The 55,661-nt window shown below is 69.3% G+C and carries 56 protein-coding genes, 1 tRNA gene and 2 pseudogenes (1 of these 59 running past the window's edge); 30 read left to right on the top strand and 29 right to left on the bottom strand.

The features are described 5' to 3' along the window. A protein-coding gene (gene rfbD, locus BLR04_RS31995) for a dTDP-4-dehydrorhamnose reductase (RefSeq protein ID WP_090772335.1) crosses the window boundary here: on the top strand, positions 1 to 421 show its 3' portion. The gene continues 440 nt to the left of window position 1, outside the view; 421 of the gene's 861 nt are visible here — the last part of the coding sequence; its start codon lies off the left edge, out of view; it ends in the stop codon at positions 419 to 421. On the opposite strand, the gene BLR04_RS31990 is transcribed toward rfbD, so the two are convergent. Next, positions 403 to 981 carry a dTDP-4-dehydrorhamnose 3,5-epimerase family protein gene (locus BLR04_RS31990; RefSeq protein ID WP_090772333.1) on the bottom strand — a complete coding sequence of 193 codons (579 nt, stop codon included), beginning with the start codon at positions 979 to 981 and terminating at the stop codon, positions 403 to 405. The genes rfbD and BLR04_RS31990 overlap by 19 nt on opposite strands. Before the next feature lie 53 nt (positions 982 to 1,034). On the opposite strand from BLR04_RS31990, the gene BLR04_RS31985 reads away from it, so the two are divergent. The 7 genes from BLR04_RS31985 to BLR04_RS31955 are packed head-to-tail and all read left to right on the top strand — an operon-like array spanning position 1,035 to position 7,913. Further along, positions 1,035 to 1,934, top strand: a complete 900-nt coding sequence (locus BLR04_RS31985) for a phytanoyl-CoA dioxygenase family protein (protein ID WP_245740761.1) — start codon at positions 1,035 to 1,037, stop codon at positions 1,932 to 1,934. A 1-nt stretch (position 1,935) separates the two neighbouring features. Beyond that, on the top strand, positions 1,936 to 3,144 hold the full coding sequence (locus BLR04_RS31980; RefSeq protein ID WP_090772331.1) for a class I SAM-dependent methyltransferase: 1,209 nt from the start codon (positions 1,936 to 1,938) through the stop codon (positions 3,142 to 3,144). Further along, a complete protein-coding gene (locus BLR04_RS31975) occupies positions 3,141 to 3,914 on the top strand; it encodes a glycosyltransferase family protein (protein WP_090772329.1) in 774 nt (257 codons plus the stop codon). The genes BLR04_RS31980 and BLR04_RS31975 overlap by 4 nt, the downstream gene beginning before the upstream one ends. Continuing rightward, a complete protein-coding gene (locus tag BLR04_RS31970; protein ID WP_245740759.1) occupies positions 3,893 to 4,564 on the top strand; it encodes a PIG-L deacetylase family protein in 672 nt (223 codons plus the stop codon). The genes BLR04_RS31975 and BLR04_RS31970 overlap by 22 nt, the downstream gene beginning before the upstream one ends. Positions 4,565 to 4,567: 3 nt before the next feature. Then, entirely contained in the window at positions 4,568 to 5,599 is a 1,032-nt protein-coding gene (locus BLR04_RS31965) for an NAD-dependent epimerase/dehydratase family protein (RefSeq protein ID WP_090772325.1), read from the top strand. Then, complete coding sequence (locus BLR04_RS31960; RefSeq protein ID WP_090772323.1) at positions 5,592 to 6,476, top strand: glycosyltransferase; 885 nt, start codon at positions 5,592 to 5,594, stop codon at positions 6,474 to 6,476. Before BLR04_RS31965 ends, BLR04_RS31960 begins: the two co-directional genes overlap by 8 nt. Positions 6,477 to 6,488: 12 nt before the next feature. Beyond that, a complete protein-coding gene (locus BLR04_RS31955; protein WP_090772321.1) occupies positions 6,489 to 7,913 on the top strand; it encodes an oligosaccharide flippase family protein in 1,425 nt (474 codons plus the stop codon). Here the strand turns inward: BLR04_RS31955 and BLR04_RS31950 are convergent. From BLR04_RS31950 to BLR04_RS31935, 4 genes are all read right to left on the bottom strand, one after another. Further along, complete coding sequence (locus BLR04_RS31950) at positions 7,890 to 8,909, bottom strand: hypothetical protein (protein ID WP_143022315.1); 1,020 nt, start codon at positions 8,907 to 8,909, stop codon at positions 7,890 to 7,892. The genes BLR04_RS31955 and BLR04_RS31950 overlap by 24 nt on opposite strands. A gap of 22 nt (positions 8,910 to 8,931) precedes the next feature. Then, on the bottom strand, positions 8,932 to 10,284 hold the full coding sequence (locus BLR04_RS31945) for an O-antigen ligase family protein (protein ID WP_090772317.1): 1,353 nt from the start codon (positions 10,282 to 10,284) through the stop codon (positions 8,932 to 8,934). Between the two features lie 4 nt (positions 10,285 to 10,288). Next, positions 10,289 to 11,185, bottom strand: coding sequence for a hypothetical protein (locus tag BLR04_RS31940; RefSeq protein ID WP_090772315.1), 897 nt, complete (start codon positions 11,183 to 11,185; stop codon positions 10,289 to 10,291). 228 nt (positions 11,186 to 11,413) lie between these two features. Next, complete coding sequence (locus BLR04_RS31935; RefSeq protein WP_090772312.1) at positions 11,414 to 11,962, bottom strand: dTDP-4-dehydrorhamnose 3,5-epimerase family protein; 549 nt, start codon at positions 11,960 to 11,962, stop codon at positions 11,414 to 11,416. 26 nt (positions 11,963 to 11,988) lie between these two features. Here BLR04_RS31935 and BLR04_RS31930 point away from each other — a divergent pair, with 26 nt between their 5' ends. From BLR04_RS31930 to BLR04_RS31915, 4 genes are all read left to right on the top strand, one after another. Then, positions 11,989 to 13,065: a class I SAM-dependent methyltransferase gene (locus BLR04_RS31930; RefSeq protein ID WP_090772310.1), complete on the top strand. Its 1,077-nt coding sequence runs from the start codon at positions 11,989 to 11,991 to the stop codon at positions 13,063 to 13,065. A gap of 5 nt (positions 13,066 to 13,070) precedes the next feature. Continuing rightward, positions 13,071 to 13,904: a glycosyltransferase family 2 protein gene (locus BLR04_RS31925; protein WP_245740771.1), complete on the top strand. Its 834-nt coding sequence runs from the start codon at positions 13,071 to 13,073 to the stop codon at positions 13,902 to 13,904. 74 nt (positions 13,905 to 13,978) lie between these two features. Continuing rightward, positions 13,979 to 14,773, top strand: coding sequence for a 2OG-Fe(II) oxygenase (locus BLR04_RS31920; RefSeq protein WP_245740757.1), 795 nt, complete (start codon positions 13,979 to 13,981; stop codon positions 14,771 to 14,773). After that, positions 14,773 to 15,987: a glycosyltransferase family 4 protein gene (locus BLR04_RS31915; protein WP_090772304.1), complete on the top strand. Its 1,215-nt coding sequence runs from the start codon at positions 14,773 to 14,775 to the stop codon at positions 15,985 to 15,987. The genes BLR04_RS31920 and BLR04_RS31915 overlap by 1 nt, the downstream gene beginning before the upstream one ends. Here BLR04_RS31915 and BLR04_RS31910 read toward each other — a convergent pair. Genes BLR04_RS31910 through BLR04_RS31895 form a run of 4 tightly spaced genes read right to left on the bottom strand, consistent with a single transcriptional unit; the run spans position 15,948 to position 19,464 of the window. Beyond that, on the bottom strand, positions 15,948 to 16,904 hold the full coding sequence (locus BLR04_RS31910; protein WP_218129240.1) for a hypothetical protein: 957 nt from the start codon (positions 16,902 to 16,904) through the stop codon (positions 15,948 to 15,950). The two genes, BLR04_RS31915 and BLR04_RS31910, sit on opposite strands and share 40 nt — an antisense overlap. Next, positions 16,901 to 17,905 (bottom strand): GNAT family N-acetyltransferase, encoded by a 1,005-nt coding sequence (locus BLR04_RS31905; RefSeq protein ID WP_090772302.1) that lies wholly within the window; start codon positions 17,903 to 17,905, stop codon positions 16,901 to 16,903. Before BLR04_RS31905 ends, BLR04_RS31910 begins: the two co-directional genes overlap by 4 nt. A 3-nt stretch (positions 17,906 to 17,908) precedes the next feature. Further along, positions 17,909 to 18,799 (bottom strand): glycosyltransferase family 2 protein, encoded by an 891-nt coding sequence (locus BLR04_RS31900; protein WP_090772300.1) that lies wholly within the window; start codon positions 18,797 to 18,799, stop codon positions 17,909 to 17,911. Next, positions 18,799 to 19,464 carry a polysaccharide deacetylase family protein gene (locus BLR04_RS31895; protein WP_090772298.1) on the bottom strand — a complete coding sequence of 222 codons (666 nt, stop codon included), beginning with the start codon at positions 19,462 to 19,464 and terminating at the stop codon, positions 18,799 to 18,801. The genes BLR04_RS31900 and BLR04_RS31895 overlap by 1 nt, the downstream gene beginning before the upstream one ends. 165 nt (positions 19,465 to 19,629) lie before the next feature. Here BLR04_RS31895 and BLR04_RS31890 point away from each other — a divergent pair. After that, positions 19,630 to 20,598, top strand: a pseudogene (locus tag BLR04_RS31890) (acyltransferase family protein); the annotation flags it as partial. Positions 20,599 to 20,649: 51 nt separating this feature from the next. Here the strand turns inward: BLR04_RS31890 and BLR04_RS42040 are convergent. After that, a complete protein-coding gene (locus BLR04_RS42040) occupies positions 20,650 to 21,675 on the bottom strand; it encodes an NAD-dependent epimerase/dehydratase family protein (RefSeq protein WP_090772294.1) in 1,026 nt (341 codons plus the stop codon). Further along, the gene (locus BLR04_RS31880) at positions 21,660 to 21,893 is read right to left on the bottom strand and encodes a hypothetical protein (RefSeq protein WP_090772292.1); all 234 of its coding nucleotides are present in this window, start codon (positions 21,891 to 21,893) and stop codon (positions 21,660 to 21,662) included. Before BLR04_RS31880 ends, BLR04_RS42040 begins: the two co-directional genes overlap by 16 nt. Positions 21,894 to 22,165: 272 nt before the next feature. On the opposite strand from BLR04_RS31880, the gene BLR04_RS31875 reads away from it, so the two are divergent. Next, a complete protein-coding gene (locus BLR04_RS31875; RefSeq protein WP_090772290.1) occupies positions 22,166 to 23,515 on the top strand; it encodes a glutamate-1-semialdehyde 2,1-aminomutase in 1,350 nt (449 codons plus the stop codon). Between the two features lie 40 nt (positions 23,516 to 23,555). Here the strand turns inward: BLR04_RS31875 and BLR04_RS31870 are convergent, their stop codons facing one another. From BLR04_RS31870 to BLR04_RS31860, 4 genes are all read right to left on the bottom strand, one after another. Further along, on the bottom strand, positions 23,556 to 24,602 hold the full coding sequence (locus tag BLR04_RS31870) for a 2-oxoacid:ferredoxin oxidoreductase subunit beta (protein WP_090772288.1): 1,047 nt from the start codon (positions 24,600 to 24,602) through the stop codon (positions 23,556 to 23,558). Then, positions 24,595 to 26,439 (bottom strand): 2-oxoacid:acceptor oxidoreductase subunit alpha, encoded by a 1,845-nt coding sequence (locus BLR04_RS31865; RefSeq protein ID WP_090772286.1) that lies wholly within the window; start codon positions 26,437 to 26,439, stop codon positions 24,595 to 24,597. Before BLR04_RS31865 ends, BLR04_RS31870 begins: the two co-directional genes overlap by 8 nt. Before the next feature lie 124 nt (positions 26,440 to 26,563). After that, positions 26,564 to 26,653, bottom strand: a complete 90-nt coding sequence (locus BLR04_RS42885) for a putative leader peptide (RefSeq protein WP_393490805.1) — start codon at positions 26,651 to 26,653, stop codon at positions 26,564 to 26,566. A 33-nt stretch (positions 26,654 to 26,686) separates the two neighbouring features. Beyond that, complete coding sequence (locus BLR04_RS31860) at positions 26,687 to 28,159, bottom strand: polysaccharide deacetylase family protein (protein WP_090772284.1); 1,473 nt, start codon at positions 28,157 to 28,159, stop codon at positions 26,687 to 26,689. 104 nt (positions 28,160 to 28,263) lie between these two features. Between BLR04_RS31860 and BLR04_RS31855 the strand changes: the two genes are divergently transcribed. From BLR04_RS31855 to htpX, 11 genes and pseudogenes are all read left to right on the top strand, one after another. Then, positions 28,264 to 28,635: an NADH-quinone oxidoreductase subunit A gene (locus BLR04_RS31855; protein WP_090772282.1), complete on the top strand. Its 372-nt coding sequence runs from the start codon at positions 28,264 to 28,266 to the stop codon at positions 28,633 to 28,635. Between the two features lie 47 nt (positions 28,636 to 28,682). Next, complete coding sequence (locus BLR04_RS31850) at positions 28,683 to 29,198, top strand: NADH-quinone oxidoreductase subunit B (protein ID WP_090772280.1); 516 nt, start codon at positions 28,683 to 28,685, stop codon at positions 29,196 to 29,198. Further along, complete coding sequence (locus tag BLR04_RS31845) at positions 29,195 to 29,734, top strand: NADH-quinone oxidoreductase subunit C (protein ID WP_090772278.1); 540 nt, start codon at positions 29,195 to 29,197, stop codon at positions 29,732 to 29,734. The genes BLR04_RS31850 and BLR04_RS31845 overlap by 4 nt, the downstream gene beginning before the upstream one ends. Continuing rightward, complete coding sequence (nuoH, locus tag BLR04_RS31840) at positions 29,727 to 30,668, top strand: NADH-quinone oxidoreductase subunit NuoH (RefSeq protein WP_090772276.1); 942 nt, start codon at positions 29,727 to 29,729, stop codon at positions 30,666 to 30,668. The genes BLR04_RS31845 and nuoH overlap by 8 nt, the downstream gene beginning before the upstream one ends. Positions 30,669 to 30,843: 175 nt before the next feature. Further along, a complete protein-coding gene (locus tag BLR04_RS42035; RefSeq protein ID WP_245740756.1) occupies positions 30,844 to 32,100 on the top strand; it encodes a 4Fe-4S binding protein in 1,257 nt (418 codons plus the stop codon). Further along, on the top strand, positions 32,097 to 32,822 hold the full coding sequence (locus BLR04_RS31830) for an NADH-quinone oxidoreductase subunit J family protein (RefSeq protein ID WP_245740754.1): 726 nt from the start codon (positions 32,097 to 32,099) through the stop codon (positions 32,820 to 32,822). The genes BLR04_RS42035 and BLR04_RS31830 overlap by 4 nt, the downstream gene beginning before the upstream one ends. Then, positions 32,822 to 33,103 (top strand): annotated as a pseudogene (gene nuoK, locus BLR04_RS42630) (NADH-quinone oxidoreductase subunit NuoK); the annotation flags it as partial. The gene BLR04_RS31830 and the pseudogene nuoK, both read left to right, overlap by 1 nt. A gap of 269 nt (positions 33,104 to 33,372) precedes the next feature. Further along, positions 33,373 to 35,292 (top strand): NADH-quinone oxidoreductase subunit 5 family protein, encoded by a 1,920-nt coding sequence (locus BLR04_RS31820; protein WP_090772274.1) that lies wholly within the window; start codon positions 33,373 to 33,375, stop codon positions 35,290 to 35,292. Beyond that, positions 35,289 to 36,926, top strand: a complete 1,638-nt coding sequence (locus BLR04_RS31815) for a complex I subunit 4 family protein (protein ID WP_342672317.1) — start codon at positions 35,289 to 35,291, stop codon at positions 36,924 to 36,926. The genes BLR04_RS31820 and BLR04_RS31815 overlap by 4 nt, the downstream gene beginning before the upstream one ends. Next, complete coding sequence (locus BLR04_RS31810; protein ID WP_090772271.1) at positions 36,923 to 38,446, top strand: NADH-quinone oxidoreductase subunit N; 1,524 nt, start codon at positions 36,923 to 36,925, stop codon at positions 38,444 to 38,446. Before BLR04_RS31815 ends, BLR04_RS31810 begins: the two co-directional genes overlap by 4 nt. Before the next feature lie 81 nt (positions 38,447 to 38,527). After that, positions 38,528 to 39,379 (top strand): zinc metalloprotease HtpX, encoded by an 852-nt coding sequence (gene htpX, locus BLR04_RS31805; RefSeq protein WP_090772269.1) that lies wholly within the window; start codon positions 38,528 to 38,530, stop codon positions 39,377 to 39,379. On the opposite strand, the gene BLR04_RS31800 is transcribed toward htpX, so the two are convergent. Together BLR04_RS31800 and BLR04_RS31795 are read right to left on the bottom strand one after the other, a co-directional pair. After that, positions 39,367 to 39,873 (bottom strand): NUDIX hydrolase, encoded by a 507-nt coding sequence (locus tag BLR04_RS31800; RefSeq protein ID WP_281191764.1) that lies wholly within the window; start codon positions 39,871 to 39,873, stop codon positions 39,367 to 39,369. The two genes, htpX and BLR04_RS31800, sit on opposite strands and share 13 nt — an antisense overlap. A gap of 653 nt (positions 39,874 to 40,526) precedes the next feature. Beyond that, a complete protein-coding gene (locus tag BLR04_RS31795; RefSeq protein ID WP_218129247.1) occupies positions 40,527 to 41,027 on the bottom strand; it encodes a YajQ family cyclic di-GMP-binding protein in 501 nt (166 codons plus the stop codon). Between the two features lie 228 nt (positions 41,028 to 41,255). Between BLR04_RS31795 and BLR04_RS31790 the strand changes: the two genes are divergently transcribed. Continuing rightward, positions 41,256 to 41,340 (top strand) — tRNA-Tyr (locus tag BLR04_RS31790). A gap of 236 nt (positions 41,341 to 41,576) precedes the next feature. On the opposite strand, the gene BLR04_RS31785 is transcribed toward BLR04_RS31790, so the two are convergent. The 11 genes from BLR04_RS31785 to BLR04_RS31740 form a co-directional block, all read right to left on the bottom strand. Then, the gene (locus BLR04_RS31785) at positions 41,577 to 42,938 is read right to left on the bottom strand and encodes a tyrosine-type recombinase/integrase (protein WP_342672316.1); all 1,362 of its coding nucleotides are present in this window, start codon (positions 42,936 to 42,938) and stop codon (positions 41,577 to 41,579) included. A 14-nt stretch (positions 42,939 to 42,952) separates the two neighbouring features. After that, entirely contained in the window at positions 42,953 to 43,144 is a 192-nt protein-coding gene (locus BLR04_RS31780; RefSeq protein ID WP_090772261.1) for a helix-turn-helix transcriptional regulator, read from the bottom strand. Then, positions 43,141 to 44,754, bottom strand: coding sequence for a replication initiator (locus tag BLR04_RS31775; protein ID WP_090772259.1), 1,614 nt, complete (start codon positions 44,752 to 44,754; stop codon positions 43,141 to 43,143). Before BLR04_RS31775 ends, BLR04_RS31780 begins: the two co-directional genes overlap by 4 nt. Further along, a complete protein-coding gene (locus BLR04_RS31770) occupies positions 44,751 to 44,954 on the bottom strand; it encodes a hypothetical protein (protein ID WP_090772257.1) in 204 nt (67 codons plus the stop codon). The genes BLR04_RS31775 and BLR04_RS31770 overlap by 4 nt, the downstream gene beginning before the upstream one ends. Beyond that, the gene (locus BLR04_RS31765) at positions 44,951 to 46,378 is read right to left on the bottom strand and encodes an FtsK/SpoIIIE domain-containing protein (protein ID WP_090772255.1); all 1,428 of its coding nucleotides are present in this window, start codon (positions 46,376 to 46,378) and stop codon (positions 44,951 to 44,953) included. The genes BLR04_RS31770 and BLR04_RS31765 overlap by 4 nt, the downstream gene beginning before the upstream one ends. Before the next feature lie 84 nt (positions 46,379 to 46,462). After that, positions 46,463 to 46,774, bottom strand: a complete 312-nt coding sequence (locus BLR04_RS31760) for a hypothetical protein (RefSeq protein WP_090772253.1) — start codon at positions 46,772 to 46,774, stop codon at positions 46,463 to 46,465. After that, positions 46,771 to 47,037, bottom strand: coding sequence for a hypothetical protein (locus BLR04_RS31755; protein ID WP_090772252.1), 267 nt, complete (start codon positions 47,035 to 47,037; stop codon positions 46,771 to 46,773). The genes BLR04_RS31760 and BLR04_RS31755 overlap by 4 nt, the downstream gene beginning before the upstream one ends. Further along, on the bottom strand, positions 47,037 to 47,462 hold the full coding sequence (locus tag BLR04_RS31750; protein ID WP_090772250.1) for a plasmid replication, integration and excision activator: 426 nt from the start codon (positions 47,460 to 47,462) through the stop codon (positions 47,037 to 47,039). Before BLR04_RS31750 ends, BLR04_RS31755 begins: the two co-directional genes overlap by 1 nt. Before the next feature lie 122 nt (positions 47,463 to 47,584). After that, positions 47,585 to 48,301 carry a GntR family transcriptional regulator gene (locus BLR04_RS31745; RefSeq protein ID WP_090772248.1) on the bottom strand — a complete coding sequence of 239 codons (717 nt, stop codon included), beginning with the start codon at positions 48,299 to 48,301 and terminating at the stop codon, positions 47,585 to 47,587. 541 nt (positions 48,302 to 48,842) lie between these two features. After that, positions 48,843 to 49,136: a hypothetical protein gene (locus BLR04_RS40075; RefSeq protein ID WP_143022313.1), complete on the bottom strand. Its 294-nt coding sequence runs from the start codon at positions 49,134 to 49,136 to the stop codon at positions 48,843 to 48,845. An 8-nt stretch (positions 49,137 to 49,144) separates the two neighbouring features. Beyond that, a complete protein-coding gene (locus BLR04_RS31740) occupies positions 49,145 to 49,558 on the bottom strand; it encodes a hypothetical protein (protein WP_090772416.1) in 414 nt (137 codons plus the stop codon). A gap of 119 nt (positions 49,559 to 49,677) precedes the next feature. Between BLR04_RS31740 and BLR04_RS31735 the strand changes: the two genes are divergently transcribed. After that, positions 49,678 to 50,895, top strand: coding sequence for an NsdA family TPR-like regulatory protein (locus tag BLR04_RS31735; RefSeq protein WP_090772246.1), 1,218 nt, complete (start codon positions 49,678 to 49,680; stop codon positions 50,893 to 50,895). On the opposite strand, the gene BLR04_RS31730 is transcribed toward BLR04_RS31735, so the two are convergent. After that, the gene (locus BLR04_RS31730; RefSeq protein ID WP_090772244.1) at positions 50,873 to 51,436 is read right to left on the bottom strand and encodes an NUDIX hydrolase; all 564 of its coding nucleotides are present in this window, start codon (positions 51,434 to 51,436) and stop codon (positions 50,873 to 50,875) included. The genes BLR04_RS31735 and BLR04_RS31730 overlap by 23 nt on opposite strands. A gap of 327 nt (positions 51,437 to 51,763) precedes the next feature. On the opposite strand from BLR04_RS31730, the gene BLR04_RS31725 reads away from it, so the two are divergent. From BLR04_RS31725 to BLR04_RS31720, 3 genes are all read left to right on the top strand, one after another. Beyond that, entirely contained in the window at positions 51,764 to 53,077 is a 1,314-nt protein-coding gene (locus BLR04_RS31725; RefSeq protein ID WP_176903382.1) for an RNA-directed DNA polymerase, read from the top strand. Position 53,078: 1 nt separating this feature from the next. Further along, entirely contained in the window at positions 53,079 to 53,597 is a 519-nt protein-coding gene (locus tag BLR04_RS40070; protein WP_143022312.1) for an SLATT domain-containing protein, read from the top strand. Between the two features lie 164 nt (positions 53,598 to 53,761). Continuing rightward, positions 53,762 to 55,606 carry an IS481 family transposase gene (locus BLR04_RS31720; protein ID WP_090772411.1) on the top strand — a complete coding sequence of 615 codons (1,845 nt, stop codon included), beginning with the start codon at positions 53,762 to 53,764 and terminating at the stop codon, positions 55,604 to 55,606. Positions 55,607 to 55,661: the final 55 nt, after the last annotated feature.

The following is a 55,661-nucleotide window of genomic DNA, read 5'->3' as shown; positions in this document are numbered from 1 at the left end:
GTGGCTGTACGGCGCGCGGGGCGCGAACTTCGTCAGAACCATGGTCAGGCTGGCCGGCGAGCGGGCGACGGTGGACGTGGTGGACGACCAGCACGGCCAGCCGACGTGGGCGGCCGACCTGGCCGACTACCTGGTCCGGCTGGCGGCCTCCGACCTGCCGCCGGGCGTCTACCACGGCACGAGCGCGGGCTCGACGACGTGGTGCGGCTTCGCCAGGGAGATCTTCACCCTGCTCGGCACCGACCAGGAACGCGTACGTCCGGTGCCGTCGTCGGCGTATCCCCGTCCCGCCGCGCGGCCGGTCAGCGGCGTGCTGGCGCACACCCGGTGGACGCCGATCCGGCACTGGCGCTCGGCGCTGCACGCGGCGTGGCCGGTGCTCATGAGGGAACAGGCGGGCTCTCAGTGCAGCGTGGCGTAGAACTCCTCGCACTCCTGGAAGCCGGGCAGCAGCCCGGAGGCCTGCGCCTCCTTGAGCGACGGCGCCCGGGCGTCCTTGTCGGACAGCACGGGCTCGACCCCGGCGGGCCAGGCGATCGCGAGGTCGGGGTCGAGCGGGTGCACGCCGTGCTCACGCCCCGGGTTGTACGGCTCGGAGCACAGGTAGACGACCGTGGCCTGCTCGCTCAGCGCCATGAACGCGTGCCCGAGCCCCTCGGCGATGAGCACGGCGGCGCGGGTCTCGTCATCGAGCGTCACCGCCTCCCACCGGCCGAACGTGGGCGAGCCCACGCGCAGGTCGACGATCACGTCCATGATGCGGCCCGACACGCACATCACGTACTTCGCCTGGCTCGGGGGCACCTGCGCGAAGTGCACGCCGCGCAGCACACCCGCCGCGGAGACCGAGCAGTTGACCTGCGCCACATCGAACCGGCGCGGCAGGTCGGCGCCCCGAAACGCTTCGAGGAAGCTGCCCCGGGGGTCGGTGTGGACGCGTGGAGTGTGCAGCCACGAGCCGCTGATGGAGAGGCGATCCATGATCGCAGCATGCCAGACCCGTACCGTCGCGACCCCGTTCGGGAGGAATTTCGATGATGACCACGGTTTTCTCCGACAGCTCGGTGACCGACGAGCAGCGAAGAGAGCTGCTCTTCCGCGGTGAGGTGTTCGTCTACTCGGCCTCGCCCGCCACGACCGCGCTGATCGGCTTCGCCAGGGAGCTGATCGCCGAGGCGTTCGGCGACCTCGACCCCGAGACCGCACAGCACGTCATGCCGGTCGAGGAGTTCGCGAAGCTGCTCGCCGATCTCAAGCCGCGGTTCATCCACCACCCCCGGTGCAAGGAGCTGCTGCCCGCGGTCGTCGAGGAGCGCGGCTGCGACCTCGGCGAGACGTACTTCGACGTGCCGCGGCTGCGGACCTCGACGTCGAACGACTACCTGGTCTCCGGCATCTCGTACGCCTTCCACCCGCATCGCGACTGCTGGTACTCGGCGCCGTTCAGCCAGGTCAACTGGTGGATCCCGGTCTTCGACGTGGTGCCGGAGAACGTGATGGCCTTCCACCCGCGCTACTTCGACCAGCCGGTGCGCAACGGCAGCAGGACCTACGACTACGCCGAGTGGAACAGGACGAGCCGGCAGAACGCCGCCTCGTACGTGCGTACCGACACGCGCGTGCAGCCGAAGCCGGAGGAGCCGATCGAGCTGGAGCCGCAGGTGCGGGTGGTGCCGGAGGCGGGCGGGACGCTCATGTTCTCGGGGGCGCAGCTGCACTCCACCGTCCCCAACACCTCTGGACGGACGCGGTTCAGCATCGACTTCCGCACCGTGCACATCAGCGACGTCCGTGCCCGCCGCGGCGCGCCGAACGTGGACGCCTCCTGCACCGGCACCACGCTGCGGGATTTCGTGCGCTGTAACGATCTCGCCCCGATGCCCGAAGATCTCGCGCTGGAGTACGAGGCCGAGGCCCTGGCTGGAGTGAGCTGACGTGACCATCTGCCGCCTGTGCGGCTCGCCGGATCTGGCCGGGGTCGTCGACCTGGGCGCGACCCCGCCGTGCGAGCTGTTCCTGACCGCGGATCGGCTCGACGAGCCCGAGCCCACCTACCCGCTGCACCTGCGGGTCTGCTCCCGGTGCTGGCTGGCGCAGCTGCCGCCGCTGATCACGCCGGAGGAGACGTTCACCGAGTACGCCTACTTCTCGTCCTACTCGAACTCCTGGGTGGAGCACGCCCGCGCGTTCGTGGTGGGTGCCGGGCTGCGGCCCGACGCGTTCGTGGTGGAGGTCGCGAGCAACGACGGCTACCTGCTGCAGCACGTCGTCGAGCGGGGTGTGCGCTGCCTCGGCATCGAGCCGTCGGCCAACGTCGGGCGGGCGGCGGCTGCGAAGGGCGTGCCGACGCTCACGGAGTTCCTGTCGCCGGAAGTGGGCGCGCGCGTGCGGGCGGAGCACGGCCCCGCCGACCTGGTGGTGGCCAACAACGTGTACGCGCACATCCCGGACGTCGTCGGCTTCACCAAGGGGCTGCGGGCGCTCGTGGCCGACGACGGGCGCGTCTCGATCGAGGTGCAGCACCTGCTGACCCTGATGGAGCTGAACCAGTACGACACGATCTACCACGAGCACTTCCAGTACTACACGGTCGCCTCGGCGCAGCGCGCGCTGGCGAGCGGCGGGCTGCACCTCGTCGACGTCGAGCTGTTGCCGACGCACGGCGGCTCGATCCGGCTGTGGGCGCAGCCGGAGGAGGCGCCCGTCTCGGCGCGCGTGGTGGAGGTGCTGGCCAGGGAGAAGGCCGCCGGGCTGCACGAGCTCTCCGGGTACCGCGACTTCGCCGCGCGGGTGGCGAAGGTCCGGCGCGACCTGCTGAGGTTCCTCATCGATGCCGCCGACGCGGGCAGGACCGTCGTCGGCTACGGCGCGCCGGGCAAGGGCAACACCCTGCTGAACCACTGCGGGATCAGGCCGGACCTGCTCGCGTACACGGTCGACCGCAACCCGTACAAGCACGGCAGGTTCACGCCGGGCTCGCGGATCCCGATCCACGAGCCGGAGCGGATCGCCGCCGACCGGCCCGACTACGTGCTGGTGCTGCCCTGGAACCTGCGCGAGGAGCTGGTCGAGCAGTTGTCGTACGTCCGTGAGTGGGGTGGCCGGCTGGTCTTCCCGATACCGAGTCTGGAGGTCGTCGCGTGAAGGTCGTGCTCTTCTGCGGCGGACGCGGCACCAGGATGCGCAGCGACGGCGACGGCGGCCTGCCGAAGCCCATGCAGCTCGTGGGTCCACGCCCGCTGCTCTGGCATGTCATGCGGTACTACGCGCACTTCGGGCACAAGGACTTCATCCTGTGCCTGGGGTACGGCGCCCAGCACATCAAGGACTTCTTCCTGACATATCAGGAAACCGCGTCGAATGACTTCGTCCTGCGTGACGGGCGGATCGAGCTGCTGTCCACGGACATCTCCGACTGGTCGGTGTCGCTCATCGACACCGGGCTCGACTCCCCGATCGGCGAGCGCTTACGCCGCGTGCGCCCGTACCTGGAGGGCGAGGAGATGTTCCTCGCCAACTACGCCGACGTCCTCACCGACGCACCCCTGCTCGCCATCATCGACCGCTTCGCCGCCGCCGACGCCGGCGCGTCCATGATGGTCGTCCCGCCCAACAACACCTTCCACGTCGTGGACGTCGGCGAGAGCGGGATCGTGGGCGGCATCGCGCCCGTCAGCGAGATGCCGCTCTGGATCAACGGCGGCTTCTTCGTCCTCCGGCAGGAGATCTTCGACCACATCCCCGAGAACGGCGACCTCGTCGCCGACGGCTGCGCGGAACTCGCCAAACGCGGCCGGCTGATCGCCTACCCGCACCGCGGCTACTGGCGTCCCAGCGACACCGTCAACCAGCGGCTGGAGCTCGACCGCTCCTGGACGCACGGCGAGCGGCCGTGGGCGCTGTGGGAAGCATGATCGGCCTGCGGCCCGGCCGGGTGAACCGGATCGTGGCGCTCGGCGCCCACTGCGACGACATCGCGATCGGCGCGGGCGCCAGCCTGCACGCCCTGTGCGCGGCCCGTCCGGGGCTGCGCGTGGACGCCCTCGTCCTGTCGGGCGGCGGCGGCGACCGGGAGGCGGAGGAACGTCAGGCGCTGGCGGCGTTCTGCCCCGGCGCCGACCTGCGGCTCACCGTCCTCAAGATCCCCGACGGACGGGTGCCCGCGCATTGGGACGAGGTCAAGAACGCCCTGGAGGACCTGCGCGGCCGGGCGCCGGACCCCGACCTCGTCTTCTCCCCCTGGACCGGCGACGCGCACCAGGACCACCGCGGCCTCGCCGAACTGGTGCCCACGGTGTGGCGCGGCCACCTGATCCTCGGCTACGAGATCGTCAAATGGGACGGCGACCTCGGCCGCCCGTCGGTCTACATCCCGCTGCCGGACGGCGTGGCCGAGACGAAGGTCCTGCTGCTGCAGGCCCACTACCCCTCGCAGCGGCACCGCCCCTGGTACGACGCAGAAGCCTTCCTCGGCCTGGCCCGCATCCGCGGCATCGAGTGCGGCGCCCGCTACGCCGAGGCGTTCCACGTGACCAAACTCGCCATCGACCTTGCTGGAGGCTGACCCTTGCGAATCCTTCTGACCGGCCACCAGGGTTATCTCGGCACGGTGATGGCCCCGGCCCTCGCCGACGCCGGACACGACGTCGTCGGGCTCGACTCGGGGCTGTTCGCCGACTGCGTGCTCGGCCCGGAGACGTCCGACCCCAAGGGCCTCGCCGTCGACCTGCGTGACGTGGAGCCGGCGCAGCTCGCCGGCTTCGACGCGGTGATCCACCTGGCTGCGCTGTCCAACGACCCGCTCGGCGCGCTCGCGCCGCAGCTCACCTACGACATCAACCACCACGCCTCCGTACGGCTCGCCCGGCTGGCCCGCGACGCGGGCGTCTCCCGCTTCCTGTACGCCTCGACCTGCTCGGTGTACGGCGCGTCCGGCGGCGACGACCTGGTCGGCGAGGATGCCCCGCTGCGGCCGGTCACCCCCTATGCCGAATCCAAGGTCCGTGTGGAGGAGGACCTGCTGGAGCTGGCAGACTCCGGCTTCAGCCCGGTCTTCCTGCGCAACGCCACCGCCTTCGGTTTCTCGCCCCGGCTGCGTGCCGACATCGTGCTCAACAACCTCGTCGGGCACGCGCTGCTGACCGGTGTGGTGAAGGTGCTCTCCGACGGCACCCCGTGGCGGCCCCTCGTGCACGCGCTCGACATCGCCGCCGCGTTCGCCGCCGTGCTGGCCGCGCCGCGTGAGGCGGTCCACGCCACGGCCTTCAACGTCGGCACCGAACGCAACAACGTACGGGTGGCGCAGATCGCCGAGCACGTCGCGGCCGCGGTGCCCGGCTCACGGTTGCTGGTCACCGGCGAGACCGGCGGCGACCCGCGCTCCTACCGGGTGGACTTCTCCCGGATCAGGGCGGCGCTGCCGGGCTTCGAGTGCTCCTGGAGCGTCGAGGCGGGCGCGGCCGAGCTGGCGGCCGCCTACGCCGTGCACGGCCTGACCATGCACGACTTCGAGCAGCGCTACACGAGGCTGGCCCGCATCGCGGCCCGGCGGGCCGAGGGCAGCGTCGGCGACGACATGAGGCCGGTGGGACATGGCTGAACCGCTGATCGGCATCGGTCTGCCGGTCTACAACGGCGAGCCGTTCCTCACCAGGTCCCTCGACAGCCTCATGGCGCAGAGCGAGACGGACTTCGAGCTGGTCATCGGCGACAACTGCTCCACCGACGGCACCGAGGAGATCTGCCGGGAGCTGGCGCGCAAGGACGAGCGGGTGACCTACCTGCGCCGCGAGCGCAACATCGGCGTCCTCGCCAACCACAACCGCCTCATCCACGAGACGCGGGGCGAGTTCTTCTCCTTCGCCTCCTCCGACGACGAGTACCACCCCGACCGGCTGGCCGAGCTGTCGGCCGCGCTGCGCGCGCAACCTGATGCGGTGCTGGCCTTCTCCGCCGCAGAGGAGATCGACGAGAACGGCGATGTGCTGCGCGTCTGGCGCAACAGCATCAGGACCGACCATCCCTCGCCGGTCGTGCGCATGCGCGCCAAACTCGCTGACCCGGAGGAGAACCTCCAGCTCTACGGCCTCATCCGGCGCTCGGCCATGGAGCGCGTACGTCCTCAGGCGCCCTTCAAGGGCAGCGACCGGGTGACGATCGTCGAGCTGGCCCTCCTCGGGCCGTTCGTGGCGGTGGACGAGCCCCTGCTGCGCCACCGCCAGCACACCCGGCGCATGAGTGAGGTCGTGGACTCGCGCGCCTACCGGCTGCGCGAGCAGGGCACCGAGCGCCGCTTCTACCTGCCCAACGTCGAGGAGGGCGTCTTCCTGCTGCGCGGGGTCGGCCAGGCGCCGCTGAACAGGAGCGAGCGCCTGCGCGGCTACGTCTCGCTGTGGCCGTGGGTTTGGCGCAACACTCTGCCCATGGCGCGTAACGTCGCCCACGTCGGGCTGGATGTCCTAGGCAGGCGGCGTTAAGGACGAGGCGCGATGGCGGCAACGGCAGAACTGGGCGGCAAGTTCAAGCGGGGCCTCGCGTTCAGCCTGATCAACACGGTGCTGTCGAGGCTCGTCACCTTCACCCTGGGCATCGTCCTCGCGCGCATCCTGACGCCGGAGGAGTTCGGCGTCTACGCCACGGCGCTGCTCGTCCAGCTCTTCCTGATGGTGATCAACGACCTCGGGGTGGGCAACGCGCTGATCCGCCGTGAGGGCGAGATCAAGCCGATGATCCCGACCGCGTGGACGATGTCCGTGGGCGGCGGGATGAGCTTCACGGTCGTCGCCTACTTCGTCTCCGGCGCCCTGGCCTGGGCGCTCGGCAGCCCCAACGCCACCGGTGTGCTCCAGCTCATGTCGTTGAACATCCTCATCAACGGCTTCGCCTCCGTGCCCGCCTCCGTGCTGGCCAGGGAGTTCCGCCAGGGCAAACGACTGAAGGCGGACGCCGCCGGGCTGGTGGTGAACGTCTCGCTCACCTTCACCCTCGCGATGACCGGCTTCGGCCCCTGGTCGCTCGCGATCGGGCACGTCACCGCCGGCGTGGTCGTGGACGTGCTGCTGATGGCGCTGTCGGGCTGCTGGCCGCGCTTCGGCTTCGACCGCCGCTACAGCGGCGAGGTGGCGCGCGTCGGGCTGGCCATGGCCGGATCGTCGGTGCTGCTCATCGCCCTGCAGGGCGCCCCGCAGGCGGTCACCGGCCGCTTCCTCGGCGAGGCCGCCATAGGTCTGTTCTTCATCGCCAACAACGTCGCCAACTGGCCGATCCAGATCATCTCGAAGACCCTGGAACGGGTGGCGCTGCCCACCTTCGCCCGCGCCCGCGAGGGCGACGGCGACTTCGGCACGACCGTGGGCACGGTGATCGGCGTGGCGGCCGGCGCGGTGCTCATCTGTGGCACCGGCCTCGCCGTGCTGGCCGAGCCGATCGTGTACGTCGTCTACGGCCATCAGTGGCTCGCCGCGGCGACAATGCTGGCCGGACTCGCGCTGGCCAACGTCGCGAGGATCGTCGCCGAACTGGTCTTCAACCTGCTCGTCGCGGCCAACTCCATGCTGATCTCGGTGCTGCCGCAGCTGGCCTGGTTGCTGGTGCTCGTGCCCGCCTCGGCGGCGGGCGCACACGTGTGGGGCTTCGAAGGCATCGGCTGGGCGCAGGCCGCCGTGGGCTTCGGCTGGGCCGTCCCCGTGCACCTGTGGTGCGCCCACAGGGCCGGCGTACGGCTGGGCGCGCTGCTGCGTGCCCTGGCGCCGTCCGCGTCTGTCGCGGCGGTGCTGGCGGTGGCGCTGTTCGGCCTGCGGGCCGTCGCCCCCGACCCCCTGGTGGCGATGCTGGCCGGCGGCGGGCTCGTCGCCGGCGCACTGTTGCTGGTCTACCGGCAGGTCAGGCGGCTAACTGCCGTCGACGCACGGTAGCTCGGGGCCGAGCCAGGTGACCTGATAGGCGTCGTCGATCTGGACGAGCCGGTTGTCGGCCCAGGTCTCGATGACCGCGCACGAGCTGTCGACCGGGCTGTAGAGCCAGGCGTCCTGGACGACCCGGTTGCCGGTGACGACGTACTTCCACCGCTCGCCGCCCTGGTGCACGCGGATGGTGGAGCTGCCCCCGATGAGCAGGTTGTCGACGACGGTGGCCTCGGGCGAGCCGTCGGAGATGAACACCGGCGCGGTGACCCCCGAGGCGGGCACCTTGCGCTGGTCGAAGGTGTTGTGGCGGATGACGACGTCGCGGCCGGCCTCGTGGGCCTGGAAGCCGTCGGAGTGCCACTCGTCCTCGCCGCACAGCAGCGCGAAGGAGTCCTGGATGAGCACGTTGTCGCCGCCCGCGCCGAACGCGTCGCCGTGGCCGACGACCTTCACCCGGGTGGCGGTGAACTCCGACTCGCTGACGCCCGTCCCCGCGTCGCACCTGTCGTCCCGGCCCACCGTCGAGTCGGTGATGGTGAACGAGCCGTCCCCGCGGGGGCCGTTGCGGCTGTTGTCGACCCAGCCCTCGATCCAGCTGTCGCGGATCTCCACACCCTGGCCCTCGACGGACAGGTTGCCCGTGATGTGCAGGCCGTCGATCACCTGGCCGTCCTCGTCGGCGACGAGGTCGCCCTCGTGTTTCTGCAACTGCTTGCCGGGCGGCACGCCGGTGCACTCGGGTGTCGGGTATGCCGGTGGCGGGGGACAGGCCCGCTCGCTGGACGGCGTCGCCTCACTGCCGGGGGAAGGAACGCCCGGCGAAGGGGATGAGCTGACGGCGGGGGAGAGACTGGTGCGCGGCGGCGAACCTTCCGAACGGTCGGAGCTGTTCACGACGGCCGTGCCCGTGCTCAGCAGGGCCACGCCCGCGCTCAGCACGGCCACGGCCACGGCCAGGCGTAGGACCACGCTGGAGCGCGGGCGCCGATCGCTGGGTGAAGGCATGAGTGATCCGTCCCTTGAGGGGTCAGGTTTCGATTCTCACTGACGATCCCTCGTCACGCGCGGGGACAGCCGGATCGCGCTGGTGCCGGAGCAGGGCGCCGCACGCGCCCACCGTGAGGAAGACCAGACCGGTGATCATCGCGTACGCGAGCATGTCGAAGGTGATCGCCGCGACCGTCGGCACCGCCAGGCAGGCGACCAGCGTCATCGCGAGGTCGCGCAGTTCAGGGTCGTCGGTGAGCGAACGCACCCGCAGGGCCGCGTAGACGCCCGACAGGAAGACCGCCACCAGCGCGACCAGCCCGACGATCCCGTTGTCCAGCAAGGTCATCAGGTACTGGTTGTCCAGCCAGCCGTACTTCAGCGGCAGGTTGGTGCCCACGCCGTGGCCCAGCCAGGGATAGCGCTCGATACGCAGCGAGGTCGGCGCGTAGTCGACCAGGCGGCCCTTGATGCTGTTGTCCTGACCGAAGTTGGAGAACAGCGCGATCAGGGTGCCGACCAGACCGGGCACCAGGATGCGCATGACGACCAGGAACACGCCCGCGGCGACGGCCATCCTCACCCGCACGCGCCACGACCACGAGTAGAACAGCACCAGCCCGGCCACCGCCGCGCCCAGGATGGCCGAGCGCGACAGTGAGAACATGATGCCGCCGCTGATCACGACGAAGCAGAGCCACCACACCCACTGCCTGGGCTCCTTGCGGCGGTTGGCGCGGAAGGCGAAGTAGAGGGCGAGCGGCACGGTGAAGGCGCACATCACGCCGTACTCGATGGGGTGGCCCGCCGTTCCGGACGGCCGGCGGAACATGGATCGCTCCAGGATGGTCTCCTCGGTGGAGACCGAGCGCAGCCCCGGCAGGGTCAGCAGGTCGGTGAGGTCGTAGCCGAGGCGCGACTGCAGGATGCCGACGAACGACATGAACGCCGCGCCCACCACCATGTACCTGAGCACCCGCTCCACACCCTGGCGGGTGCGCAGCCCGTCCACCGCCGCAAGGCCCACGGCGATGACCGAGACGAGCGTGATGAGCGTGCGGTCGGTGGCCTTCAGCTCGTCGGCCGGCAGGCCGGAGTAGGTGGCCGCGCCGTAGGTCAGCAGCTGCGTGACGGCGTAACAGAACAGGGCGGTGCGGACGATGTTGCGCCCCTTGGCGGCGCCGAGCGTGTCGACCTGCTGGGCACAGAACCAGATGACGCCGATGCCGAGGCCGAAGAGCATCGTCGGCGCGAGGTCGAGCGGGATGCCGCGCAGCACGAGCTTGGCCGGCAGCACGCACAGCATCAGCGCGTACACGCACAGCAGCACCGTCGCGTCCTTGACGCGGCGCTCGGCGTCCGGCGGGGCCGGTGGGAGAACCGTCGTAGCCACGGCTTCAGTCGGTCACGCGGGGGATGTTCGTCAGGGTGTCGTCGTCGGCCGAGCCGGGCAGCTCCCTCGTCGGCACGACGGGAAAGGTGCCGTTGAAGTGTGTGATCTTCTCCTGTGTCTTCGGCTTCTCCCGCGGCTCGTCGTCCCGCTGCTCGCCGGGCTCGCGCGGGGGCTGCTCGGCGGGTCCCGGCCCGGCCGCGGTCGGTACTTCCCGCGCGGTCGGCTCTTCCTGAGCGGGCGGCTCTTCCCGCGCGGGCGGCGGTTCCTGGCGGGTCGTGGCCAGGGACTTCGCCGCCTGGCGGCGGCGCCGGTGGTTGAGGTAGCTCTCGGTGCCGTAGACGGCCAGCAGACAGGCGGCCAGCCCGACGCCCAGCGCGGCGCCGGCCGCGCGCAGCTTGAGGTTGCTCTGCCCGATCGGCGTCGTGGGCTCGATGATCGGGGTCATCACGATGTACGTGGCGGGGATCGAGGGGGCGAGCGCCCGCTGGTGCCGCAGCAGGTCGATCCGGGCGCGGCGGATGGCCCTCTCGACCATCTGCCTGGCGCGCTGCGGCGAGGGGCTGGTCGCCTTGACGGCGATGAAGGGGCCCTCCATCTCACCGTTGGAGACCGACATGCTGTCGTCGGAGTCGGGGTCGACGAGGGTCTCGGCCACCTCGGGCGTGTTCAACGTCTGGATCAGGAACGTCGACGTGATCTTCAGGCCCTCGTCGAACGCGAGCAGTGGGTTGGCGTACGCGTTGTCGGCCGGGTCGGTGGCCACCTGGGAACCGCCCGTCGGAACGGTCAGGATCACCAGGCCTTCGGAGTCGTAGTACGTCGGGTACGTCGCGAAGATCGTCACCGTGACGCCTAAGGAGGCCAGGAACATGGGCACGGTGATGTACCACCGCCGCACCATGACTTGCAGGGTCTTCCAGAAATCCACGACATTAACCCCTCACCAACATGCCCCGGCGCCCGGCAATTCTCGCCCAGTACCGATCAAGAAACAAGACCGGAAAGCATCACCAGCCTGCCCCGAATTTCGGCGACTGGGATGTCCGAAAGCGGACAGGTCATTTCTGTAACGAGCACTGGAACGTGCCCGATATTGGTGCGGATCAGTGCGTCATGAGGGGGGCAATTGTCAGACCTCCAGCTGCTCCCGCAGCTCGTTCCAGCTTCCGGCGCGGATGTCGCGAGCGCTGAGCGTGGTGACGGGAAGCGGCCAGGCAATGGCCAGTCCGGGGTCGTCGAACCTGACCGACAGATCCTCGGCGGGATCGTGTTCGCGGTTGATCCGATAACACGTGTCAGCCTCGTCGGTCAGCACCTGGAAACCGTGCAGAAAACCCGGCGGAACGTAAAGACAGGCGAAGCTGACGTCGTCCAGCAGGTACGCGGCCGAGCGGCCGAACGTCGGCGAACCAGGGCGGGCGTCCACGATCACGTCGTGCACCGCGCCGCGCGCGCACCGTACCAGCTTGCCCTCGCCCAGCCCGCCACGGCCGTGCAGCCCGCGGACGGTCCCGAGCGTGGACCGCGACTGGCTGTCCTGGACGAAGGAGTGGGGGTCGAGGCCCGCGGCGGCGGCCACGGACGCGTCGAAGGTGCGGGTGAAGAAGCCGCGCTCGTCACGGTGGGGGGTGGGCACGAACAGCAGCACGCCGTCCAGTTCGCCACGTCTGATCTCCATGAGCGCATGATGCCCAAGGAGACGCCGTGATCCAATGCCGGTTCTGCCGTTCGTCCTCCGGGCGCGTCGTCCTCGACCTCGGGCCGCAGCCCGCCTGCGACCTGTTCCCACCGGCCGCCCACCCCGGACCTGACCCGGTGCACCCGCTGCGCATGTGGGCGTGCGCCGCCTGTGGGCTGGCCCAGCTGGCCGAGGACCCGGCGGGCGCGGAGGAGCCGCGCGGCGCCGAACCGGCAGCCCTGGTCCAGCAGGCTCGCGACGCGGTCGCCCGGGTACGGCTGGCCGGCTGGCTGGACGGCGCGCGCACGGTCGCCGAGTTCGGCAGCCCGCACGGCGGCTCCTGGCTGGACCTGGTGGAGCTCACCCCCGTGAACCACCGGACGGACGGCCCGGGGGACGGCCCGGGGGACGGCAGGGCCGATGTGGTCATCGACTGTTTCGGGCTGATGCACGAGCCCGACCAGGCCGCCGGCCTGGCCGCGCGCGCCGAGCGGCTGGCCGCGGGCGGCGTGCTGCTCCTGCAGTTCCACACCCTCGCCGCGATCCTGCGCGACGGTCAGTGGAACGCTCTGCGGCACGGCCACCATGCCTACTACTCCACCCCCGTGCTGACAGCCATGCTGCGGCAGGCCGGGCTGGTGGCGCGCAGCGCCTTCCGCTTCGACCTGTACGGCGGGACCGTGCTGCTGGCCGCCACCCGCGGCGGCGAGCCGGACGAGTCGGTCACCTCCCTGATCGAGGAGGAGCTGGCGGCGGGCGTCACCGACCCGGCGACGCTGGAGCGCCTCGGCGAGGACGCCACGCGCGGCGCCGAGAAGCTGCGCGCCCTGCTCGCCGAGCGCAGTGGCGCGATCATCGGGTACGGCGCCGCCTCCCGCGCCGTCGCGCTGCTGTGCCGCGCGGGCGTCGACGCCGGCCTGCTGCCCGCCGTGGTCGACGCCTCTGCGGCCAAGCAGGGCCGCCGTATGCCGGGGACGGACATCCCGATCGTCGGCCCGGAGCGCCTCGCCGGGGCGGGGCAGGTGCTGCTGTTCCTGCCCGACCTGCTTCCGGAGGTCCGCGCGAGCCATCCGGGCGTGGCCGGCTGGATCGTGGCTCCGTGACGGACATGAGCGTGGTGATCGCCGCGCACGACGAGGAGCGCCAGCTCGGCCGCTGCCTGGACGCGCTGCTGCCGCAAGGTGAGCTGGAGGTGGTGGTGGTCGCCAACGGATGCTCTGACCGCACCGCCGGGGTGGCGCGCGAGCGCGGCGTGAAGGTGATCGAGCTCCCGGAGCCGGGCAAGGCGGCCGCCCTGCGGGCCGGGGACACGGCCTGCTGCGCGTTCCCCCGGCTCTACCTGGACGCCGACGTGGTCCTCGGGCCGGGGTCGGTGCCGGCGATGCTGGCCTGCCTGGCCGCGACGGGAGCGCCGGCCTGCGCGCCGGAGCCGGAGCTGGACCTGACCGGCGTGTCACGGGTGGCGGCCGGGTTCCACCGCGTCCACGAGCGGCTCATGGCGGGCCGTCGCGGGCTGGCGGGCGCGGGTGCGTACGTGCTGAGCGAGGCCGGTCACGCCCGCGTGTGGCCGATGCCTGACGTGCTGTCCGACGACGGGTGGGTGCACCGTTCCTTCGCCCCTGCCGAGCGCGCGACCGCCGGCCGGTCGCTGGTGCGCCCGGCCCGGCGGGTCGCCGCCGTGGTCCGCCGCAGGGCCCGGGTACGGCGGGGCAACCGGCAGCTCGACCGGCTGGGCCGTACCGAGACGAGGTTGGGCGGCGCTGACCTGGTGACGCTGGTACGGCGGCGGGAGGTGACGGTGCCGGACGCCGTGTGCTTCGTGGCGGTGCTCGTCGCGGAGCGCTTGCCGGGGTGGCCGACGGGCCGGTGGGGGAGTCCGGGGCAGTCAGGCAGGTCGGGAGGGGACGACGGCTGGGGTTCGGATCGGTCCAGTCGTGATTGACGAAGAAGGATTTTCCACGGAATAGCGGGAGAAGGAAGGTCTTGATGGCGGACGAGAGGGTTCCTATGCATGATGTGACATTCGCCTTTCAGCGCGCCGAACTCATGGCGCACGCCGACCGGTTACGCGAGGAATTCGCCAAGGCCGAGCCGTTCCCCCACGTCGTCATCGACGACTTCCTGCCGCCCGCGGCCCTGGAGCCGGTGCTGGAGGAGTTCCCCGAGCCGAGCGGCGCCACCTGGCAGGAGTTCGACAGCGCCAGGGAGATCAAGCTGGCACTGTCGGACACCGAACTGATGGGGCCGGCGACGCGGAACCTGCTGCACGAGTTCAACAGCCAGGTGTTCGTGGACTTCCTGGAATCGCTGACCGGCATCGCCGGGCTCATCCCCGACCCGCACTTCGACGGCGGCGGCCTGCACCAGAGCCGCTCCGGCGGCTACCTGAAGGTGCACGCCGACTTCAACAAGACCAGGCGCCTCAACCTGGACCGGCGGCTCAACGGCATCCTGTACCTGAACAAGAACTGGTCGCCCGAGTGGGGCGGCGACCTGGAGCTGTGGGACCGCGACATGGTCACGTGCGTCAAGCGCGTGCCCCCGGTCTTCAACCGCTTCCTGATCTTCGCGACCACCGACGACGCCAACCACGGCCTGCCCGACCCCATCACCTGCCCGCCCGACCGCGCCCGCCGCTCGATGGCGCTGTACTACTACACCAACGGCCGCCCGGAGGAGGAGTTCACCGGCGAGCACAGCACGCTGTTCCGCCAGCGGCCGGGCGAGGACTTCCAGGGCACCTTCCGGCAGACGCTCAAACGCTGGGTGCCGCCCGCGCTGGCCGACCTGGTCTCCCGGCGCGGCAAGTAATGGCGGGCGAGCACGTCCTCATCGTCGTCCAGAACCTGCCGGTCCCGCTCGACCGGCGGGTGTGGCTGGAGTGCCGGGCGCTCAAGGACGCCGGCTATGAGGTCTCGGTCATCTGCCCGAAAGGCCCCGGAGACCCGGCCTACGAGGAACTGGAGGGCGTGCACCTGTACAAGTACGCGCCGCCACGGCAGGCCAAGGGACTGGCCGGCTACGCCTGGGAGTTCGCCTACTGCTGGGTCCGTACGGCGCTGCTGTCGCTCAAGGTGCGGCGCCGCCGCAGGTTCCAGGCGCTGCAGGCGTGCAACCCGCCCGACACCTACTGGGCGCTGGCCCGGCTGTGGCGGCCGTTCGGCGTGCGTTTCGTCTTCGACCACCACGACCTCAACCCCGAGGTGTTCCGCTCCCGCTTCGGCGAGCCGGCCACCGTGGCCGGGCGATTACAGCTCAGGGCGCTGCTGTGGCTGGAACGCCGTACGTTCAGGGCGGCCCACCAGGTGATCGCGACCAACGCCTCCTACCAGAACATCGCGGTCGAGCGCGGCGGCGTGCCGCGCGAGCTGACCACCGTGGTGCGGTCAGGGCCGGACACCACCGTGATGCGGCCCGGGCCGCAGGTCCCCGAGCTGCGCCGCGGGCGCGAGCATCTGCTGGTCTGGCTCGGCATCATGGGCCCGCAGGACGGCGTGGACGTGGTGCTGCGCGTCGCCGAGCAGGTGGTCCACCGCCACGGCCGCGACGACGTGGGCTTCGCCCTGCTCGGCTTCGGCGACTGCCTCGAGGACCTCAAGCGCCTGGCGGCGGAGCTGGACCTGGAGGAGCACGTCGAGTTCACCGGCCGGGTCGGGCCGACGGAGATCGCGCGCTACTTCTCCAGCGCCACCGCCGGTCTCTCGCCCGACCCCTTCAGCCCGCTCAACGACGTCTCCACGATGAACAAGACCATGGAGTACATGGCGTTCGGCCTGCCGGTGGTGGCCTACCGGCTCACCGAGACCGCCGTGACCGCCGGGGAGTGCGCCGTCTACGCCGACCCCGACGACCTGGACGGCTTCGTCAAGGAGCTGATCCAGCTGCTGGACGACCCCGCGCGGCGGGCGGCCCTCGGCGCGGCGGGCCGGCGCCGCGCCGAGACCGTGCTGGACTGGCGCCCGCAGGCCGAGGCGTACGTGGCGGTCTACGACTCGATCTTCCGCAGCCAGGCCTCGCGCCAGTAGGGGTAGATCGAACGGGGACAGTGCCGGTGGTAGACGGCCTGGCAGGTGACGTCCTCCAGGATGAGGCAGTCCTTCAGCCTCATCATGCGGCCGGTGGGCTCGTCGATGATGCGGTCGACGCGGCGCAGCACGCGGGCCCGCTTGCCGCAGTACAGCAGCATCTCGGCGTCGAAGACCATGCCGCGGTTCTTGTTGTCCGGCCGCAGCGTCCTGACGATCTCCTCCTTGCTCCTGACCTCGACCAGGTCGCCGGGGCGCAGGCCGAGCGGCTCGGCGGGCGGCGTCGGGCCGCTCGCGGTGCCGCGCAGGAACGGCCACTCCTCGCCGCCCGCGACGCGCAGCCACCGCGGCAGCCGCAGCGTCCGCCGCTGGAAGATGTTGAACGCCAGCACGACCAGGCCGCGCAGCACCGTCACCAGCCGCTCGTTGCGCGTGCGCACGTCGTGGACGTACTGGCTCCAGTCGTACGGCCCGAGCCCGCCCTCGGAGGCGTTCAGCAGCTCGGTGGCCTGGCAGCGGTGGAGCGGTTCGCCGTCGTCCGCCGTGCCCTGCACGGTGTCGGCGTCCAGGGTCTCCAGCGAGGCGCCCGCGCCCTCGGGCGGCGGCGGCCCGCCCTCCAGCCACTCCTCGCGGAAGAACAGCAGGCACCCCGCCTGGCAACCGCCGTGCGCGCTGCCGTCGCAGCGGGCGCCGACGAGGTGGACGGTGTTCGTCATGCGCCGCCGGGTGCCGGTCTGCTGGATCGTGTCGCAGGTCTTGTCGGCCCGCTTGTACACCCGCATCTCGCGGCCGGCGTAGGCCAGCATCTCCGGCATGAACGGCAACCCGCCCAGCCTGCCGTTCTCGTCGAGGGAGGCGAGGATCTCCTCCTTGGAGCGCAACCGCACGCCGTCTCCCGCGCGTACCTGCCTGGTCAACGTCCCCTCCCGAGTATCGTCCTGGCGATCGTCCTGGTGGTCGAGACAAGCGCGTTCCTGGCCTGGCGTACCGGGCTGGTGGTGACCTCGCCCTCGCAGACCATGATCTGGCCGGTCATCGCCCGGCGTTTGTACTCGTCCTCGCCGCGCCCGAGGTCGATGCGCGTCACGCCGGTCCGGGGCGCGGCCGCGATCAGTTCGCGCAGCAGGATCCAGCCGGGCGACCGGCGGGCGTGCGCCGGGTCGTAGACGGGGAACCACCAGTGCAGCACCCCGCCCGAGCGCAGCCCGAAATGAGCGGCGAGCAGGTGCGGCCCGGCGTGCACGGCCGACAGCACCCCGGCGAACTCCGGATCGCGCGCGGCCAGCAGCTTGTGCAGCATGTCGGCTCGCCGGGAGTCGGCGAAGTAGTCGCGGGCCCCGGTGGCCGCGTACTGGGCCCGCTTGAGCTCGATCACCTGGTCGAGCAGCGCGTGGTCGAGCGCGTCGGCGGTGAGGACCACCTCGCCCAGCTCCCGCTCCGCCCTGCGGGCCCGCCGCCTGGCCTGCGACAGGTTCTCCTTGGCGGTACGCGAGGCGCGTCCGAGGTAGCCGTCCAGGCCGCCGGTCACCTCCAGGTAGGGCGAGGGACGGCGGCGCCTGACCCACCGGTCGAAGTCCGGCTGTTCCAGCAGGTGGTCGAAGGTCAGACCGCGCACGCGCGCCGCCCGGAGGAACTCCACGGCGGGGAAGCCGGTGCCCGGCGCCCGGATCGGCGCCTGGAAGTCGGCGGCGGGCCAGCCCGCCGGCCTAGCGACAGCACCGTCGCGCTGGAACGGCAGCAACGCCAGCACCTCGCCGTCGCCGTGCACCGCTACCTCGATCCCGCGCCCGCTCGCGTGGACGGCGGCGGCGAAACCAGGATGGAAGTACGGGCTGTCCAACGCAGGGTTGGCGGCCCTGAGCCGGTCCCAGGCGGCGAGCTCGCCCGGCGTGAGGTCGTCGAAGGAGACGATGCGCATGTGTCAGCCCCCCGGCAGCTTCCGCAGACGGCGCGCCGGCCGCACCAGGGCCACCAGCGCGGCGCGCGCCGTATGCTGCCCGCGCAGCGCCCTGACCGCCTCGCCCAGGAGCACGGCGGCGAAGTAGGCGGCACCGCGCACCGGACCGGTCCTGTCGCGGAACAACCTGACCCGGTTGACCGCGATCAGCGCGGCCAGCATCGGGCTGGTGTCGGACTCGCCGCCGATGTGCTCGAAGACCGCCTCGGGCTCGTACCAGAGGCTCCAGCCCAGGTCGGCGGCGCGCATCGCGTACTCCGTCTCCTCGCTGTAGAGCAGGAAGGACTCCTCCCACGGGCCGGCCGCCCGGACCAGCGGGGTGGCGACGAGCATGGCGGCGCCGGTGGCCCAGGCCGCCGGGCCGGGTCGTTCGTACGCCGCCGGGTCGGTGACCAGCTCGCCCAGCCCGCCCAGCCGCCCGGCCAGCGTGCCGCCGAGCACCGCCTGCGCCAGCGCCCGCGTGACGGTGGGCGCCCGGCGCAGCGACGGTTGCAGCGAGCCGTCCGGGTTGACGAGTTTCGGTACGGCGATCCCGCACCCGGGACGGTCCAGAGCGCTCGCCAGCACGGGCAGCGAACCCGGCGCGAGGCGGCAGTCCGGGTTGAGCACCAGCACCGCGTCGACGGCGTCGAGGTCGAGCGTCGCGACCGCCGCGTTGATCGCCGCCGCGTATCCGGCGTTGCGTCCCATCCGCACGACCCGGCACCCGGCCGCCTCGGCCACCCCCACGGAGTCGTCACGGGAGGCGTTGTCGGCGACCACCACCGCGGCGAGGTCCCGGGGCAGCGAGCCGAGGCAGTCCTTCAGCACCTCGGCGCTGTTGTAGCTGACGATGACGACCGCTGTCCGTGTCATCAGCGCAGACGCTTGATCGTCCGGGAGACCAGTTTCCTGGTCCGCGTCCTCGCGGAACGGCTGACCTCCAGCAGTTCGGTCGCCCAGCCGGGGCCGATGCCGCGGTGCAGGCTGGTACGCGGCTGGAGCCAGGAGTCCGCGCGGGCCCGGCCGCCGTCGCTGGTGTAGGCGAGGCTGACCCCCGCCCGCCGTAACCGCGCGAGGACCCGCCGGTCGTACGAGCCGAACGGGATGGCGACCCTGCTGACCGGCTCGCCGGACAGCTCGCCCAGCACCTCGGCGGACAGCCGCAGTTCCTCGGTCTCCTGTCCTGGCGCGAGGCGCCGCCAGTCGCGGTGGGCCCAGCCGTGCGAGCCGACGCGCATGCCCTGCCGGACCAGCTCCCGCACGCCGTCGGCGTCCAGCCTGGCCGGCTCGCCGAGTCTGCCGGCCAGCACGAAGAACTCCGCGCGCAGTCCCCGCTCCAGCAGCGCGGGCAGCCCGATCCGCAGGTCGGAGTCGTTGCCGTCGTCGAAGGTGAGCCGGACCTCCGGCCGGTCCTTGATCTCGTCGAGGACCTGCTCGAACTGCTCGACGCTGACCCACGTCGCGTCCTCTCCGGGGTCGAGTTCCCGGAGTGGTTCGCCGATGCCGTGGACTGTCAGGTTGAGGACCGAACGGGTCAATGTCCCCCGACCTCTCTAGTGGCAGCCGTCGCGATCAGTATCGTTCCAAAACGGTCGCTGCGTTACATCGCGTCATGACCGTTTCCGGCCATCCTGAGCTGTTGCACAAGCTTTTGCGCACGTCTAACGTGAACGAGCTTGGGTTCCGGCAGAGGGCGGGGGCGCATGGAGCAGCGGGCGCTTGGTGCTGTCGTGAACGCGGAGGAAGCTGCCCCGCGACGCTTGGCGTCCCTGACGGGCCTGCGCTGGCTGGCGGCCTTCGGCGTGTTTGGCTTCCATCTGCTGACCAATCAGACGATGACCGGCGATCCCGGCTTCGTCCAGGCGCTCGACGTGTTGTTCGGCGGGGGCGCCTCGGGGGTGTCGCTGTTCTTCGTCCTGTCCGGGCTGGTGCTCACCTGGTCGGCCCGTCCAGGTGACCGCCCGGTGCCCTTCTGGCGCCGGCGGATCGCCCGGGTCGTGCCCGTCCACGTGGTGACCTGGTTGTGCGTGCTGGCGTCACTGGCGCTGGTCGGCCACGAACTGTCGGCCGGGCCCGCGCTGGCCGGTCTCGTCCTGCTGCAGTCGTGGGTGCCCGACGAGGCGTACTACTTCGCCGTCAACACCCCGGCCTGGTCGCTGGCCTGTGAGGTGTTCTTCTACGCCGTCTTCCCGTGGCTGCTCGCCCTGGTCCGGAGGGTTCCCGAGCGGCGGCGGTGGCTGCTGGTCGTGGGTCTGGTGGGCGGCGTGTGGGCGGTCTCCGCCGTGGCCGTGCTCATGCCGGAGCCGCGCGCGTACTGGTTCGTCGCGATCTTCCCGGTGACCCGGCTGCTGGAGTTCGCCCTCGGGATCTGCCTCGCGCTGATGGTCCGCGACGGGCACTGGCGTGGGCCCGGGGTGGGCGTCTCGGCGGGTCTCGTGGCCGTGGCCTACTTCGCCGCCGGACACGTGCCTCCGCCCTGGGGCTGGGTGGCCTGGATGGTCGGCCCGCTGGCCCTGCTGGTCGCCGCGCTCGCCGCCGCCGACGCCCGGCGCGGGCGCGGCCTGCTGCGGCGCCCCGCGCTGGTCCGGCTCGGCGAGATCTCCTTCGCCTTCTACCTGGTGCACCAGCCGGTGATCCGGCTGGGCACCAGGCTCGTCGGCGACGATCTGCACGTGGTGGCCGTGGTCGCGGTGTCGGCCGGCATGTTGCTGGTGAGCGTCGGCCTAGCGTGGCTGCTGTTCAGGTTCGTCGAACGGCCCATGGAACGCCGGCTGCGCCCCACAGACGGTGGACGCGGGGACGGTGGATGCCGGGACGGTGGACGCGGGGACGGCGGACGCAGAGACGGCGGGCGTGAGGTTGTGGGGCGTTAACCGGTCCGCGTACCAGCGCAACGTCCGGGCCAGCCCCTCCGCCAGCGGCGTGGCCGCCCGCCACCCGAGTGTCTCCTCCGCCGGCCGCACGTCGGCGATGTGGGCGCGGTCACGTGCCCGGTCGGCGATCGCCCCGTAGATCGGCGCCACGGCGGTCCCCGCCAGCCGGTGCAGGAGGTCCACGGTGGCCCGGATCGACGTCCCGCTGCCGCTGCCGACGTCCAGGGCCCGTCCGTCGGCGGCGTCGCTCAGCGCCGCGGCCACCAGCGCGTCCACGACGTCGTCGACGAAGACCCAGTCGACCAGCCGGGTGCCGCTGCCCACCTGCGGCGACCGGCCCCGCAGCAGCTCGGTGGCCACGTACGGCACCAGCTTGCTCAGGTCCTCCTGGCCGGGGCCGTACACCATGGCGATGCGCAGGACCGTCACCGGCACGTTCCAGAGGTGGTGGAAGAGCATGGCGTAGCCGGTGGCCGCGTGCTTGGCGGCGGAGTAGGGGGAATGCGGCGCGGCCGAGCCGGTGCGCGGCTCCTCGACCGAACCGGCGAACACCAGCTTGGCCGGCGTGCGAGTGGCGGAGACCAGGAGGTTGACGGCGGTCAGCAGGTTGCCGCGCAGCGTCTCGGGGACCATCGCGACCTCGCGCGTGCCGGTGACCTCCCCGGCCAGGTGGAAGACGACCTGGGGGCGTACCGCCCGCATCAGGGACGAGGTCGCCTCTTCGTCGCGTAGGTCGCACTGGTGCCAGATCTCGCCGTGCAGGGGAGCCCGCGGCGCCCGGCTGACGGCGTGGACCTCGATCCGCAAGTCGCGCAGGCGGCGGGTCATGTGGTTGCCGATGAAACCGGAGGCTCCGGTGATCAGAACGCGCTGCATGCTCTCTCCAGAGTGTCGGACCAGGGGGTGAACGCGGGGAGAGAGCGTTCCTGGCGGCGCGCGGGGGGAGTGCGGCCCGGATGGATCCGGATCTCGTTCTGGGTCGGATCCGGCCGGTCGTCGTTGCCGGCGATGGCGGCGGCGCGGCCTGCGACCGCGGCGGCGGGGTGCCGCGCGCGGGCAGGGACGGGCCGGCCGGTGAACGGCGGCCGGGCCACGTCCCGGCGCGGTGGACGAGAGGGCGGGTCGGGCGCCGCGTGACAGCGCGCACAGTCGCTCGTCGCCGTTCTCCTCGGCCGGCCGGTGCTCGCCGGTCAGGTGCTCGACCGGCGTGGGCGAAGGTGCGAGGGCGCTCGCGGTCGGCCCGGCGGGCGCCGCGAGCACGAGTAACACCAGGACCAGCCAGTGGAGGACCACGAGGCCATTGTCCTGGCTGATCGCCTAGGTGTCTTTACCATGACGCGTCGCCATTGATCCCTATAGTTGGGGAATGGTCCCGTTAGGAGAGCATGCCGGGTTCATCGAGTCCGAGCGGCTGCAGAGCCGCCTGCACGATCTGGTCCCCGGAGGGGCGCACACCTACGCCCGGGGCAGCGACCAGTACCCCGAAGGCATGGCCCCGGTGCTCGTACGCGGCGCGGGCGCCAAGGTATGGGACGCGGACGGGAACTGCTACGTCGAGTACGGCATGGGCCTGCGCTCGGTCACGCTCGGGCACGCGTACGAACCGGTGCTGGCGGCCGTGCGCGCCGCGCTGGCCGACGGGCTGAGCTTCAGCAGGCCGACCGACCTGGAGGTGTCGGCGGCCGAGGACTTCCTGCGCCACGTGCCCGGCGCCGAGATGGTGAAGTTCGCCAAGAACAGCTCGGACGCCACCTCCGCCGCCGTCCGGCTGGCCAGGGCGGCGACCGGACGCGACCTCGTGGCCATCGGCGACCAGCCCTTCTACTCCACGGCCGACTGGTTCATCGGCACGGTGGCGATGAACGCCGGCGTGCCCGCGGCCGTCCGCGAGCTGACCCTGCGCTTCCGCTACAACGACCTCGACTCGCTGCGCGCGCTCTTCGAGCGGCACGACCGGCAGGTGGCGTGCGTCGTCATGGAGCCGGCGACCGCGACCGCCGAGCCGGAGCCCGGCTACCTGGAGAGCGTGCGCGCGCTCTGCGACGAGCAGGGCACGGTGCTCGTGTTCGACGAGACGATCACCGGGTTCCGCTGGGGCATGGGCGGCGCGCAGACGCTCTACGGCGTCACGCCTGACCTGTCGTGCTGGGGCAAGGGCATGGGCAACGGCTTTCCCGTCTCCGCCCTCGCCGGCCGGCGGGAACTCATGGAGCTCGGCGGTCTGCGCGCCGACCGGCCGCGTGTCTTCCTGCTGTCCACCACGCACGGGCCCGACCGGGTCTCCCTCACGGCCTTCCGCGCGGTCGTGCGGGCGTACGAGGAGGAGGACCCCATCGCAGTCATGGAGGAGCGGGGCCGCGCGCTCGCCGAGGGGGTCAACGCGGCGGCGGCCGAACTGGGCGTGCGAGATCACGTCGCCGCCGTCGGGCGGCCGTCGTGCCTGGTGTTCACCGCGGCCGACCACGAGGGCCGGCCGTCGCAGGCCTACCGCACCCTGTTCATCCAGGAACTGCTCAGGCGTGGAGTCCTCGGCCAGTCGTTCGTCGTCTCGGCGGCGCACACGACAGGCGACGTGGCGCACACCGTCGAGGCCGTACGCGAGGCTCTGGTGGTGTACGGCAAGGCGCTCGACGCGGGCGGCGTCACCGGCTTCCTCAAGGGCCGACCGGTCGCGCCCGCACTCCGCAGCACGGCGGAACCACGTCAGCTGCGCTGACAGGGGAGCCGCCGCCGGGATGCGGCGGCTCCCCCTGAGGTCAGCCGATGCGCCAGGTGTCGCCGCCCATGAGGAGCTCGTTCAGGTCGCCGGGGCCCTTCTGGGCGGCGGCGTCGTCGAGCTGCTGGGCCATGAGCGTGTCGTAGGACGGACGGTCGACGCTGCGGAAGATGCCGATCGGGACGTGCTCGAACGCCGGCTCGTCCAGCCTGCTCAGCGCGAACGCCACCGACGGGTCGGGGTTGTGGGCGTCGTGCACGAGGATCTGGTCGTCGCTCAGGCCATCGCGGGGGACGACCTCGAGCGTGCCGTTCGCGCCGCGCACGACCGCCTTCGAGGCGCTCGCGATCGGCTGACCGTGCTCGAGCCGCAGCGTGATGTCGTCGCGGACGTCGGGGTCCTTCAACTGCTCGAAGGCGTTGTCGTTGAAGATGTTGCAGTTCTGGTAGATCTCGACCAGCGACGTGCCGCGGTGAGCGGTCGCCTCGCGCAGCACCGACTGCAGGTGCTTGCGGTCGGAGTCGATGGTGCGGGCCACGAACGACGCCTCGGCGCCGATGGCCAGCGAGATCGGGTTGAACGGCTTGTCCAGCGACCCCATCGGCGTCGACTTGGTGATCTTGCCGACTTCGGACGTGGGCGAGTACTGGCCCTTCGTCAGGCCGTAGATCCTGTTGTTGAACAGCAGGATGTTCAGGTTGACGTTGCGGCGCAGCGCGTGGATCAGGTGGTTGCCGCCGATCGACAGCGCGTCACCGTCACCGGTGATCACCCAGACGCTCAGGTCGGGCCGCGAGGCCGCGAGGCCGGTCGCGATCGCCGGCGCCCGCCCGTGGATCGAGTGGAACCCGTACGTGTTGAGGTAGTACGGGAACCGCGACGAGCAGCCGATGCCCGACACGAACACGATGTTCTCGCGCCTGAGCCCCAGTTCCGGCAGGAAGCTCTGCACCGCGGCGAGGATCGCGTAGTCACCGCATCCCGGGCACCAGCGCACTTCCTGGTCGGACTTGAAGTCCTTCAGGGTCTGCTTCACGTCGGTCTTGGGGACGAGCGTGAGGCCCTTCCCGTTGACGAGCTCAGTCACTGTCGATCACGTCCTGGATGACTCCGGCCAGCTCCTCGGCCTTGAACGGGAGCCCGCGCACACGGTTGTAGCTGATCACGTCGACGAGGAACCTCGCCCGCAGCAGCAGGGCGAGCTGGCCGAGGTTGATCTCCGGCAGCAGCACCTTGTCGTAGCGCTTGAGTACGTCGCCGGTGTTGGCGGGCAGCGGGTTGAGGTGGCGCAGGTGGGCCTGGGCGACCTTGCCGCCGGCGTTCCTGATGCGCCGTACCGCCGCGGCGATCGGCCCGTACGTCGAGCCCCAGCCGATGACGAGCACGTTCGCGTCGCCGTCGGGGTCGTCGACCTCGAGGTCGGGCACGTCGATGCCGGCGATCTTGGCGGCGCGCGTGCGGACCATCAGGTCGTGGTTGTCGGGGTCGTAGGAGATGTTGCCGGTGCCGTCGGCCTTCTCGATGCCGCCGATGCGGTGCTCGAGCCCGGCCGTGCCGGGGATGGCCCACGGGCGCGCGAGCGTCTCGCTGTCACGCTTGTACGGCAGGAAAACGCCGTCCTCGCCGTTGGGCTCGGTGGTGAAACTCTGCGAGATGTCGGGCAGTTCCGACACGTCGGGCAGTCGCCACGGCTCCGAGCCGTTGGCCAGGTAGCCGTCCGACAGCAGCATGACCGGCGTGCGGTACTTGACCGCGATCCGGGCCGCCTCGACGGCCGCGTCGAAGCAGTCGCTCGGCGACATCGGCGCCACGATCGGCACCGGCGACTCGCCGTTGCGGCCGAACATGGCCATCAGCAGGTCGGTCTGCTCGGTCTTGGTCGGCATGCCGGTGCTCGGACCGGCGCGCTGCACGTCCACGACGATCAGCGGCAGCTCGGTGGTGACCGCGAGGCCGATCGTCTCGGCCTTAAGCGCCACGCCGGGGCCGGAGGTCGTGGTCACGCCGAGCGCTCCGCCGAACGCGGCGCCGAGCGCCGCGCCGACGCCCGCGATCTCGTCCTCGGCCTGGAAGGTCCGCACGCCGAACTGCTTGTGCCGCGACAGCTCGTGCAGGATGTCGCTGGCCGGGGTGATCGGGTACGACCCCAGGAACAGCGGCAGCTTCGCCTGCACGCTCGCCGCGATCAGGCCGTAGGCGAGGGCCTGGTTGCCGGAGATGTTGCGGTAGACGCCGGGCGCCAGCCGGGCCGGCTTGACCTCGTACGAGACCGAGAAGGACTCGGTGGTCTCGCCGTAGTTCCAGCCCGCCTGGAAGGCCGCGATGTTGGCCTTGGCGATGTCGGGCTTCTTGGCGAACTTCTGCTCGAGGAACGAGATCGTGTGCTCGGTGGGCCGGTGGTAGAGCCACGACAGCAGGCCGAGGGCGAACATGTTCTTCGACCGCTCGGCGTCCTTCTTGGACAGGTCGAAGTCCTCGAGGGCCTTGACGGTCAGGGACGTCAGCGGCACCGCGTGCACCCGCCACTCGCGCAGCGAGTCGTCCTCCAGCGGGTTGGCGGCGTAGCCGACCTTCTGCAGGTTGCGCTTGGTGAACTCGTCGGTGTTCGCGATGATGTCCGCGCCCCGCGGCAGGTCGGGCAGGTTGGCCTTCAGCGCCGCGGGGTTCATGGCCACTAGCACGTTCGGCGCGTCGCCGGGCGTGAGGATGTCGTGGTCGGCGAAGTGGAGCTGGAAGCTCGACACTCCGGGCAGGGTGCCTGCGGGTGCGCGGATCTCGGCAGGGAAGTTGGGCAGGGTCGAGAGGTCGTTGCCGAACTCGGCCGTGCCGGCCGTGAAGCGATCGCCGGTGAGCTGCATGCCGTCGCCGGAGTCACCGGCGAACCTGATGATCACGCGGTCGAGTTGCTGGACCTGCTTTGCCACAGATCAGTCCTCCTCGACGCGCCATTGCGCGGTTGCCTTGGGCGCGTTCTCTGTTTCCATGCTAGATCCTCGGAAGGTCACGCGTTTGCGTACCGCAATGGCGGGTAAACGCGGTCGGAGTCAGTCAGGCTGAGGTGGGAGAACGACGACACAGCCCTGACGCGAGCCTGCAGAGATCGACATGCAGGCGGGCGAACAGGACGGTTGGGGTCACGAGCGCCAACTATACGTCCCCTCCACACCTCGTTTACGTCAGGGGCCGCTTACCTGGCAGCCCACTTCCTGACCTGTACAGGCGGCCGGCCTGCATCCCTGCGGCGCCGTACAGCTCGGGGACGGTCACGAAGGTGTATCCCTTCGCGCGCAACCTGGTGATGACGTCCGGTACCGCGTCCACGGAATGCCGGTGGATGTCGTGCATGAGAATGATCGCACCTGGATGCGCCTGACGCACGACTCTGCCCGCGATGTCGCGCGGGTCGCCGCCGTTGTCGTCGCGGGCGTTCACGTCCCACGTGACCAGCGAAAGCCCCATCCGGTACGCGATCGACATCAGCTGTTGGCTGACGGCCCCGTACGGGGGGCGTACCAGCCGGGGGCTCTGCCCGGTGACCACCGACAGGATGGCCGAGGTGTCGCGCAGCGAGCCCGCGGCCATGCTGCTGCTCTGCATCGACAGGTCGCGGTGCGACCAGCTGTGGCTCGCGACGAGGTGGCCCTCCGCGCTCATCCGCCGCAGCAGCTGCGGCTGCGCGGCGGCGTTGGCGCCCACCACGAAGAACGTGGCCCGCGTGTCCTGCTCGCGCAGGACGTCGAGCAGCCTGCCGGTGTACGGACCAGGCCCGTCGTCGAAGGTCAGCGCGACGCACTTGGTCTTCGAGCAGTCCACCCGCCGGCCCTGGCTCGTGGCGAGGTCGGGTGCCCGCCTCGGCATCACCGGCGGTCCGTTCGGCGTGGGGGTGGCGGCCGTCCGCAGGACGCTCGTCTGGGCCCGCCGGCCGAGGTCAGAGAGCAGGGGAGCGGCCTGGGCCCGCGGTACGGCGACGGCCAGCCGGCCGAGCGAGCAGGGCCCGATCTGGCAGTCGTCGAACTCGACGACGAGGTCGCCGGACCGATTGAAGGCCATCGAGTCGAGCAGTTCCTCGTTCGGCTTCACGCTGTCCTGCTTGATCTGCGACCCGCGGTCGCGCAGCCCTTCCTTGACCTTCGACGTGAGCTGTTCGAGTTCCGGCTTGCCCTTGAGCAGGGCGGTGGAGCCGACGGTCGCGCCGGTGCGCGGGTCGAACCACAGCGTGCGCATGGAGTTGCCCCAGTCGGCGCCGAGGCGTTCGCCGGTGCGCAGCCGTACCGCGGTGACCTCGGAGGAGGCGGCGGGGAGCTGCCAGTCGACGTTCAGCTCGGGCCGGGGGTAGGAGGCGGGGCCCTTGGTGCGGCGGAGGAAGTCGCGCAGCTGCTGCTGGGCCTGCCGGCGCAGGGCGCGGGTGAGGGCGGGGGCGGCGGGGAGCAGGGGGTAGCTGATGTGCACCTTGAGATCGCTGGGCGAGTCACCCACGGTCACGGCCCCGACGGACAGGCCGGCAACGGTGGCCGGATCGACATAGTCGATCATCGTCGGCTCTGCCGGGACCACGACGTTCCTGCGCGGGGAGCCGGCCAGAGCGCAACCGGTGGCCGAGATGGCCAGCAGAGCGATTCCCGTGGCGAATCGCACTTTGAGCATGTTTGTCAGCGTATGGTGTAGACATTCCCTTTTACTCCGATTTTGGAGTACTGCTCCCTTTCCTTTGACGGGCCAGGGAACGTGCCCTGGGTTACGATCGCCCCATGGACGGCTACTTCGGGTCGTACGTGCTCGTCGCCGCGCTCCTCGCCCTCGGCGTCGCCATCGTGGCCGGGGCCCTGTTCGCCAACCGCCTCCTCCGCCCATCCCGTCCCACCGCCGAGAAGCTGACGACGTACGAGTGCGGCGTCGACCCCGTCGGCGACGGGTGGGCCCAGTCGCAGGTGCGCTACTACGTCTTCACGTACCTGTACGTCGTGTTCGCCGTCGACGCCGTCTTCCTCTTCCCCTGGGCCACCGTCTTCGACGCGCCGGGCTACGGGCTGACCACCCTGGTCGAGATGTTCGTCTTCCTCGGCTTCATCGCCCTCGGCATCGTGTACGCCTGGCGCAAGCGCGTCCTGAGCTGGACCTAGCCGGAAGATCCCTTTGCCTGACCTGCGATCCGGGTCAGAATGGTCATATGGCAGCGACGGATCTCCCGACACCCACGGTCGGCCCGGTCTCCAGACTGGCGCCCAAACCGATGCGCTTCGTGCTCAACTGGGGGCGGCGCTATTCGCTGTGGGTGTTCAACTTCGGGCTGGCCTGCTGCGCCATCGAGTTCATCGCGGCCTCGGCCAGCCGGCACGACTTCATCCGCTTCGGCGTGATCCCGTTCGCCAACGGCCCCCGGCAGGCCGACCTCATGATCGTCTCCGGCACGGTCACCGACAAGATGGCCCCGGCCGTCAAGCGCCTGTACGAGCAGATGCCCGACCCGAAGTACGTGATCTCGTTCGGCGCCTGCTCCAACTCCGGCGGCCCCTACTGGGACTCCTACTGCGTCACCAACGGCGTCGACCAGATCATCCCCGTCGACGTCTACGTGCCCGGCTGCCCGCCCCGCCCCGAGGCCCTGCTGTACGGCATCACGAAGCTCCAGGAGAAGATCGCGGCCGAGCACCTGGGCGACCGCTATCGGTCGGAGCAGGCGTGAACGGCCTCGCGGAGCGCTTCGGCGAGCGGGTGAGGATCTCCGAGTCGTACGGCGACACCACCGTCGACGTCGCCCCCGCCGACTGGATCGAGCTGCTCACCCACGTCCGCGACGACCTCGGGTACGCCTTCTTCGACTGGCTGACCGGCGTCGACGAGCCGCCCGGGTCCTTCGCCGTCGTGGCCCACGTCTACAACCTGGATGCCGGCCGGCGCCTGCTGCTGCGCACCGAGGTGCCGCGCGACGCGCCGCACCTGCCCACCGCCGTCGGCGTCTACCGCGGCGCCGACTGGCACGAGCGCGAGACGTACGAGATGTTCGGCGTGATCTTCGACGGGCATCCCAACCTCGTGCCCCTGCTGCTGCCCGACGGCTTCGAGGGCCACCCGCTGCGTAAGGACTTCATCCTCGCCGCCCGCGTGGCCAAGCCGTGGCCCGGCGCCAAGGAGCCCGGCGAGTCCGGGCACGGCGCGCCGAGCCGCCGCAAGACCCTTCCGCCCGGAGTGCCAGCCGACTGGGGGCCGCCCGATGCTTGACGTGGCGCTGAGCTTCGCCGTCATCCTCGTCGTGTTCCTGGTGCTGCCCCTGATCGTGGGGCAGACCGAACACAAGGTCATGGCCCACATGCAGTCGCGGCTCGGCCCCATGTACGCCGGCGGCTTCCACGGGTGGGCGCAGCTCATCGCCGACGGGGTGAAGTTCGCCCAGAAGGAGGACGTCATCCCGGCCGCGGCCGACCGCCGCGTCTTCATGATCGCGCCAGGTGTGGCGCTGGTGCCGTACCTGGTCGTGCTGATCGCGATCCCGTTCGACCGCGACTTCGTGGCGGTCGACCTCAGTCTTGGTCTGTTCTTCGTCCTCGCCGTCATGGGTGTCGGCGTGCTCGGCTCGATCATGGCCGGGTGGGCGTCGGCCAACAAGTACTCGGTGCTCGGCGGCATGCGTTCGGCCGCCCAGCTCATGTCGTACGAGCTGCCGCTCGTGCTCGCGGCCGCGTCGGTGGCCATGGCGGCGGGCACGCTGTCGCTGCCCGGGATCGTCGAGGCGTGGCAGTGGTGGTGGCTGCCGTGGCAGGCCGTCGGCGGGGTCGTGTTCTTCGTGGCCGGGCTGGCCGAACTGCGCCGCCCGCCGTTCGACATGCCGATCGCCGAGTCCGAGATCATCATGGGCCCGATGACCGAGTACACGGGCATGCGCTTCGCGCTGTTCATGCTGGCCGAGTACGCCGGGATCGTGGTGCTGTCGTTCCTCACCACCGTGTTGTTCCTGGGCGGATGGCACGGGCCGTTCCTGCCCGGGTGGCTGTGGACACTCGTCAAGGTGTTCGCGCTGGCGTTCGTCGTCATCTGGTTGCGCGTGACGTACCCGCGGCTGCGTGAGGACCAGCTGCAGAAGCTGGCCTGGGCCGTCCTCGTGCCGTTGGCCCTGTTCCAGCTGGCCCTCACGGGCGTCGTCAAGGTCCTCGTCTGATTGGGCGTACACAGGGGTTGTGGATAACCTCTGGATAGTCTGTGGATGACTGGGGAAAAGCTGTGGACAACATACTCGTGCATTCACCTCCGACGCATAGTGCGTCATGATGATGACCATGGGGCGTATACCGGGAGTCGGACTCGCAAAAGGGCTGTCCATCACCCTTCGCCACATGCTGAGCAAGTCGGTCACCCAGCAGTATCCCGAGGTGAAACCCGACCTGCCGCCGCGCAGCCGGGGCGTCATCGCCCTGGTCGAGGAGAACTGCACCTCCTGCATGCTGTGCGCCCGTGAATGTCCCGACTGGTGCATCTACATCGACTCCCACAAGGAGACGATCCCGGCGCCCGAGGGTGGGCGTCCGCGTCAGCGCAACGTCCTCGACCGGTTCGCCATCGACTTCTCGCTGTGCATGTACTGCGGGATCTGCATCGAGGTGTGCCCGTTCGACGCCCTCTTCTGGTCGCCGGAGTTCGAGTACGCCGAGGGCGACATCCGCAACCTCCTCCACGAGAAGGACCGGCTGGCCGGCTGGACCGCCACCGTCCCCCCACCCCCGCCCCACGACCCCGGCGCCGACGTCCCGAAGGAACTGACGGCCGCCCGTCGCCCCACGTCAGGACCCTCGGCCCGCGCCGCCCGCCCGACAACCCCCACCACCCGCACCTCTGCCCCGACCGACCGCACTCCGGCCTCCACGGATCGCGCGCCCGGTCCCGCGGACGGCACGCCCGGCCCCACGGACCGCACGCGGACAGACCGCCGCACCCGCGCCCCGCAGGCCGGCGGCACCACGCGTCCCGAGGGCACTGCCCCGTCCGAGGGCGCGGCGTCGTCAAGGGGCGCTGTGCCGCCCGAGGGCGCAGCACCGTCCGATGGCACGCCGTCGCGAGGCGCCGCGCCGTCCGACAGCACCGCGCCGGAATCCCGCCGGCCCGCACCATCCACCCCGCCCGCAGGTGAAGAGGCCCCTGCGAGGGCCCGAACCCGACGCCCGATGGCGAACATCCGCGCCATCCGCCCCCCGGGCGCCCTCCCACAGCCCACGGAACCTTCGACGGGAACCGGCACCACCCCCGAGCCTCCGTCCCCTGACACCGGGTCCGCGGGGCCTGGACCTGTCGCGTCCGGCGAGCACCCGTCGCCTGACGCGGCGCGCGATGCGGGAAGCGGCACCGACGACGCCCCGGAGAGCGGCGTGGGGGGCGAAACGTCGGAGCAGGGGGACCGTCAGCGGAGTTCATCCACAGGGCAGCCGTCCCCGGAGGAGTTGTCCACAGGTTCGGGTGAGCCGCCGCCGGGCGCCCGGCCAGAAGGCCAGACTTCTGCCGCGAGCCCGCGCAGGCGCAAGATGGCCGACCCACGCTCCATCCGGCCGCCCGGGCGGCTCGACCCTGATGAGACAAGGGAGTCCGAGGAGGAGTCGTGACCGAAGCGGTGCCCTCCTACCTGTCACCCACCGGGCAAGAGATCGTCTTCTTGCTACTGGGCGCGGTAGCGGTCGGATCGGCGCTGCTCGTCGTCACGACGAAGCAACTGGTGCACGCAGCCCTGTGGCTGGTGCTCTGCTTCGGCGCGCTCGCAGGCGGCTACCTCGTGCTCACCGCCGAGTTCGTGGCCTGGGTCCAGGTGCTCATCTACGTGGGCGCGGTGATCGTGCTGCTGCTGTTCGGCATCATGCTCACCCGCGCTCCCATCGGCCGCTCGGCCGATCTCGACAGCCGCAACCGCCCGGTCGCCGCCCTCGTCGCGGTCGCGACGGCGGCCGTCCTGGTCACCGTGGTGATCGACGCCTTCCGTACGGCCTACACCCCCTTGACGCCGGGCGGGGGAGCCGCGAGCGAGCTGGGCGCCAGCGTCTTCGCCACCTGGGTGCTCCCGTTCGAGGCGCTGTCGGTCCTGCTCCTGGCAGCCCTGATCGGCGCCATCGTCCTGTCCCGCACCGACATCCGAGGCACCACCCAACCCGAAAGCCCCGCACCCACACCACCCAGGCCACCCACCGAACCCTCCTCGTCCGCAGCCACCCACGGCGACACCGTCGAGCCGCCCACCAGCAGCGAAACCGCCACCTCCGACCACGGCGGTGCCGTGACGCCGCCCGGCGACAGGCAAGGTGGCGCGACATCCGACGAGACCGGGGGTGCCTGATGCACGTCGTCTATCCAGTCGTCGTCTCCGCGCTCCTCTTCTCCATCGGCGTCTACGGCGTGCTCGCGCGACGCAACACGATCCTGGTGCTGATGTCGGTCGAGCTGATGCTCAACGCGGTCAACCTCAACCTGGTCGCGTTCGACGTATGGCTGGGTGACCGCCTGCACAGCGGCCAGGTGCTGACGCTGTTCGTCATCGTCATCGCGGCCGCCGAGGTGGGCCTGGGCCTGGCCATCATCCTGGCCCTCTACCGCAACCGCCGTACCGTCGACCTCGACCACCTCCGCGACCTGGCCGAGCCCGAGCCCGCCGACGCCGCCGACAACGACGCACCTCCGGCCTTCGTCGCCGCCACGGCGGGCCAGTCCCCGGCGAGCCCGGGCAAGGCCGAGAACCCGGCGAGCCCCGGCCGGGCCGAGGCCGCGCCGACCGGCGGCGCGTACGCGAGAGGTGAGGCGACCGGTAGCGCGTACGCGAGAGGCGAGGAGACCGGCGGCGGTGGTGCGGCGGACGACGGCGGCCAGGGCCCCAGGCGAGGTGGTACGCCATGACGACCTTCCCCCTGCTCGCCGTCCTGCTGCCCTTCGTGGCCGCCGCAGCGGGCCTCCTCCTCTCCCGCGTGCCCCACCGGGCCCCGGCCACCGTCCATCCCCCTGACGCGCCGACCGGCGAGCGGGCCAACAGGAGGGCCGCCTGGATCGCGACCGTCCCGACGGCGGCATCCGCCGTCCTGGCCGTCCTGCTCGCCTGGGGCCCCGGGTTCGCGTACTTCACCGGCGGCGACCCCACGGCGCACGCCACCGGCCGCACGTACGGCTCGATCGTCACCGGCGGCGTCCCGATCTCGCTCGACCTCCAGGCCGACAGCCTGTCGAGCGTCCTCGGCGTGCTCGTGACCGTCGTCGCCCTGGCCGTCCAGGTCTACTCGGCCGGCTACCTCGCCGACGACCCTCGCTACCCGTCCTACAGCGCGTTCGTCAGCCTGTTCACCAGCGCGATGCTCCTCGTCGTCTACTCCGGCGACCTCCTGGTCCTCTACGTGGGCTGGGAGATCATGGGCATCTGCTCCTACCTCCTCATCGGCCACTGGTGGGAAGACCGGGGCAACTCGCGCGCGGCGGTGAAGGCGTTCCTCGTCACCCGCCTCGGCGACGTCGGGTTCCTGTTCGGCATCTTCGTCCTTGGCACGGCGGCGGGCAGCTTCCGCATCGCCGACGTGCTGGCGCGGGTGCCCGAGATGTCCGCGGCCACGCTGGTGACCGCCACGATGCTGCTGCTCGCCGGCGTGGCGGGCAAGAGCGCGCAGGTGCCGCTGCACACCTGGCTGCCCGACGCCATGGCGGGCCCCACCCCGATCAGCGCGCTCATCCACGCCGCCACCATGGTCGCCGCCGGCATCTTCGTCGTGGCGCGGCTCTTCCCGGCGTTCGCCGCCGCCCCGCCCACCCTCGACGTGCTCGCCGTCATGGCCGCGCTCGGCATGCTCGGCGCCGCGCTGGCCGCGCTCGCCCAGGACGACCTGAAACGCGTCCTCGCCTACTCCACGGTCAGCCAGCTCGCCTACATGGCGGGCGGCCTCGCCGCCGGCTCCGACCGGGCGGCCGTGTTCCACCTGCTGACCCACGGCGCGTTCAAGGCGCTGCTGTTCCTCTGCGCGGGCGTGGTGATCCACCACGTCGGCTCCAACCTGATGAGTCGGATGGGCGGTCTGCGCCGCGAGCTGCCGATCACGTTCGTGACGATGACGATCGGGTTCGCGGCCCTGACCGGCATCCCGCCGTCCAGCGGCTTCTTCAGCAAGGACGGCGTCCTCGCCGCCATGGAGTCGGCCCTGTCGGCCGGCCGCCTCACCGACGCGGCGGCCCTGCTCCTGTACGGCTGCGCGCTCGCCACCGTGGCCGTCACCGGCGCGTACGCCGCCCGGGCGTGGTTGCGCACGTTCTTCGGCCGGCCCAGGGCCGTGGCGCTCGCCGAGCCAGAACCCGGCACGGCCCACGTCGTCGACGTCAGGGAGGGGCCGCGCACGATGCTCGTCCCGGTCGTCGTGCTCGCGGTGCCGGCCCTGCTGCTGGGCTTCGCCGGCGAACCCCACCTCGACCTCGGCGTGGCGGCGACCGCTGTCGTGCTCACGCTGCTGGGCGCGGGCGCGGTCTACGCCTCCTGGCGCCTCGACCCCGACGCCGACCCGGCCCGCCTGCTCGGCCCGCTGCGGGTGCCGTGCGAGCGGGCCTTCTACGTCGACACCGTCTACTCCGCGCTGGTCGTCCGCCCGGCGCGGGCCCTGGCCCGGCTCGTCGTCACGGCCGACGACAAGGTGGTCGACGGCGCGGTGCGCGGCTCGGGCGCCTCGGCCCGCGGCCTGGCCGGAGTGCTGCGCCTGGCCCAGAACGGCAACGTCCAGCTGTACGTGACCGGCGTGCTGGCCGGAGTCCTGTTGATCGCGGTGGGGGCGGTGGTGTTCACATGATGGGCTGGCTTCCCGTCGCCTTGCTCGCCGTCCCGCTGCTGGGCGCGCTGCTGCTGCTCGTCGTCCCGAACGTGTCCCGCCGCGCCCTCCCCGCGTACGGGCTGGTCTTCTCGGGCGTCACGTTCGCGCTCGGCGCGCTGATGGTGGCGACGTTCGACTACGGTACGGCGGCGCGCATCCAGTTCGAGCTCGACCTGCCCTGGATCCCTGGGCTGGGGCTGCGCTTCCACCTCGGCGTCGACGGCGTCTCCCTGCCGCTGGTCGCGCTGACCGCCCTGCTGACGTTCCTGTGCTTCGTCTACCTCGGCTGGGGCGGCGGGCAGGCGCCCGACCAGCTGGGGTTCAGGCCGAGGGCGCTCGTGTTCACGCTGCTGGTGCTCGAAGTCGGCATGATCGGCACGTTCCTCGCCCTCGACCTGCTGCTCTTCTTCGTCTTCTTCGAGATCGTCCTCATCCCGATGTACTTCCTCATCGGCATCTGGGGCGGCGAAGGCCGGCGGGCGGCGTCGCTCAAGTTCATCCTCTACACGCTGCTCGGCTCGGTCGTGATGCTGCTCGGCCTGCTGCTCGTCTGGGCACAGACCGGCACGCTCGACATCGTGGCGCTCAGCGCGTCCCACGGCGCGGGCATGTCGAGGTCCGTACAGATCCTGGCGTTCGTGGCGATAGGCGCCGGCCTGGCGGTGAAGACGCCCATGTGGCCGCTGTACACCTGGCTGCCCGACGCCCACACCGAGGCGCCCACCGTCGGCTCGGTGCTGCTCGCCGGGGTGCTCCTCAAGATGGGCACGTACGGTTTCGCCCGCATCGCCATCCCCGTCCTCCCCGAAGGCGCGCAAGCGGCGGCCCCGTGGCTGGGTGCGTTCGCCGTGGTCGGCATCGTGTACGGCGCGCTGGCCTGCCTCGCCCAGCGCGACCTGAAACGCCTGATCGCCTACTCCTCGGTGGGCCACATGGGCTTCGTCCTGCTCGGTTTCGCCACCCTGACCCCGGTCGGCGTCAACGGCGCGCTCTTCGCCAACGTCGCCCACGGCCTGATCACCGGCCTGCTGTTCTTCCTGGCCGGCGCGATCAAGGTCCGTTACGGCAAGGCCGACATGCCGTCGATGGGCGGCGCGATGCTGGCCACTCGGCCGCGGCTCGGCGCGCTGCTCACGTTCGCCGCGATCGCCTCCCTCGGGCTGCCCGGCCTCGCGGGCTTCTGGGGCGAGATGCTGGCGCTCTACGGCGCGTTCCAGCCGGCCGCCGGCCTGCCGCGCGGGCTCTTCCTCACGTACATGGTGATCGGGGGCCTCGGCGCGGTCCTCACGGCCGCGTACTTCGTGATCATGCTGTCCCGCGTCACCCACGGCCACCCCGCCACCGTCGCGGCCGGCGGCGCACTCGACGAGCGTCCCGTGGGGGATGGTGGTGTGCCCGACGAGCGTGCCGTCGTGCCGCTCGACCCGCCCCGATCCGTGGCAGTCCTGCGACCGCCCCGGACCCGCGGCGAGCCGGCTGTCGACGTCGACGGGCACGAACTGCTCGCCTGGACCCCGCTGGTGCTCCTGATCCTGTTGTTCGGGCTCTGGCCGGGCCTGCTGCTCTCACTCACCACGCCACCCGTGCAGACCCTGCTGGGGGCGCTGTCATGATCCAGCAGATCGACTACTTCCTGATCGCGCCGCCCCTGGTGCTGGCCCTGACCGCCGCGTCGGTGCTGCTGCTCGACGCGTTCCTGCCGGCCCGTCCCCGCACCCGCGCCGGGCTCGGGCTGGTCACGCTGGCGGGTGTCCTGGCGTCCCTCGGGTTCGTCGTCGCGCAGGCCGCCGGAAGCGGCGCCGCGCGCTCCACCTTCTGCGTCCCGCCCAGCCTGGGCGGCGACCCGTCGCTCTGCTCGTACGTCGTCGACCGGTTCACCCTGGTCTTCGCCGGCCTGGTGCTGGTGTCGGCCGTGGTCGTCGTCCTGCTGTCGATGACCGAACTGTCGGGCGGCGACATCCCCGCCGGCGAATGGCACTTCCTGCTGCTGTGCGCCCTCATCGGCGCCGTGACCCTGCCCGCCTCCCGCGATCTCGTCATGCTGGTGGTGGCGCTCGAGCTCGTCTCGCTCCCCGTCTTCGCCCTCACCGCCATGAAACGGTACGACGGACGTTCCTCCGAGGCCGCCGTCAAGCTGTTCGTCGTCTCCGTGGTCTCCACGGCGGTCATGCTGTTCGGCGTGTCCCTCCTGTACGGCGTCGCGGGCAGCGTCTACCTCTCGCGCCTGTCCACGGTCCTCGCCGGAGGGGCGCCCGCGCCCGGACTCGCCGAGGACGCCGCGGTGGGCCAGGTCATGCCCGCCGTGGTCACGGTCGGCCTCGTGCTCGTCGTGGCGGGCTTCGCGTTCAAGATCGCCGCGGTGCCGTTCCACTCGTGGGCGGCCGACGTCTACCAGGGCGCGCCCGTGCCGGTGGCCGCCCTGCTGTCGGTGATCTCCAAGGCGGCCGGGTTCGCCGGGTTGATCCTCGTCCTGACGACCGCCCTGTCCGGGCAGAGCGCCACCTGGGCTCCTGTCGTGGGGGTGCTCGCCGCCCTCACCATGACCGTGGGCAACCTGCTCGCCCTGCGGCAGCGGTCAGCCGTACGCCTGCTGGCCTGGTCGTCCGTCGCACAGTCCGGCTACGTCCTCGCGCCGCTCGCCGCCGGCACCGCGGAGACGGCCGGAGCGTCCATCGCGTACCTCGTCATCTACGCCGCCATGAACCTCGGCGCGTTCGCGGTCGTCATGCTCGTGTCCCGCACGTCGGCGCGCAACGAGCTCGACGACTACCGGGGGCTCGTGTTCACCCGTCCCGCGGCGGGCATCGCGCTCGCGTTCTGCCTGGTCTGCCTGGCCGGGCTGCCTCCCGGCCTGGCCGGCCTGTTCGCCAAGGTCTTCGTCTTCCGCGAGATCGTCGCGTCCGGGTTCGGCTGGCTGGCGCTGGTCATGGCCGTGAACACGGTGATCGGCCTGTGCTACTACGCGCTCTGGACGGCCCGGCTGTTCGCCCCGGCAGGCGCACAGACGCCGGTCGCGCACCGCCCCCGCGTGACCACCTATGTCGCCGTGGGCATGGCGCTCGCGGCGGCCGTCCTGTTCTCCGTCGCCCCCCAGGTCGTCCTCGACCTCACCTCCCTGTCGACCTCCGGCTGACCTCCCGGCGGTACGCCGGGGAACGCAGGGGTGGGGCATCCTCGTTGGACGTCTAGAACCCACACCACGAAGGGGGGCACCTTGCACCACAACGGTCTGCGTACCGCCGTTCTGCTCGGCGGGCTGTCGGCGCTGATCATCGCGGTGGGGGCGTGGTTGGGCGGCGGCACCGGCGTCCGGTTCGCGCTCGTGCTCGCCCTGATGTCCAACGGCATCGCGTACTTCTTCTCCGACCGCATCGCGCTGTCCGCCATGCGGGCGAGGCCCGTCAGCGAGGTCGAGCACCCGACGCTCTACCGGATCGTCCGGGAGCTGTCCACACAGGCCCGCCAGCCGATGCCGCGCCTGTACATCTCACCGACGGCCCAGCCGAACGCGTTCGCGACGGGCCGCAACCCCCGCCAGGCCGCCGTGTGCGTGACCGTCGGCCTGACCAAGCTGCTCGACGAGGCCGAACTTCGCGGCGTCATCGGACACGAGCTGTCCCACGTCTACAACCGCGACATCCTCATCTCGTCCGTCGCCGGCGCCCTCGCCACCATGATCACCTGGCTGAGCTACGTGGCCGTGTTCTTCGGGGGTTCCGACGACGACGAGGGCCCCGGTTTCCTCGGGGCGCTGCTCATGATGGTGCTCGGCCCCGTCGCCGCCGGGATGGTCCAGATGGCGATCTCCCGCGCCCGCGAATACCAGGCCGACGAGTCCGGAGCCAGGCTCACCGGAGATCCGCTCGCGCTGGCGTCCGCACTCCGCAAGATCGAGCTGGGCGCCCGCCGCCTGCCGCTCCCCGAGAACAGCCGCCTCACGTCAGCGTCCCACATGATGATCGCCAACCCGTTCGCCGGGTCGGGCTTCGGCCGCCTGTTCTCCACCCACCCGCCCACGTCCGAGCGCGTCGCCCGCCTCGAACGCATGGCCGGCTACCGCCGCTGAGCCCCGACGACCTTCCGCAGCAGGTCCGCGAGGTTCTCCGGGTGGACGGTCTCACTGGTGGCGTCGAGCTCATCGGCGCTCCACCAGCGGTGGGCGAGCGTGGTGTCCTTCTCGACCTGCTCCATGTGGTCGAACGACACCGCGTCCGCACCGTCCACCCGTACCGCGAAGTAGCTCTCGTCCTGGGTGATGTCGTACTCGGCCCAGTTGAACGAGGTGAGCCTGCTCGCGTGCGGTCCGGTGAACGCGTCGACGCCCACCCGGATGCCGACCTCCTCGTACAGCTCCCGCGCGGCGGCCTCCTGCAACGTCTCGCCGTCCTCCAGCCCACCACCGATCGTGAACCAGAAAGGACGATCCGGTACGGCCGGATCAAAACCGTTCAACAGGAGGACCCGGTTCTCCTCATTGATGGGCAACACACGCGCAGTGAACCGACGCAGGGGGATTCTCGTCACGCCTCCGCAGCATAGGCCAGCGGTTCGTACGGGCATCGGGACGGGCTTGCTCGCGGCCCGATCAGGCGAGGCGCGGCGCGAAACGGTCTCGTCATGACGCACGAAGCTTCGACCGCGCACCGCAAGGTCGTCGGCCACAAGGCAACGGAGGAGCGACCCCGCGGTCGTCCTGGGCAACTATCGGAATCGACGGCCGCTGCCGGCCCTGGCCGGGACCGCTTCGTAGCCGTATGCGGCGAGAAGCACGTCAATCTGCTGGGCCCAGCAGAGGCTGGACGGCGGTGCTGGTGTGCGGCGGACCGATCTGGTCGGCATGACAATCAGAGGGCGGTTCGCGGCTGTCCTCGACGCGTGGCGCTGCGATCCATGACACCCAGCAAAAATCGACGGCGGCTGCCGGCCTACGGCGAAGACGGAAGGCGCGTGCAGTCGGCATGGTGGGCGGCCCTCGCAACCTGGCCGGATGACGGTGTGTCGGTTAGTCGTGCCGGCCCTTGTATCGGGCGGGGGTGGCAGGAGAAGTGAGCGAGGCGGCGGCCTGTGGCGCGGGATCCTGAGGCGCGGGCGCGCGGACCGCCCGCCGTCCACGGACGCATGACATGTCCCACGCGTCCCAGACGTCTCTCAGATATCCAGATGTGCCCGTCCGCCGCCCTGGCGCCCTCTCAGAGCCCTGCAGCATGCCTCTGTCAGCGGTAGTTCACAAATTGCAGGGCGATGTCCAAATCCTTGCCCTTGAGCAGGCTGATGATCTCCTGCAGATCGTCCTTCTTCTTCGAGCTGACGCGGAGCTCCTCACCCTGGATCTGCGCCTTGACGCCCTTGGGCCCCTCGTCACGGATCATCTTGGAGATCTTCTTCGCGTTCTCCTGGTCGATGCCCTCCTTAAGGGTGACCAGCATGCGGTACTCCTTGCCCGACAACTTGGGCTCACCCGCATCGAGGACCTTCAGCGACAAGCCCCGCTTGACCACCTTGTCCTTGAACACGTCGAGCGCGGCGTTGGCCCGCTCCTCGCTGTTCGCCTTGATCTCGATGTTGTTCTGCCCGGACCAGCTGATGCTCGCCCCGGTGCCCTTGAAGTCGAAGCGGTGCCCGATCTCCTTGACCGTCTGGTTCAGAGCGTTGTCGACCTCCTGCCGGTCGATCTTGCTGACGATGTCGAACGATGAATCGGCCAAAGCACCCATCCTCTCGGCTGCGCTGGAATCGGTCCGGCCCCGGAACGCACGGACCCAGCGAACGAGCCTAGCCAGCATCGGGGTCACATGCAGGCCACGGCCACCCCGAACCCGATCTCCCGCACACCAGGACCCCGCCCAGCAAAGGCGTACGAACCCGACCGGGGACAAACCGGTGTCACGTGCACCCCGGAAGTCCGCTATTCTTCTACCTGTCGCCGCGAGAGCGGATGGCACGGCAGGTTGCCCGAGTGGCCAAAGGGAGCGGTCTGTAAAACCGTCGGCTCAGCCTACGCAAGTTCGAACCTTGCACCTGCCACCAGCAGTAAGTGCAGCTCAGAGGCCCTACGGGGCCTCTTCTGCATTTCAGGGGTATGCAGCCGTGGGCAGCTCTGAGCGGCAGTTTGTCGCTGGTCGCGGGATATACGCGGGATGGATCCGGGAGCGTTTCCCCAGGTCGAGACCCATGATTCGGAGTATGCGCGGGATGACGCGGCCCTGCAACGCCGAAAGGCCCCGGGGGAAGCCGGAGCCCTTCGAGTGGTGCCGTTCGTGATCTCATGCGGTGAGTACGTCCGCTATCCGCTGGTTGACGATCTCCTCCTGGCCGTCGATGCACTTGGCATAGACACGCAGCAGAACATCCACCCCGTGGCCGGCACGGGTCGCTACTTCGGGAGCCGGTACGCCGCCGTTGAGCCAGAGTGAGACGGCAGCGTGTCGCAGGTCGTACGGCCGCCGGGCGAGCGGTGAGGCGACCTGGGTGGGAGTGAGGGCCAGGATGCGGGCTTCCTGCCAGACCTCGGTGTAGGCCGTCGAGGCGACCACTCCGCCGCGTTCACTGCGGAACAGCCGCCCGTCAGGGGCGACGCCAAAGTCTTCGATGTGTTGCCGAAGGATCTTGACCAGTTCCGGAGGGATCGGGATGCGGCGGACGTCGTCCTCGCCTCGATGCTTGAGACCGCGCAGCTCATGGGCATCACCCGTGTCGGTCCACCGGCGGTTCACCTCAGGCCGGGAGCCGTCGAGGGTGAGCCGTCCCCAGCCTTTCGCGGGGAGGTGGCAGTCCTGCTCACGGAGACTGACCGCCTCACCGGGCCGGAGGGCCGCGAAGTACATGCAGGCGAACATGGCCATCAGCCGTTGTCCCCGTCCCTTCCCGCCGCGTTGGCGCTTGCCGATGTAGGTGAGGGCTACGAGGAGTTCGCGGGCCTGGCGGGGGTTGACCACGACTCGTGGGTCCACTGTTTCGGTGGTCTTGGGAAGCTTCCACTTGATGCGGTGCAGCGGGTTGGACGGCAGTTCTTCCAGCTCCACCGCGTACTCGAAGACGTGGTGGAGGATGGCACGCTTGCGCTTGATCGTGTTGGCGCCGGCCTTCTTGCCGTCGAGGCGTAGCGTGAGGGCGTCCAGGGCCGGGCGGACGGTCTTGGTCTCGTTGAGGTCATCCATGGTGAGAGATGCCGCCTCCAGCCAGCGGACGGCCCGCGCGATGTCGGTGGGCATCGTGGGGCGCTTGTCTTCGGGCAGCAGTACGTACTGACGCAAGGCAACGCGGAGGAGGGCAGCGTCCGGCCGCCCTGCCTTTTCCGTCGTCAATGCCGGGAGCGCCGTGGCCAGGGCATCGGACATGCTGTCACGGCTCTTGGCAGCCGCGTGTGGCCAGCGCGCCTCAACGTACGCCTTCACGAAGTCGAGGACGGTTCGCGCGTCCTTGGCCTTGATCATCGACTCGGGGAGGCCCGTCTCCAGGTCGAACGCCTCTCCGCGTCGCGCGGCCTGCCGCAGGTCCGTCAGGAAGCTCTCGCCGAGAGCCTTGGTCTTGAAGGTCTTCGACTTCTCCCGGCCGCCGACCTTCCAGCGAACCTCATAGGAGGGTGACTTGCTCGACTTGTTCCGCCGGATCTCCCAGAACTTCACGTTGTACGAGCTCGTCATACCGCGCTCCGGAGGGATTCGAGCCAGTCGTCAAGGTCGCTGCGGTAGATGCGGAGTTCGCCGTTGGGCAGGCGGATGCCCTTCGGTGCCTTGCCGATCTCGCGCCAGCGGTAGAAGGTGCGGCGGGAGACTCCGCCGAGCTCGTCGAGGACCTGGCGGACGGTCAGTAGCTCGTTCCGCGTGGTCATGCGGCCCTCCCCATGTCCTCGGTTGCCGAAAGATCTTGTCCGGCTGCTCTTGCTTCCAGCTCTCTGAGGTGGGCTCGCCAGCGTTGGCGTTCGTGGACGGATCGGAGAAGGCGAGCAGCAAGAGGCGGCACGTTGGCGTCTCCGGCCGGGACGGGTCGCCAGATGTAGCGGTGTGGGTCGGTGGGTTCGTCGGTCTTGCCGAGGGCTTCCAGGACCCAGGTGCGGCGGTCCTGCTTGTGTTCGGCGAGGGTCTTGTTGGACCACTTGCGGGAGACCAGGACGCGGCGGCCTGCGTAGCCGAGGTGGTCGGGCTTGTGTGCTTTGGAGCGGCAGCGGCCGGGGGCCATCCCGGGTTTGGCGTTCTTGGGTTGTACGCCGTAGCGCAGCCAGTTCGGGCAGGCCGGGGAGCAGGGTTCGTAGCGGAGGGCATCGACCATGCGCGCGGCGTGCTCGCGCTGGGCCTGGCCGCCGTCGAGGCTGTCGCCGAGGGACTTGGTCAGGTACTTGGACAGGTACCGGATGCACTGGTCAGCGTCCGGCGTACCGGCAAGAACGCCTTGCACGTCCACCTGATCGCCGAAGCGAAGCATGTGGAGGGGTTCGGCGTCTTCGTCGAGGGCGTCAAGGGCTTCGTCCCAGGTGGGCAGGACTTCACCGGTGATCGGGTCGAGGTAGCCGGCCTCTTGGTCCCATACCGGCAGTTGATCGCCTTCGAAGCGCACTTCGTCGGCCTGGGGCCACCACACTTGGTGGTAGGTGGCGGCGGCTATCTGCTTGATCTCTGCGCGTGGGAGCGTTCCACGGATGGCCATGTGCAGGTGCGGTGCGAGCCGCTTCTGAGGCTCTACGGAGGCGAAGTACTGGACGTCATAGCCCGCGACGCGGCGCAGGTTCTGCACGAAGCGATCAACGAGCTTGGAGAAGTGCAGGGCATCCCGAGCGGCGCTCCGATAGTCGTAGGTGCCGGGATCGATCGGGACGCCGTCGCGGACCTTGCCGTAGCTGGGCAGGGTAAGCGTGACGAACAGCGACGGCCGGTAGGTCTTGCCGTCCGTGCCTTGGAAGGTGCGTCCCAGGGTGGTGTTGGTCATCTTGCGCTTGGGCAGGTCTGGCGCGTCCTGCCGCCGCCGAGTTGATCGAGTGCGCTTGGGCACCGCGGATCCGGTGACGTTGCCGCGCATGCCAGCGGCGTTGATCTCTTCATTGAGTCCGGACAGGACGGCGTCCAGGTCGGTGGTGTCGTCGCCGGCCTTTTCGGCGGCATCGCGCCTGGCCTGCATGTCGGCGCGGAACTCGATCAGCCAGCGCTGTTCCTCGTTCGGCTCGTCGGGCGTAACGGTCGGTTCGTTGTCGAGGTGCCAGCCTTCGCGGCATTGGGCCATGCGGAGTTGCCGGTTGCGCTTGGCACACGGCGGGCACTTGCTGTCGAGGACGGCTCCGCACGGGACGTCGATGATCTCGGATGTGCCGGTGACGACGTCGAGTCGCCGCAGCGGGACGGGCCGGATACAGACGCCGTGGAGCTTGGCGACCTCTATGAGTACATCCCGGGCCATCGGCATGGCCTGGCGGACGGCCCGGGGGAGTGCACGGTCGTGCGGGTGGGTCACGCGGTCCTCCCTTCGTCGGTGGTCTCGGTCATCACGGCGCAGAGCCGGTAGTGCTCGTGAGAGGTGCTGGCGTGGACGTGGGGGTGATAGAGCTCGAAGACCCGCATGCGGGGCAGGTCACGAGCGGTCAGCAGGACCAGGAGCGGGCGGCCTGCGACCCGGCTGATTTCGTCGGCGGTGCCGTGGAAGCAGATCTTCACGCGGCCTCCCCGTGCGGGGCGTAGGTGTCGGCCATGGCGCGGATGTCGTGGTCGGAGACGTAGGTGGCGCGGACCCGGACGGGTTCGGGGCTGGTTTCCAGCCGGACGTAGCCGACGCCCGCGCCGATCTCCGGGATGGGGGAGATGTGGTCGGCCAGGGCGCCCCGGTCGCGTGCGCCGTCGCCGAGGACCATGTCCACCTGCTCGGACTCATCCAGCCGGAGGGCGATCTTGTCGGGGAAGAGGTTGCGGATGTTCATGACCTCTTTGCGTGGGTCCTGGAGCGCGGCCAGGACACCGACGCCGACCGCGCGCCCTTGGGTGGTCAGGGTGGCCAGTGCTGCGGAGATGCGTTGCCTGAGCTGGCGGTCGGACTGGTAGGCGGTCAGGAACGCCACCTCATCGACCACGACCAGGACGAACGGATCCTCGACGGTGGGTGTGTGGGAGCGCTGGAGTCCGGCGAACCGGGCCGCCCGTTTCTGCATGACGCAGACGGCCTCATCCAGCAGATCGGCGCACTCCTCGGGCGTGGCCGCATACCGGGAGCCGAAGAGGGCGCGCCCGTAGGACAGTTCCATGAGTTTGGGGTCCAGCGCCCACAACTCGACCAGGCCCGCCCTGACGGCGGGGAGGAGGGAGCGGATGACGGACCAGATGATTGACCCCTTGCCGGCCCCGGTCGCGCCCGCGACGAGGACATGGGTGCCGTGCACCTTGAGCCGCCATGGCCGCCCATCCTCCCTTTTGCCGATCTCGACCGGTCCCACTGTCGGCTCCTGCGGTATGGGGAGCGCTGGCAGGGGCGAGGCGAGTGGATCGCTGCGCGGGAAGGTCAGCCTCAGCCGTCCAGCATGAGACAGGGCCACGCGGCACGACTTCGCGCCGAAGCCTTGGGCCAGGTGGTCGGTGCGGTCGGACCAGTCCTTGACCGCTTGGCCTTTGAGCATGCGCACGGTGACCACGTCGGCCCACGAGGTGCAGGTGACCTTGACCAGTCGGGGCAGGTAGTCACGGCCCCGGAGGTGACGGCCGAGACCGGAGACGATCATGACGGGTTGCCAGTGCCGCCGGTAGATCCAGACGAGTCGCCACCAGGCCAGCAGCCGGTAGCCGATGAGACGGGCGAAGGACGGCCGGTCGAGGAACGCCCACGAGGTCAGGGCCAAGACGACCGTGCCGGACAGGGACGCCGCCAACGGCCAGCCGTAGAAGTACCAGAGCGCACCGAGCACGGCCGGGATGACGGTCGCGATGGGGTGCCGCCAGATCGTGCGGATGAGCCGGGCCAGCATGCGCCCGGTGAGGATGACGATGGTGAGGATGGCGGGTGTGGTGACGACGGCCGGTCGGAAGACGACGGCCGTGTCGGGCGTGGTGGAGACGAGGTTGCGCGCCTCGTCGCCAGGCAGCCGCTTGAACATAAGCTGGGAACCTCTCGTGATGTGGAGTCAGGGGAGAACCGAGGGGCCGCCGGAAGTTGCCGCTTCCAGCGGCCCCGCTTCGTGTCACGCCGCCGTGTCGTCGGCGTCCTCGGCCAGGTTTTCGGCGTGCAGACGCTCACAGTCGGCCAGGTAGCGAGCGGCGGCGTTGAAGATCTCGCGGGCGTTGGTCAGGTCGGTGTCGGTGATCGGCCCGGCTCCGGTGGTGGAGATGTGCACGTTCGCCTCGGTGGAGTAGAGCTCCAGGTACGGGCGCGGGCTACTGAGCAGGAGACCGGCGCGGACCTTGAGGTCGGGCGTGTGGAAGGAGACGCCGACGTGCGGCGTGGACTCCGGTCGCAGGGACAAGGTGACGTAGGTGTACGGGCGGAGACTCACGCCGCAACCCCCTGTCCGTCAGGAAGGCCGTAGAAGCTGCGCTCCACGGAGCGGGCGAAGCGGTGAGCCTCGCGGGCGAGCTGGCGCGCGAACTTCAGGTCGTCTGCCGTCACGGGGCCGTTCGTGGTGACCAGGACGGAGGTGGCGCCGAAGTCGAGCGCCAGGACGGGCTCACGGCGGGCGAGCGGATGGTTGAGCGTGCGAGCGGCGTTCCCGGTGGTCAACCGGATCACGCTGTTGCGCGGCGTACGGCGTCGGGTCATCAGGCGGCTTCCTTTCCGGCCGAAGCCTTGCTCTGGGCGGGCTGGGTGGTCTGGCGGGGCGCGTGCATCTCGCGGACCTTGATCGAGTACGCGAGGCGACCGGCGGCGTTGACGTACGGCGTGATGCACATGCCGTCGAACTCGACGGGCGTGAACGGCAGCCCCGGCATGGGTTGCGGTGGCACCGGCTGGACCGGCGCGAGGATCTTGACCGCCACGGTCTTCTGGGCGGGCTTGAGGGTCGGGTCAGCGTCCATGACCGCGACCTGCCAGACCAGCTCTGCGGTCTGCTTGTCGCGGGCCTGCACGAACCGGCCGTTGGACGAGGCGTCGAAGTCCTTGACGGGCTCGACCTCGCCGACGATGTAGCAGCCGTGCGGGAAAACCATGGGGTAGGTGACAGGGATCGGGCCCTGGATGGCCATGTCGTTCCTCTCGATAGCGGAGGACAGCTCTTCATTCGCTCGTCCACTTGTCCGCATGAGTTGAGAGTAAGTGATCGCAACTCGTCCGCACAAGTGGTTGAGCGGTAAGTGGCGGGTAAGAGTTAGCTCACCTTGAAGACATCTTCGAGCACGTGCAGGCTCCCCGGCAGAGCCAGGCTCACCACCATCAGCACGTTGCCGGCCGGATCGTGCACGGTGGCCAGCACGCCGAGCACCGGGTTGGACGACCCGAGCAGCTCAGCCTCTTCCTTGGTGGGCTTGCGTGCGCTGACCCGTTCGGTGATGTGGTCGAAGCGCAGGTGCTTGACGGACTGGAGATGCTGGCGGATGCCCCGCCGCAAGGGCTCGGGCTTGTCCAGGTCGGTGCCGATGGCATGTTCCAGCGGGACCCAGATGGTCTCTACCGCCGAGATCACATCGGCCTGCCGCGCTACTCGCTTGCGTGCGATCAGCGGAGTTCCCTCGGCGACACCCAGCAGGCGGGCGACATGACGGGGAGCCGGTACGCGCCCAGCCTCCAGGACCGCATCGGCGTTCTCGCCCTGCTCAGTGGTGCTCAGGCTGGGGCGTACGATCTCGGCCGCGCTTTCGGGGCGGCCTTTGACGAACGACCCGCGGCCGTGCTCACGTTCGATCCACCCCTGCATGGCCAGGGTTTGAAGGGCGCGCACGACGGTGGTCCGGCCGACGCCGAGTTCGCGCACGAGTTGGGTCTCAGAGGGCAGCATGTCACCGGGGGCGTACTCGCCCGATTCGATCCGCTCCTGGATCGCCCGCATGACCTGCGCGTATTTGGGTGGGGCGAAATCCATGCCCATCTCAACCGCCCGTTCACTCTTCCACTTGTGCGCATAAGCACAGTACCGGCTGAGGCAACGTCTGTCAGCGGCCCTCATACAAAGGGCAGCAGGATGTAACCGGCTCAAGAGCCCTTCACGATGGCGGCGCACGTGGGGCATGCTCTGGACACGGTCGCAGAGAAGGGCACCGACCAACCGCACATCGGCAGCGGTCCGGCCGGTGATGAGCACACTGCCGCTTTGGCGCCCGGTTCTACGGCGTGCAGCTCGATCGACTGCCCCGTCTTGGTCCATCCGGTCACGTACGCCGGGGGAGCGGCTACCTCGATCGGCTCCTTCAGGTCGAGGTCATCCCATCGCAGAGGCCAGCGCCGTACGCCACCTGGTAGTTCACGGGTGTCCCCGTCAAGCTCGACCAAGGCTGTCGTGCCGTTGCTCAGCATCGCCACCACTACGCCCTCACGCCCGATCAACGCCGAGTGATGAGCGCGCGTGAGCGCGTGACTATGAAGGGTGTCCACGATCGTTGCCCTCCAGCCGACACGTGACCCGGCATGGCTCACGACTGCTCCACGGCCTGCCGGGAGCGGAGTTCGGCGTAACGCATCGCGATCCGGCGAGCCGCCCTCAAAGGATCATCCGCCGGATGCCAGGCATAAATGACCCGATGGCGATCGGCATTCCATCCTGTACGCCACCAGAATCGTTCTCCGTCGCACCAGACGACCAGGCCCACCCAGACGGAAACCAAGGCCAGCCCATAACCATCATGGACATCGGCATTGATTCCGTCGTGGCGCAATTCCCGTTGAAGGAGCTCGGCCGATCGACAGGGATCGCTGACGATCGGCATCGGGGCGATCATGTGGTAGCCCGCTCAAAAAGGACGGACCCCGCCGGATCCAGATGTGCACGGAAGATCTGACGACTTGACAAGGCATCAGGACCGGCGCCGAAGTCAAAGACCTTGTGCACGATGCTGCCTCGAACAGAGACACCACCCGGCACGCCCCGCATCGCCTTGCGCAGCTCGTCCATCGCGGTGGCCTGGAAAGCCGAGGACCCGCACGGCCCCAGGGCGTCACCCTGCTCCGAGGGGATGCGGACTTCCCACTCGAACCGCTCCTGCGGCGTTTCGGCCGGCCCCGGGCAGTGCAGGCAGTCCTCTAGGGCGGATGCCGCCAGACCGAGCCCGGCGGCTGCTACATGGCCGCGCCGGGTGACGATCTTCCATCCCCGTCCGTCGCACTCTGTGCATCTGACTGGCGTTGTCATGCCGGACAGCATGATTGCCGATACTTTTCAGACCTATCCCACACTGATATACGACCCTTGGATATAGGCTCCGCCGCGCAGGGAATGCATCATCCGGGCGAGAAAGCCGGAGGCCAGCAATGCAGAATGGCGCGTTCGACCCCATTGAACTACCCGTTGCCGTCTGGGAACAGGAACAGACCCGGGACATTCTCAGAAAGCGCGACATTGCCGGACTTTTCGGTATCGCGGGCAAATACGGCGCCAGTCAGGTCCGCATCGGCACCGCCACCGGCCTCGGCCAGCCCCGCGTCAACGCCATCCTGCACGGCAACGGAACGATCAAAGAACTCGCCGTCATCGAACGCATCGCCGCCGGCCTCCGCCTGCCCGACCACGCCCGCATGCTCCTCGGCCTGGCCCCACTCGACATCGCCTCACCCACCGGCGACCACGAGGACGAACACGAAGAACAAACCACCGAACTCATCGGCCGCCTGGACGCAGCCGCAGTAGTAGACCCCGTTACGGTCATGATCCTGCGCACCGACACCAACAACCTGCGTCTGCTGGACCGCCGCCTCGGAGGCCCCGCCATCGCCGACAAGATGCACGCCCAGATGGCCCAGATCCAGCGCGCCCACCGCCACGCCATCCGCCCCGGCATCCGCGCCGAACTCGCCCACCTCCTCGCCGAAACCGCCTCACTCGCCGGCTGGCAGGCCATCAACACCCTGGCACTCAACGACGCCTGGACCCACTACGAACGCGCCAAAGCCGCCGCGTATGAGGCCAACGACGCGGCCCTGCTGGCCTATGTCTCTGGCGAACAGGCGTACGTCCTGCTGGAACTCGGCCGCCCCGCCGAAGCCACCGAACTCCTTCAGCACGTTCACCAGCGCCACGGCGCCCACGTACCGGCCCGCCTGCGCACCTGGCTCTCAGCGGCCGAAGCAGATGCCGCCGCCATCCTTGGCGACGAGATCACCTGCCGCACCGCCCTCGACCAAGCCACCGCCCTTCTCCCCGAAGGAGACGGCGATCCGGACATGCCCTACCTGTCCATCAACGCTCACCACATAGCCCGCTGGCGCGGCAACTGCCTCGTCCGCTTCGGCGACCCCGACACCGCCGAAGACCTCCGCTCAGCACTCGCCGGCATGGACGGCACCTACAACCGAGCCGAATCAGGCGTCCGCTGCGACCTCGGCCACGCCCTCCTGGCCCTCGGAGACCCCGAAGCCGCCCAACCCCACATCCAACGCGCCCAGCAACTCGCCACCATGACCGGCAGCCGCCGCCAACGCCGCCGCATCGACGACCTGTCGAAAGCCGTCAACCGCGCCCTCGGCCGTTGAGCCACACCTGAGCCTGAAGCAAGCCGACCAACGTCCCCGACGTCCAGATGTCCCCGCGGGCAACCATTCCGGGAATCTCCGCCATCGGAACCCACTCGATCCGATCGGCCTCCACCTCACCCTCAGGCCTGCCCACCAGCTCGGCCCCCCGCCCCACGAACAGGCTGTGCTCAGAGTCGACCATCCCCGCCATCGGCTGATACGAGACCAGGTGCTCAAGGCTCTCCGGCCGATACCCGGTTTCCTCCTCCACCTCACGCAGAGCCGTGAGCATCGGGTCCTCACCCGCCTCGACCAGCCCGCCGGGAAGCTCCCACCCCCACCGATCGAACACGAACCGATGCCGCCACATCAGCAACACCCGATCCTGCTTATCTAGTACGACAGCGATCGCAGCTCGATCCAGATGAACCACATGATGCTCGAACCGTTCCCCGCCCGGGATCTCCACATCGGCCAGCCCCAACCGGATCCAACGGTTGTCGTAGACCAAGCGCTCCCCGTGTACGACCCAGCGCGTCAGCTCAGTGTCATCACCCACACTGTGAAGCTACAGGGACGAAGCACCGACGTACATGGAAAAGGACAAACGCCAGTCGAGTCTCGAACGGTAGGATGCCGCACAGCTCCAAGTGACGATCGGATGGTGCTCCATCACAGGGGGGACAAGCAAGTCTTGCTCTCGGACCCGTTTTCTCGATTCGCTCAGTGGCTAGAGTTTGCCTGGTATCGCTATTACAGCAATCAAAGTACACATGATTTGCCGGATATAATTGCCCATGCAGACGCAAGCCACGGTTGGCCCTATTTCAGAGATCAACTAATAGGCTCTATCGTGAGTGGCGCGTACACGCCTGACGTAGTCGACGTGGTGGATCTGCCGAAAGATAGATTGAGCGTTCGCCCTCTAGCGAGGATGTCCATCCAAGACCAACTTGTATACGAGGCGCTTGTATTCTCGGCAGTAGAACTCATCGACAGCAGAATATCGGATGCAGTCTTCAGTTATCGCTGGTCGAAATTCAAAGGAGACCTTCGTTCTCCAAAGGGTGCTTGGGTTCGAATGCAAGACCAAGCTCGCCTCTTGCAGGCGAAGTATCCTACTCATATGTTAGCGAAGACAGATATCACTTCGTTTTATGAGCATATTGAAGTGGATATTCTATTAGAAGATCTCCAGTCTGCTGGAGTGGACCAGTGGACGCGTGATCGTCTGGAAGCTTTTCTCAGGGCATTTCAGCGCCTAAATGCCGTATGGGGAATCCCTCAGGGCTCAGACGCTTCGGGTATCCTTGCAAATCTCTACCTAGTCCCGATTGATACCGTTCTAAGGCGACGCGGTCTAGAGTATGTAAGGTATTCCGACGATATCGCCATGTTTGGCGAAACGTGGGCTTCGCTTAGGCGTGAACTTCTTCAAATAAACAGAGTTCTTCGTGGCCGGCATCTCAGTATGTCGGGGGCGAAGACCAAGATTCTGACAGCCGCTGAAGCGATCGAGGAATTCGATGACGGCGGTAAAGATGCAATTAGGTATGGCGTTTCGATCGGAGCGCCGATGGCAGGCGCCGAGGTCCAGAAAATGTTCGATACAGCAACGGCCACGTATCCACCTAATGCACGCGATATTCGTTTTGCCTTGAACCAATTTACAGAGCTCGATGACAACTACGCAGTCAGCTGGATATTGGGAAATCTGGCAAAAGTTCCTCATCTCGCTCCAGAGTCAATCAAGTATCTTGAGTCTTTTCGCTCGGTTCTAACGCCGGTAGATGATTCAACGATTCTTGAGATGTTCGCATCGAGAGAGTTCGCAGACTATCCTTACGCAGAGCACCATCTTCTCTGTTTCCTTCTGCGTCGCGGCGTACATCACAGCAAGGTCCACGAAGCTGCGTGGAAAATTCTCTCTGATCGAAACGAGGAAACTTATCTGCGAGAAACTGCTGCCCGCTACATTGGACTCCATGCGGGTCCAGGAGATGGTGCCCTGCTGAAGCAGGAGTTTAGGACCGAACGATCCGACTCGCTTAGAAGAGCGTTACTTGTTGCTTTGTACGAGTCTCGCCAATTCTATGGGCTTTGGCTAGACGACGCAGCGGAGGCGGTGCCAGGCCTAGCGCTGACGTGCCACTATCTCAAAACTAATCCGATCATTCCGCTGCCGCCTGTAAGGAAATAGCATGCCATTGGATGCAAGTATTGTCGAGCCTTACGTTCGAGAGCTGGAAGAGCTCTATGTTGATTCAACATACTCTGCCATGACGTATTTTGAAGCAGCTAAATCTGCTGAGCTTCTAGGTAAGGTCCTCGTATTCGTTCCAGCTCTGATCTCAAGCATGTCAGGATTGCTTGTAGCCTTAGGTCAAACAGGACGTTGGGGGGCAGTGTCGGCGCTTGCTGGTGCAGTGGCGGCAACTGCTGCGTTTCTGGGATCTGATCGAAAAGCGCCATCCTTTAAAGATTCCGCCCGCCAATTTACCGTTCTACGGCATCGAGCCAAGATGGAATCAAATTTCGCATTAAGCCGTTCTTCGACCGTGGATCTCGAAGCGATCGTCCGAGAGTTGCGAGGCGAGTATGAAAATATTGTCAGTAAGAGCGAGCCTACGCCAAACCGGGTATTTGTAAGAGCGCAAAAGCGAATTAGCTCAGGAGCAACTAGCTACGAAGTGAGGCAGGATCCGAACTCCGCCCCCTAGGATCGAGCATCGCCAGTTTCAGTCCTCGGGCCGGACGCCAATGTCCTGTCTCGCTTGATGGTTGACACTCTGGCCTCGCTTGATGCTTGACACCTTGATCGTCTTCTGTGCCTGCTCGTGGCGTTATCGACGCTTCGGGGGAGGCTCAGGTGGCATTGGTGGAGTTGAGCGTCGTGGAACAGCGCTATCACGCGGTGATCGAGGTGTTGTCGGGGGCGAAGGTCACCGACGTGGCAGGCCGGTATGGGGTGTCCCGGCAATCGGTGCATTCCTGGGTGCGCCGATATCAGGACGGCGGTCTGGCGGGGCTGGCCGATCGCTCGCATGCGCCGAAAGCGCACCCGATGCAGACGCCGGTCGCGATCGAGGCGCTGATCTGTGAGCTGCGGCGCGCCCATCCGCGGTGGGGCCCGCGCACTCTGTTGTGGGAGCTGGGCCGGCGCGGGGTGGAGCCGTTGCCGTCACGAGCGAGCATCTATCGAGTGCTGGTGCGTAACGGGCTGGTCAGTCCGGTCACCCGCCGGCGCAGACGCGAGGACTACCGCCGCTGGGAACGGCCGGGGCCGATGCAGCTGTGGCAGATGGACATCATGGGCGGGCTGCTGCTGGCCGACGGCACCGAGGCCAAACTGATCACCGGAGTAGACGATCACTCCCGGTTCTGTGTGATCGCCTCGGTGGTAACGCGGCCGACCGGACGGCTGGTCTGCGCGGCGTTCGCCGAGGCGATGCGCGCCTATGGGGTCCCTTTGGAGGTGCTGACCGACAACGGCAAGCAGTTCACCGGCCGCTTCGGCGGACCAAAAGCGGGTGAGGTGCTGTTCGAACGGGTCTGCCGGGAGAACGGCATCAAGCTGCGTCACACCGCTCCCAGGACTCCGACCACCACCGGGAAGATCGAGCGTTTCCACCAGAGCGTGCGCCGCGAACTGCTGGCAGAGGCGCTGCCGTTCGCCTCCCTCGAAGCCGCCCAGAGCGAAGTGGAGGCGTTTGCCGAGCATTACAACACCGCCCGCCCGCACCAGGCGCTGGACATGGCCTTCCCCGCCGATCGGTTCTTCATCGAGCCCAGCGACGGCCAGCGCCGGGCTGAGCGCGAACTGCCGCTGCACCTGCCTGCCGGCCTGACCACGGTGATCGCTCCGGCTCCTGAAACCAGCCCTGCGCCATGTCCTGCTCCCACGCCCGCGGGCCATGCCACCGATCAGCCCGAACGGCCCGAACGGCCCGAACCCATCCTGACGACCACGATCGATCCGCTGTCGCGCCAGGCCATCGAGGTCGATCGGATCGTGCCCGCATCAGGCAACCTGTCGATCGGCGGCCAACAGCTGTGGCTCGGCCCCGATCGGGCGGGCATGCCAATCACCTTGTGGATCAGCACGCAACGGCTGCATGTGTTCACCACCAGCGGTGGCAGGCTCAAAAGCGTGGCCTCCCGGCTGTCCGTCAAGGACCTGGCGGCGCTGCTCGCCTCGGGCCAAGCCCGCCCGGCACCGACCGAGCCCATCCCCGAACCGGACATCAAGACGAGCGCCGTCGAGGTCGACCGGCAGGTCAGCTCGATCGGCACGATCAGCCTGGCCGGCCGCGCCCTGTGCATCGGCGCCCACCTGGCCGGCCGGCGCGTCACCGTGCGACTGGACGGCATCACCGCCCGCGTCATGGACGAGCAACGCCTCCTGCTGCGCGCCGTGCCCTGCCCGCTTCCGCTCGCCGAGTGCGTCACCCTGCGCAACGCCCGACCCGCCGGACCACCACCCACCTCCCCGTCCGAACCTGTCACCGTTCAGCGCGTGGTCTGCAGCCGCGGCCACTTCCAGGTCGTCGGGCAGAAGATCCAGGTCGGACGGGTCCACGCCCGCAAGATCCTGGACGTGACCGTGGACGACACCCACATCACCGTGCACGACAACGGCGAACCGATCCGCGTCGTGCCCCGAACCACCACCCAGGAGATCACCCGGATCAAATCCACAGCGCATACTAAGAGGCGAAAGATCGGCTAGGAGTGTCAAGCATCATCCGATGCCAAAGCGTCAAGCATCAAGTGAGCCAAGACAC

The sequence above is a fragment of the Nonomuraea maritima genome (assembly GCF_900100395.1).
Lineage (GTDB): Bacteria > Actinomycetota > Actinomycetes > Streptosporangiales > Streptosporangiaceae > Nonomuraea > Nonomuraea maritima.
The sequence above is the reverse complement of the archived record's forward strand: the minus strand, read 5'-3'. Positions and strand labels throughout refer to the sequence as shown.

What these genes read in the sequence shown, in the direction of transcription:
- BLR04_RS31745 (WP_090772248.1), bottom strand. Translation starts at nt 48,301, where the DNA reads ATGGGCATGGATTTCGCCCCACCCAAATACGCGCAGGTCATGCGGGCG.
- BLR04_RS31800 (WP_281191764.1), bottom strand. Translation starts at nt 39,873, where the DNA reads ATGCCCGTACGAACCGCTGGCCTATGCTGCGGAGGCGTGACGAGAATC.
- BLR04_RS31750 (WP_090772250.1), bottom strand. Translation starts at nt 47,462, where the DNA reads ATGGCCATCCAGGGCCCGATCCCTGTCACCTACCCCATGGTTTTCCCG.
- BLR04_RS31940 (WP_090772315.1), bottom strand. Translation starts at nt 11,185, where the DNA reads ATGGTGCGGCGGTGGTACATCACCGTGCCCATGTTCCTGGCCTCCTTA.
- BLR04_RS40075 (WP_143022313.1), bottom strand. Translation starts at nt 49,136, where the DNA reads ATGCCGATCGTCAGCGATCCCTGTCGATCGGCCGAGCTCCTTCAACGG.
- nuoH (WP_090772276.1), top strand. Translation starts at nt 29,727, where the DNA reads ATGCTTGACGTGGCGCTGAGCTTCGCCGTCATCCTCGTCGTGTTCCTG.
- BLR04_RS31960 (WP_090772323.1), top strand. Translation starts at nt 5,592, where the DNA reads ATGGCTGAACCGCTGATCGGCATCGGTCTGCCGGTCTACAACGGCGAG.
- BLR04_RS31780 (WP_090772261.1), bottom strand. Translation starts at nt 43,144, where the DNA reads ATGACCACGCGGAACGAGCTACTGACCGTCCGCCAGGTCCTCGACGAG.
- BLR04_RS31855 (WP_090772282.1), top strand. Translation starts at nt 28,264, where the DNA reads ATGGACGGCTACTTCGGGTCGTACGTGCTCGTCGCCGCGCTCCTCGCC.
- BLR04_RS31955 (WP_090772321.1), top strand. Translation starts at nt 6,489, where the DNA reads ATGGCGGCAACGGCAGAACTGGGCGGCAAGTTCAAGCGGGGCCTCGCG.
- BLR04_RS31795 (WP_218129247.1), bottom strand. Translation starts at nt 41,027, where the DNA reads ATGGGTGCTTTGGCCGATTCATCGTTCGACATCGTCAGCAAGATCGAC.
- BLR04_RS31850 (WP_090772280.1), top strand. Translation starts at nt 28,683, where the DNA reads ATGGCAGCGACGGATCTCCCGACACCCACGGTCGGCCCGGTCTCCAGA.
- BLR04_RS31860 (WP_090772284.1), bottom strand. Translation starts at nt 28,159, where the DNA reads ATGCTCAAAGTGCGATTCGCCACGGGAATCGCTCTGCTGGCCATCTCG.
- BLR04_RS31915 (WP_090772304.1), top strand. Translation starts at nt 14,773, where the DNA reads ATGGCGGGCGAGCACGTCCTCATCGTCGTCCAGAACCTGCCGGTCCCG.
- BLR04_RS31905 (WP_090772302.1), bottom strand. Translation starts at nt 17,905, where the DNA reads ATGCGCATCGTCTCCTTCGACGACCTCACGCCGGGCGAGCTCGCCGCC.
- BLR04_RS42035 (WP_245740756.1), top strand. Translation starts at nt 30,844, where the DNA reads ATGCTGAGCAAGTCGGTCACCCAGCAGTATCCCGAGGTGAAACCCGAC.
- BLR04_RS40070 (WP_143022312.1), top strand. Translation starts at nt 53,079, where the DNA reads ATGCCATTGGATGCAAGTATTGTCGAGCCTTACGTTCGAGAGCTGGAA.
- BLR04_RS31950 (WP_143022315.1), bottom strand. Translation starts at nt 8,909, where the DNA reads ATGCCTTCACCCAGCGATCGGCGCCCGCGCTCCAGCGTGGTCCTACGC.
- BLR04_RS31815 (WP_342672317.1), top strand. Translation starts at nt 35,289, where the DNA reads ATGATGGGCTGGCTTCCCGTCGCCTTGCTCGCCGTCCCGCTGCTGGGC.
- BLR04_RS31735 (WP_090772246.1), top strand. Translation starts at nt 49,678, where the DNA reads ATGCAGAATGGCGCGTTCGACCCCATTGAACTACCCGTTGCCGTCTGG.
- BLR04_RS31810 (WP_090772271.1), top strand. Translation starts at nt 36,923, where the DNA reads ATGATCCAGCAGATCGACTACTTCCTGATCGCGCCGCCCCTGGTGCTG.
- BLR04_RS31990 (WP_090772333.1), bottom strand. Translation starts at nt 981, where the DNA reads ATGGATCGCCTCTCCATCAGCGGCTCGTGGCTGCACACTCCACGCGTC.
- BLR04_RS31765 (WP_090772255.1), bottom strand. Translation starts at nt 46,378, where the DNA reads ATGTTCAAGCGGCTGCCTGGCGACGAGGCGCGCAACCTCGTCTCCACC.
- BLR04_RS42040 (WP_090772294.1), bottom strand. Translation starts at nt 21,675, where the DNA reads ATGCAGCGCGTTCTGATCACCGGAGCCTCCGGTTTCATCGGCAACCAC.
- BLR04_RS31935 (WP_090772312.1), bottom strand. Translation starts at nt 11,962, where the DNA reads ATGGAGATCAGACGTGGCGAACTGGACGGCGTGCTGCTGTTCGTGCCC.
- BLR04_RS31925 (WP_245740771.1), top strand. Translation starts at nt 13,071, where the DNA reads ATGAGCGTGGTGATCGCCGCGCACGACGAGGAGCGCCAGCTCGGCCGC.
- BLR04_RS31900 (WP_090772300.1), bottom strand. Translation starts at nt 18,799, where the DNA reads ATGACACGGACAGCGGTCGTCATCGTCAGCTACAACAGCGCCGAGGTG.
- BLR04_RS31875 (WP_090772290.1), top strand. Translation starts at nt 22,166, where the DNA reads ATGGTCCCGTTAGGAGAGCATGCCGGGTTCATCGAGTCCGAGCGGCTG.
- BLR04_RS31740 (WP_090772416.1), bottom strand. Translation starts at nt 49,558, where the DNA reads ATGACAACGCCAGTCAGATGCACAGAGTGCGACGGACGGGGATGGAAG.
- BLR04_RS31755 (WP_090772252.1), bottom strand. Translation starts at nt 47,037, where the DNA reads ATGACCCGACGCCGTACGCCGCGCAACAGCGTGATCCGGTTGACCACC.
- BLR04_RS31985 (WP_245740761.1), top strand. Translation starts at nt 1,035, where the DNA reads ATGATGACCACGGTTTTCTCCGACAGCTCGGTGACCGACGAGCAGCGA.
- BLR04_RS31820 (WP_090772274.1), top strand. Translation starts at nt 33,373, where the DNA reads ATGACGACCTTCCCCCTGCTCGCCGTCCTGCTGCCCTTCGTGGCCGCC.